The organism is Saccharopolyspora sp. NPDC047091 (assembly GCF_040643635.1).
Taxonomy (GTDB): Bacteria; Actinomycetota; Actinomycetes; order Mycobacteriales; family Pseudonocardiaceae; genus Saccharopolyspora_C.
Genome location: NZ_JBEYUS010000046.1, coordinates 1 through 51283 on the forward strand (window position 1 = coordinate 1; position 51283 = coordinate 51283).

Genomic DNA, 51283 nt, shown 5'->3' on the forward strand with positions numbered 1-51283 from the left:
GATGCGGTGTAGTCGGGCAGCGCGTAGACCGGACCACCCGGGGCCAGCGGCGGACTCAACGTGGACGACTCCGAACCCCTGCTGCCAGGGAACACCCCCGCGTGCGCGGGGCCGACTCAACGTGGACGACTCCGAACCCCTGCTGCCAGGGAACACCCCCGCGTGCGCGGGGCCGACATGGCCGGACATGAAAGGGGCTACCGTCGTCAAGGAACACCCCCGCGTGCGCGGGGCCGACGAGACGGTGGTAACACCGCCGGTCGATTCCGTGGGAACACCCCCGCATGCGCGGGGCCGACTTGACGGAACCGACATTGCCGACGTCCGTGCGCGGAACACCCCCGCATGCGCGGGGCCGACCGCGTCGGGGACGCCGACGCGACGCCGCGACAGGGAACACCCCCGCATGCGCGGGGCCGACTGGGTGGATGCGGGCCCGGCGGTCCCACCCTGGGGAACACCCCCGCATGCGCGGGGCCGACAGAGGATGCAATGACCAGCGATGACAGCACCGGGGAACACCCCCGCATGCGCGGGGCCGACACCGCGCCGACAGCAGAGACCGTGGTAGAGCGTGGAACACCCCCGCATGCGCGGGGCCGACCGCGCCGAACGTCGGCGACCTGACCAAGGTCGAGGAACACCCCCGCATGCGCGGGGCCGACACTTCTTGACCTGCTGGTTTATCTCGTGGGGGCCTGGTTTTCATTCACTCCGTTTCGGGTGCGGTGTCGAGGTCGTGTGGTGGGTTCATGAGGTTTCGGCCTGGTTTGTCGGTGGGTTTCGCTACGGTGCGTGCGTTCAATGTTACTGCGGGGATCAGGGGTGGAGTCGCGCGTGGTGGTGGAGATCGAGGCCGGCTTGCGGCGGTGGTTGGGGGCGTTGTGGGGGAAGTCCGCGTCGCGGGGCGGTGGGCGTCGGAACTTGTTGTTGTCGCACATGCTGGATACGGCTGCGGTGGCGGAGTGCTTGTGGGATGGGTATCTGCCTGCGGTGACTCGGGAGCTTCTTGATCGTGTGGCGGGCGGCCCGGGTCGGGGTCGGCGGTTTTTCGCGTGGTTGTGCGGGATTCATGATTGTGGGAAGGCCACTCCGGCGTTCCAGTGCGTGGACGCCGACTGCGCGGCGGCGGTGTGGCACGCGGGGCTGCGGTGGGATGAGTTCAAGGTCGGGCGGGCTCGGTGGCGGCACGACAAGGCCGGTGCGGTGTTGCTGCGCAGGGTTTTGCCTGACGAGGGTTGGGTGGCGGAGCAGGTGGCGTGGGTGTGGCCGTTGGTCGCCGGGCATCACGGCCGATTTCCCGACTTGGGTGAGTTGGTGCTGCGCGGGGCGCGTTTGCGGGCGGTCCAGGTGCCGGATGCTGACTGGGCTGCGGCGCAGGCCGGGTTGGTGCGGGTGTTCACCGAAGAGGTCGGGTTCGGTGCTGTGGCGGCGGTGCAGCCGTCTTCGGTGCCGTCGCGCGCGGAGCAGTTGCAGTTGAGCGGGCTGATCGTGATGGCCGACTGGATCGCATCCCGCCTCGACGGCATCGACGAGTTGGAAGCGGTGAGCATGGACGGTGCCCGGGACCGGGCGCGTGGGGTGTGGGCGGAGTTGGGGTTGCGTGGCGGCTGGGGGAAGTTGCCGGTGCCAGGGATGGAGGTGTTCCAGGACCGGTTCGGCAGGGGGCCTCGCGCGTCGCAGTCGCTGGTGCTGGAGGTGGCGCGGAAGATGCCGGCGCCTGGGCTGATGGTGGTCGAGGCGCCGATGGGGGAGGGCAAGACCAAGGGTGCGTTGGGGGCTGCCGAAGTGTTCGCGGCGCGGTTCGGTGCGGACGGGGTGTTCTTCGGTATGCCGACGCAGGCGACGTGCGATCCGATGTTCGGGCAGGTGCGGGAATGGGTGGAGCGCATCGAGCCCGGTTTGGGCAGTCAGGTCGCGTTGTTGCACGGAAAGCGGGCGCTCAACGCGCAGTGGCGTGCTCTGCTGGACGCGGCGGCCGAGGACCCGGACGACGACTTCGGCACGATCGAGGAGGACGCGGCACTCGGCTTACCGCAGTCGGCGGGAGCAGCGGGTGAGCGTCTCGTTCCCGCGGAGTGGTTCTTGGGCCGGTTGCGGGGATTGCTGTGTCCGTTCGTGGTCGGCACGATCGACCAATTGCTGTTCGCGGCGACGCGGACCAAGCACGTGATGCTGCGGATGGCCGGTCTGGTCGGCAAGGTCGTCGTGCTCGACGAAGTCCACGCGGCCGACGTGTACATGTCGCAGTTCTTGAAGGAAGGGTTGCGCTGGCTGGGCCAAGCCGGGGTCCCGGTGGTGTTGCTGTCGGCGACCCTGCCTCCGGCTCAGCGCGACGAGTTGCTGGCCGCGTACCTCTCGGGCGCCACCGGTGAGGAGCACGAAGCGAGCGGTGTGCCGCGGGCTGCGGGCTATCCGAGCGTGACGGCGGTGTGGGCCGATGAGCACGGGAAACCTGCTCATGCGGTGGAGCACTGCGGGGGGTGGCGCGATGATCTGCGGGTGCGGGTGAGCGTCGCTGATGAATCGCCGACGGCTTCTCGGAGCAGCGGCGACTCCGTTGCCGACCTGGTGCAGGAACGCCTCACCGACGGCGGGACCGCGTTGGTCATCCGCAACACCGTCGATCGAGTGCAGGAGACCTACGTGGCGTTGCGGGCCCGGTTCGGCGCTGAGGTCGGTCTGCTGCACGGGCGCTTGTCCGCCGTCGACCGGGCCACTCGCACCGCGGACAACCTCGCACTGCTCGGTCCGGAGGAGAACCGGCGTCCGGCTCCCGGACAGCGGTGGATTCTCGTGGCTTCACAGCTTGCGGAGCAGTCGTTCGACGTCTCGGCGGACTTGCTTATCACTGATCTCGCGCCGATCGACTTGGTGTTGCAGCGCATCGGCCGGTTGCACCGCCACGCCACCTCGCGACCGGAGGCGCTGCGCGAACCTGAAGTGATCATCACCGGATTTCAGGATCGCGGGAACGAGTCACCGTGGCTGCTTCCCGCCAGCGAAGCCATCTACGGCCGGATGTTGCTGCTGCGCACCGCCGCGACGGTCTTCGCGGCCCGAGGTGGCACGTGGTCGATCCCTTCCGACGTCCCGTCCTTGGTCGCCGAGGTCTACGAAGGAACCGAGCCCGTCCCCGAAGGGTGGAGCGATGCGGAACGAGCCGCCTCGGACAGAGATCTGCGCGACCGGCGGGACCGCATCGCGAAAGCGGAGCGGTTCCTGCTCACCCGCGTCGGTCACCACGGCGGACCGACCTTGGCGGGACTGCACCGCGGCGGCGCGGGCGAGCTCGGCGAACACCAGGCCCGAGCCCTGGTCCGAGACGGTGACCCCAGCATCGAGGTCCAGCTGCTCACCCGCGATGAACGCGGCTACCGCACGATCAACGGCCGTTCCCTGGGGCTGAACGGAGATGCCAGCGCCGAAGTCCTCGACGACATCCTCGGCAGCACCGTACGGCTCCCGGCCAAGCTCACCGCAGCCGCCGAAGAGGAACTTGCTCCGCTGCCTGCCTGGCGCACCCACCCGTGGCTACGCCACAGCCGCGCACTCGTCGTCGAACACAGGGGCGCTACTGCCTTGGCGAGTTTCGACGTCAGTTATGACGGTGCTCTCGGTCTGATCGTCACCGGCACCGGCACACGATGAGTAACGAACTGACTTTTCCTGCGCTGTAAAGGATGCGCAGGAGGAGCACGTGATCAGAGGGGAGTGGTAGTGATCGGATTCAACTTGATCGATGAGCCGTGGATCCCGGTCCGGGCGCGGGCCGATGGTCGGCTGGTGAGGGTCGGGATCGAGGAGGCGTTGCTGCGGGCCGAGGAGTTCTCGGATCTGGTGGGTGATGTGCCGACGCAGGTTCCGGCGCTGTTGCGGCAGGTGTTGCTGCCGGTCGTCGCCGACGCACTGGGGTTACCGGCGACGTTCGAGGAGTGGGGGCGCCGGTTCGCCGCGCATGCGTTCACCTCGGCCGAGCAGGAGGTGTTGCGCGAGTACTTCACCGCGCATCGGGACCGGTTCGAGGTCTTCGACCAGGAGCGTCCCTTCGGCCAGGTGGCCGGGTTGCGCACGGCGAAGGACGAGACGAAGTCGACGGCGCTGATGGTGGCGACGGCGGCCTCGGGCAACAACGTGCCGTTGTTCTCCTCCCGAACCGATGCCGATGTCTACCCGCTGGCGGTGGATGAGGCGGTGCGGTGGTTGCTGCACGTGCAGTGCTGGGACACCGCCGCGATCAAGAGCGGTGCGGTCGGGGATTCCAAGGTGAAGGCGGGGAAGACGACCGGGAATCCGACGGGGCCGCTGGGACAGCTCGGTGTGCTGGTGCCGATGGGGACCTCGCTCTACGACACCTTGCTGCTGAACAGCCCGATCTTGCCCGGACCGCAGGTCGGGATGCCCCAGTGGCGCGCGGAGAAAGCGGCCTCGCCGGAGTGGGACACGCGTCCGGCGGAGGCTTTGTTGGACCTGTGGACGTGGCAGTCCCGCCGAGTCCGGTTGCTCGCGGAGGAAACCGGGGACGGGGTGCGGGTGACGCGGGTCGTGCTGTCGGCGGGGGACCGGCTGCTGGAGCTTCCCGACTACGAGCCGCATACCGCGTGGAAACCCGTGGCCGACAAGAAGGCAGCGGCCGGGGCCCGGCGCCCGCGGCGGCTTGCGTCGGGCCGGGCGATCTGGCGGGGCATGCAGGCCTTGCTGGATGTCGAGCACGCGGACCGCGAGCACACCAGCGACCTGCTGATGCAGCTGTCCGGGTTGCGGGGTGAGGGCGAGATCGACGAGGACTACCCGCTGCGCCTGGAGGCATTCGGCGCGGTGTACGGGACGCAGTCCGCGGTCGTGGAAGACCTGCTGCACGACGCGATCCCGTTGCCGATCAGCGCTCTCGACCGGGACGGGGACGTGTTCGAGCTCGTGGTCGAAGCGACCGAGCAGGCCGAGCAGCTGGAGAAGGCGATCAACGGGCTCTCGCACGAGCTGCGTCGGGCACTGCGGGCGGAACCGATCCCGTGGGACAAGGGCAACCGCCCCGGTGCGCTGGTGCTGCACGCTCTGGACCCGCTGGTCCGCCGGATGCTCGCCGGGGTCCAGACGTCCGGAGGTGATCAGGACGTGCTGCGGCGCGGTCAGCTGGCGTGGGAGCTCAAGGCCTGGGAAGCGACCCGGCGCATCGCCGATCAAGTCATTGCCGCGGCTGGGCCGGGCACGTTCGGTGGGCGGGTCATCGAGGTCGGACAGAACAAGGTGGAGACGTTGTTCTCGTTGGGCACTGCGGAGGGCCGGTTCCGCAAGCGTCTCGTGGAGGCGTTGCCCCGGGCTGCCGAGCATCGCCGTCGGGTCGTAGCCGAACGCAGAGCCGTCGATGACGAGCGGGGAGAGGAAACGGCATGACTTCTGTACGACCCCAGCGTTACTGGCACCGATTCATCGCCGATGACGGAACTTGGAGGAAGGGCTCCTCCGAGCGCGAGTACCGACCGATTCCGCAAGACCTTGCGGTCTTCCGTTCCGGCTTGGGCCGGGAAGCGGGTGCGGTGCCGAAGTTCTGGCCGTACTACACCACCGCGGTGACCGACGACGATGCCTACCGCGATCGGCTTCCCGACGAGCTGCTCGCCGAGCATGCGGCGCTGGCGCTGTTCGGTCGGCATCAGCAGAGCAAGGACACCCCGATGCACCGGCCCGGTGTCGGTCTCGGTGCGGCCTGGTTGGTGTTGCGGCGCCGTACCGACAAGTTCAGCGCGGACGCTCTGGACCGGAAACTCACGGTCGCGGCGGCGTCGACGAGCGTGCCGGTACTGCGCACCCGGTTGCGCGGGCTGATCGATCAGCTGCGCACCGTCGATCAGCCGCTGGACTACGACCGGCTACTGCACGACCTGCGGGACTGGGCGGACCCGTCCCGTCGCGATGCGGTTCGGCAGCGCTGGGCGCTGGGCTACCGCATCTGGTCCACCGAGCCCGCCACCGAACCCGAGAACTGACCTCCACCCTTCTTTCTGATCAGGAGTGATCGTGACCTCTGCACGGACCTACATCGACCTGCACGTCCTGCACACCGTGCCGCCGGCCAACCTCAACCGCGACGACAACGGTGACCCCAAGGAAGCCTTCTTCGGCGGGGTCCGCCGATCACGGGTGTCTTCGCAGGCGTGGAAGCGCGCGACCCGCGCGTTCTTCGCCGAGCGCAACCCGGACGGCGACCGGGCGACGCGGACCAAGAAGATCGCCGAACAGCTCACCCGGCGGTTGGCCGAGCGCGCCTCGCTCGACGCGGAGACCGCCGCACGGATCGCGACCTCCGCGTTGCAGCCGCTGAACATCAAGCCGGGCAAGAAGGCAGGGGAGACCGCGTACCTGCTGTTCTTCGGCCACGCCCAGCTGGACGCGGTCATCGATCTGTTCCTCGCCGACGTCGCCGAGCTGTGTGAGCTCGGTGATGAGGACCTGGCCGCACGGCTCAAGGACCTGCCGGTGCAGGAGACCCTGAACCAGGGGCACCCGCTGGATGTCGGCCTGTTCGGCCGGATGGTCGCTGACATTCCTGCCCTCAACGTCGATGCTGCGACCCAGGTCGCCCACGCCCTCTCGACCCATGCCGTCGAGCTGGAGATGGACTACTACACCGCCGTCGACGACGAGGGTGACAGCACGGGTGCAGGCATGATCGGCACTGTCGGGTTCAACTCCGCGACCCTCTACCGCTATGCCACCGTCGGTCTGCACCAGCTCGAAACCAACCTCGCCGACCCGGCCGCGGCGCGCGACGGAATCCGGCTGTTCACCGAGGCGTTCGCCCGCTCGATGCCCACCGGCAAGGAGAATTCCTTCGCCCACCACACCCACCCCACTCTCGTGGCCGTGGTGATCCGGAGGGACCAGCCGGTCAATCTGGTCTCCGCGTTCGAGAGCCCCGTGGCGAGTACCAGCGGCATCGCCGCCACCTCTGCCCGCCGCCTCGCCGAAGAGCACTCCCGCTCGGTGGCACAGTGGGGCGACAGCCCCCTATTCACCGGGGTCTGCCACACCCTGGACCCGGACTCACCCGAGGCCGGCATGGTCGGAAAGGCGTTCGGGGACAACCGCACCTTCGCCGAGCTACTCGACGCCATGCAGGCCCACCTGCCCACCGTGCAGGAGGTGGCATGAGTCCCGAGCCTTCCTCGGAGTCGTCGGTGCTGCTGCTGCGGCTGGCGGGGCCGATGCAGTCGTGGGGCGACCGCAGCTCGTTCAACCGGCGCGAAACCCGGCCCGAGCCCACCAAGTCCGGACTCGTCGGCCTGCTCGCCGCAGCGCTGGGCCGACCACGCGGGCACGACCTCACCGACCTGACGGGGTTGCGGTGCGGAGTGCGGGTGGACCAACCCGGCACCGTGCTGCGGGACTACCACACCGTCAGTGACTACCGCGGCTTACCGTTGCTGCAAGCCGGAGTTTCGGCCAAGGGCGTGCAGAAGCCGACGTCCCCGGCGAAACCGACCCACGTCACGCACCGCTTCTACCTTCAGGACGCGGTGTTCGTTGCCGCGCTGGCCGGGGAACCCGAACTCGTAGGGGCACTGGCCGATGCGGTGCGCCGCCCGGCGTTCCCTCTCGCGCTGGGACGCCGCAGCTGCACGCCGACGCAACCGCTCGTGCTCGATGTACGTCCCGGCATGCTCGAAGCCGTACTGACCAGCGAGCCCTGGCACGCCGCACGGCACGCACGTCAGGCGTACCGGCGCAGGCAGGGCGGATCCGTCGCGGAAGTGGATCTCCCGGCGACGTTCGATGACGAAGACGGCACCGATGTCGTCAACGACCTGCCGCTGTCCTTCAACGCCCGCGACCGCCGCTACAGCACCCGCCGAGTCCGCCACTCCTGGCTGACCGTGCCCACCGGCGAGACCGCCGTCGGCGGTGCGGCGGCCGCGTCCTCCCACGACCCCTTCGCCCTGCTGGGTTGGTGACCCGACATGCCCTACCTCTCCCGCATCCGCATCAACCACCTGCGCCCGGCCAGTCGACGGCTGCTGGCCAACCCGCACGTCACCCACGGTGCCGTCGTCGGGGGGCTCGCTGAGATCACCGGTACGGAACGGCCGCTGTGGCGCTGGGACACCGACCGAGCACAACGTCCCCACCTAACCGTGTGCACACCGTCCAAACCGGACTGGTCCCACATCACCGAGCAGTACGGCTGGCCCGATGCAGACGGAGACCAGGTTCTCGTCCGCGACTACAGCCCGCTGCTCGAACGCCTGGCGACCGGCCAGGAGTACGCCTTCCGCATCACCGCCAACCCCGTCCAGAACATCCCACCGTCGCAAAAGGACATCGACGAGCACCACGGAGAGAAGAAGATCCGTTCCCGCAGGGCCGGACACCGCACTGCCGGGCACCAGTGGCGCTGGTTCCTGTCCCGGTCCGAAGGGTGGGGATTCGAAGTCCCACCCGCGCCGTTGCCGCCCACCGAGCAGGACGGAGACGATCCGGCCGCGGCGGTCGATCTGCGCATCACCCACCGGCAGCGCCTCGCGTTCGACAAGAAGGGCAAGTCGGTCGTGCTGACGACTGCTTCCTTCCACGGCCGCCTGCGCATCATCGACCTCGACCGGTTCACCTACCACCTGACCACCGGGTTCGGCCCGGCCAAGGCCTACGGCTGCGGGCTGCTGACCCTTGCCCCGCTCACGTCCGGAAACGGGTGTTGAGGTGGCGGACATCTGGTGGAAAGCCCATCCGCAAGACCTGCACCGACTCACCGACCGGGTCTCCAGCGTCTACATCGAACGCAGCCACCTCGACCGCGACGAGAACGCCATCGCGATCATCAACAAGCGCGAGACCGTGCGACTTCCGGCCGCGCTCGTCGCCGTGGTGCTGCTGGGGCCGGGAACCCGCGTCACGCACGGTGCCATGCAGCTGCTCGCCGACTCAGGCACCGCGGTGTGCTGGGTCGGCGAGCAAGGAGTGCGCCTCTACGCGGCAGGGCTCGGCCCCAGCCGCGGCGCCGCCCTGCTGCAACGCCAGGCTTGGCTGGTGAGCAGGCCACCGGAGCGGTTGCGCGTCGCCCGGGCCATGTACGGCATGCGCTTCCCAGGCGAGGACGTCTCCGAACTGACCATGCAGCAACTCCGCGGCCGCGAAGGCACCCGCGTCCGCAAGCTCTACAAGCAGCACGCCGATCAACATGATCTGGCCTGGCACGGCCGCGTCTACAAGCCGGGCGACGCATTCGCCGCGGGCGACGACCTCAACCGGATGCTCTCCGCGGCGAACACCGCGCTCTACGGCATCTGCCACGCGGTCATCGTCGGACTCGGAGCCAGCCCCGGACTCGGCTTCGTGCACACCGGAGCGGCAACGTCATTCGTCATGGACATCGCCGACCTCTACAAAGCCGACTACACCATCCCGCTCGCCTTCGAACTCACCGCCGCAGGACTCGTCGAAGAACGCGATGCCCGCACCGCGCTGCGGGACCGGATCGCCGAGACGAACCTGCTGACCACGATCGTCCGCGATATCAAGACCTTGCTGCTGCCCGAAGGCGAGGAACCGCCGGACTCCGATGCCAACCACCTCTGGGACGAACACGCCGGAACCGTGGCGGGCGGGGTGAACTGGGGAGTGTTCGACGAAGACTACGACACCGAACTCGCCGAACCCGACCTTGACGACCAACACATCGCCGTCATCGGTCCCGAACTCGACACGCCCAGCCAGGGCACGGGTAGGTCATGACCATCATCATCCTCATCGCCGCACCCGAAGGGCTCCGCGGACACCTGACTCGATGGATGGTCGAAGTCCACGCCGGCGTCTTCGTCGGCAACCCCAGCCGCCGCATCCGCGACAGACTCTGGGAACTCCTCGCCGACCGCATCCGCGACGGCCAAGCCATTCTCGTCGAACAAGCACCCAACGAACAAGGCTGGGCCGTCCGCACCGCCGGAACAGACCGATGGCGCCCCACCGACTTTGATGGCCTCATCCTCTCCGCCCGCAACCGTCGCCCCCAACATGATCAACACTAGAATCGCACTAAATGAAAACCACCCCACCCGCCGATAAAACCGCAGGTCAACAAGTGTCGGCCCCGCGCACGCGGGGATGGTCCCAAGATCCAGGACCTGTTCCGGCTCAACGAGATGTCGGCCCCGCGCACGCGGGGATGGTCCCACCGACCACGCCTGGGTGTCGTCCACGACCGCGTCGGCCCCGCGCACGCGGGGATGGTCCGTGGGCCAGCGCGGCGTCGATGTCGGCGCGGACCGTGGTGACCAGGTGCAGTAGCCGGGCCTGCTCCGGCGAGTGCCTGGCGAGCTCGGTGGCCGCGCCCGGGCGTGGCTGGGTGGGCAGGCCGGGCTGCAGGTGTCGTGTCTCGTAGCACCAGACCACGAGCTGGTATCTGGTCGTGGTGTTCGCCTTGCGCATGGCGACGTTGAGGTGGGTCTTGATCGTGTTTTCGCTGCGGCCGAGCGTGTGGCCGATGCGTTCGTTGGTCAGCCCGCAGGCGACCAGGCGTGCCACGAGCAGTTGGGACGGGTTCAGCTCGGCGTCGAGGTTCAACGAGGCGTACCGGGTACGGGACGGAGTCATCGGTGCCCTCCGACGAGCTCGGGGTTGGCCCTCACCCAGGCGCGCGCTCTGCGCGCCACTTCGTCGTCGTCGAGCCAGCCTTGGGCGACCGCGACGGTAGCGATGAGGGCGTGGTCGTCGCGGGTGCCGCGCTGGTTCCCGCGGTGCACGGTGAACGCGTGGTCGGGGCGGCCCCAGCGCACGGTGATGTTCGCTGGCGGGTGGTAGTGCCAGGCACAGGGAAGCCCGTAGGTTCTGTTGGGCATAGCGAAAGCCGTTCTGCTCGTGCTCGTGGTCATGCGAAGAGCTCCTGGTAGTGCACTGATGGCGTTCGGCGGGGGTCGGCGAGGTCGGCCACGCACACCAGGTCGGCGGGTTCCAAGAGACTGACCGCGCCGCGGTGATGGACCCATTCCCCGACGGAGTCCGGGGCGTGTGCGGTGAAGACGTAGGTCGGGGTGGCCGGGCCGCCGGGGAACGACGGCGGCACCCACAGGTGCACCCGCAGCACCGGTTCCCCCGCCTCGTCGAGGCCGGTGTCCTCGTGGATGACGCGGCGTGCCGCCTCGGTCGGGGTTTCCCCGTCCCGGATGGCCCCGCCCGGTAGCCGCCATTGCGCGTCCCGGGTAGGCATCAGCAGCCATTCGTGCCCGCCTGCGCGGGTCAGCAGCGTGCACACCCGCGCGTGGATCAACGGCGGCGGATCAGGAGACATCGACATCACTTCGAGAAAATGAGGAAATAGAAGGAAAACTTGCTTGCGGGGCACCCGGCCGCACGATCGAGAATTCGTCGGGGGATCGTGCGGCCGGGCTTTTTCCGGATGGCGCTCGGGGAAGCACGCCATCCAGCCCGCCTCCGGAACCCATCGAGGGGCTCATCAAGGTCCTGGAGGAGGGGCACTCGCCGCCAGATGTTCGTCGGGGTACCGGCGGCGGAGGGAACTAGCGCTGCTGCCCGGGAAACACCCGCTCACGACCGCCAGCGGTGTCAAGGCGTGCGGGTACGGGGCAGGCGGGGGCGATTCGGTCGAGCAACTTCGCCAGCCGCCGCAGGGACGCGGCTACGCGGATGCAGTCCTCGTCGGTCGCCTGAGCACCGAGCAGAGCGACGAACAGAGCACGAAGCCGCTGCAACACCTGCTGGCCCTGCTCGAGCACCGTCTCGATATCCGGAGCCGATGACGAAGACGTGGGCAGCTCTGTCGCTGAAGACAACAGGAACACCTCGATTCGATCAAGAAAAATCACGGGGATGCGGCCACATCAGGCGGCCGAGGGGATACCCTGATCACCGGGCGTGGAAGTCCCTGGCAGGTACCAGCTGCCGGGGGCCTCCACGCCCACATTGCTGCGCGGGCACGACGGGTTCGTCGTGATGTGCGGGGAAATGCGGGGGATCTCGCCGGTCGGAGCATCGACGCTGTGCCGACCCGGTACCGGACTCCACGGCCCGGCCCGCACTGCGCGCAAGGACGCGGGCTCGCTGAACACGGAGACCTCCGCGACGCGTCCGGAAAGCGTGTCCGGCACGAACGCCGCCGCCCACTCGGCGATACCCGAGACGAACGCGCACTCCAGGCACACCACGAACCCACCCGCCCGCGGCGGATACAAGCCGGAGAACTCAGCCGTAACACCCACGCGTGCGGCACACACCGCCCCGGCCCGGTGCCACTGCGAACCCCGCACCAACCGCACCCACACCGGACCCGCCACCGCAGCTACGCGAACATCGTCAACGCCGTCACCACCAACGCCACGACAACCAGAACCAGCAAGATCACCACAGCTGACATCCCGTGAGCCTTCCCCGCTCGTTGCCGCACACCGGCGTGTGAGAACTGTCGGTCTCGACCGGCGCCACCACCGGTGCCGTACCTGTCCCATCTATTTCTCCCTTCTTCGCGAGTTCGTGCCGCACAGCGGCCGATCGGAGTCCGTGGCCGTCCGCGTCAGGTGGGCGTTCAGGAGTCCCAGACGACGTCGCGCAACTTCAGTCGCTGCGCGGTGGCTGAGCACTCACCACACCGCTTGGTGATCGACCGCGTCTTCGGAACCCGATCGTTCGGAGTTGGCAACGGCAGCGTCACCGCCGCACCGCATGCCGTCTTGATCGTGCTGTTCACGCGGTGGGTGCCCGGTGATGCGGTAACCACGTGCCGTGCCTTGCTGCCGCGCGGCACCACCCAGAACGCGGTCGACGGAGAAGCGAGTGCTTCGGCACCAGCTCCGTCCGCCCGAGTCGGCGCGGTATCGACGCTCGGCCGCCCCAGCTCTGCTGCGGCGAATGGATCAACCGTCGCCTCCATGCATGGCCTCCCAGTCGCAAGTTCGATTCGCAATGTCGTCACGATAGCGTCGCAAGTTCGATCCGACAATGCGATCGAACGGGTGGTGTTGACGTGTCGGGCACGGCTCGCTGCGCTCGGCTGCTGATCGGGATGGGAGAATGATCGGCATGCCAACTCCGACGGTCAGGCGTCTGCAGCTCGGCAACGAGTTGCGGCACCTTCGCGAACGCGCAGGTCTAGAGCTCGCTGATGCCGGCGAAGTCATCGAGCGCACCTGGGCGACGGTGAGCAAGCTCGAGAACGGCATCACCGGTATCCGGCAGAAGCCGCTGCGGGAGTTGGTCGAGCACTACGCGGAAGTGATCGGCACTGGTGCTGACGGAGCTCCGACTGACGGTGGAGAGCCGATCGATCCGGACGCGTTCTGCGAGCTGAACAAGGGTGCGGAGAACCGGGGCCGTTGGCGCGGCTACCGCTCGGCGCATCCTGCGCACTTCCGCATGGCGGTAGATCTCGAGACCGACGCCGAGTCGGTCAGCATCTACCAGACCGAGGTGGTCTACGCCTTGTTCCAGACTGAGGAGTACATGCGGTCGATGTTCGAGAACGTCCGCTACGGGGACGTGGAGACCGAGAACCGGATCAAGGCGCGGATCGAACGCCAGGCCATCCTGCGCAAGCAAGGCTCGCCGGAGATCACCGCGGTCTTGTCGGAGTCGGCGCTACGGCGCATGTACGGGAGCAGGGAGGTGATGGCCAGGCAGATGCGGCATCTCGCCGACATCGCCGAGCTGCCGTCGGTGCACCTGCACGTGCTGCCGTTCGCGGCGATCCCGTCGCTGGCGTCGTCGTTCCCGTTCGTCCACTTCCGCGTGCCCTCGGTCAGCACGAACGCTCCGCCGCTGGAGTTCGTCTACGTCGAGCAGTTCAGCAACGGGGACTATCTCGACGGAAGCACCCACGTGGGTGCCTACAATCGGTTGTGGCAGGGGTTGCTCGGGGCGGCACTTGATCCGGTGGAGTCGAGGGCCTTCGTCCTCCGGGCGGCCGACGAGTTCGACTGATCCACCTCGAAGGAGCAGGCCATGCCCCCCACCGAGAGGTTCACCGGCTGGCGCAAGGCCACCGCGAGCGAACCCAACGGCAACTGTGTCGAGGTCGCGACGGTTCCGGGGGTCACAGGTGTCCGGGATAGCAAGCTCGGCGAGGCGAGCCCGGTGTTGCCGTTCGCCGTCGACAGCTGGACGTCGTTCCTGCACGAGGTCAAGAACGGCACCTTCGACCGCTGAGCGCAGTCATGGAGAACGCCCATCCGGAGCAGTCAGCCGGGTGGGCGTTTTCGTGTCGGTGGAATTCTCTGCGGAGGTCGGTGAGCAGGTAGCTGGGGTGGTGCTCGGCGTGCGCCGAGCCGACTCGCTCCACGGCCTCGGATAGCAGCAGGTCCCGCAACCATCCCAGCGTGCTCGGGTCCGACGAGGTGATCACCTGGAACCACACATCCATCCCCGCGTGCGCGGGGCCGACTGCTGCCAGACCGGGTAACGGATGCCGCCGCGCGAACCATCCCCGCGTGCGCGGGGCCGACCTCGACCTGGACCCACTTCAACGGCCCCAACGGGAACCATCCCCGCGTGCGCGGGGCCGACGTCGAGGGTGTTCCTTTCGACAAGAGCTCCCCGGAACCATCCCCGCGTGCGCGGGGCCGACGCGTCCAGCGCGGCGCGGGCCATCCGCTCGTACGAACCATCCCCGCGTGCGCGGGGCCGACCCGTACACGCGCTCCACCCCGGTACGGGGAAGGGAACCATCCCCGCGTGCGCGGGGCCGACACTTCTTGAGCTGGTGTTTTATCTCGGGTAGGTGCCGTTTTCATTCACTCCGGATCGCGGTCCGGTGCGGAGCTTGGTTGTCGGGTTCACGGGTTCTCGGTTCGCAGTACGGCGGCGTAGACAGATGTGGGCGTTGTCGCGAAGATCACCTGACTGGGTGACCAGGAAATCCTCCCACCGTGCGACCCCATTTCGCGGGGCGCGGACGAATCCTCCCAAAATCCTCCCAAAAATCGGCACAGCCGTACCGGGAAGATCCACTGCATGATCGACACTGCAACATCAAAAAGCCCGCTGACCTGCACTTTCGTGCTAGATCAGCGGGCTTTTCAGACCGTCGGGACGGCGGGATTCGAACCCACGACCCCTTGACCCCCAGTTGCATCGGGGGTCAGCGGCATGCTCAGGTCTGTTCTTCGAGGTCAGTTCTCAGTGTACCCAGCGAAGTAAAGGAGTCCGTTTCGCTGCGTGTGTTCGTGGTGTGTGGGTCCAGAATAGCCGGTAGTCAAACGTCGAGGTGTTCGCCTGCGTAGCGGCAGTTGTGTCACTGACGAAAGTCGGTTGAGTGCCTGCTTCGGGTGTTGACGTGATTCTGCAGGTGCCGTTCGGGGGCGGGGCTGCAGAGGGACGGCCAGCTCGAGGGAAGCGGGGGAGGGTGATCACGCGGCCGGATGGTCCGATGGGTTGCGATGGTTGGACGAGCTGCACCGGAGCGAGGGACTGCTGCAGGGCCACGGTGCCGAGGGCGGCGGCGAAGCCAGTGGCGAGAGCAACAAGCAGTGCGGTCGCGGTCGCGAGAGCGCGCGGGCACCGGTGAACCATAACGCGTGGGCGGCGAGGCCGTTGATCAGTGCCAGCCAGGTGAACCCGGCGGCTGAGGGCTGCCCATGTGCTCCGGGACGCCATCGATCGTCCGCGTCGGGATCGCGAGGACGATCCCGCCGGCGCTGGGCTGCCAACCGACGAACGCGGGCGGTGCGACGCCGTCCGGTCGCGCCCAGAGCTTGGTCAGGGCGGTTCCGAAACCCATCGCGGCCGCGCCGGCGGGGCCTGCGCCGATCCTGGTGGCGTTGACGCGGCCGCGGGCCCCAGCGCGACGCGGACGACGCCGAGCACTCCGACGAGGCCCCAGCCGATCCGCCGCCCGGACAGCCGTTCGCCGAGCAGAGCCGAGGACGGCGCGGCGAAGAGCAGCGGCTGCGTTGCGGTGAGGGCCGCTGCGATGCCCCGGGAGGGGGCTCGACCGCGGTGAACAGGAGCGGGAAGTACGCGCCGATGTTCAGCGTGCCGAGGACGAACGCCTTCCAACACCAGGACGAGCGCGACAGCTGACGGGTCGGCGTCACCGCGAGCAGGCCGGCCGGACCTACTCGGGGCGAGCGCGGCGAAGAACGAGTGATCGGGTGGCGGCAGTTCCGTGGTCGCGAGGTGCGTCGTTCCCCACGCCGCCGAGACGGCGCCCGACCTGATCGTCGCCCTAGCACGAGCCTCGGCGGGAGGCGCAGCGGAAGTGAGTGTGTACCCCGAGTGATCTGTCAGGTACTCACGGTTTACGATCACTAGAAGTGAAGACGATCGAGTTCGTCCCGGCAGCCTTATGAGGAGTGGGTTTTGACCATTTCGCCTGAATTCGCCGTCCATGTCTTGTGTGGGGTGCTTCTCGTCATCCTTGGCTACTGGTTGCGTTGGTGGCGCTACCGCTGAACGGCCGTCTTGGCGGTACAGGCAGGAAGGTCGGAGGTGCGTCCTTCCTGCGTTCCTCCACGTGCGTGGAGAGCAAAATTCGCATGAGTGCCCGTCGAGGTCCCTGCAGCCGGGCCACTCCCACATCGGTGAGACCTCGTGAGCCTATCCGAGGTCGAGTCGAGCGTCGGTCATACCCGCCGGACGGTGAACCGGAAGGTCACGAAACGGCGGGCGTAGGCGTGCCCGGGGTATCCCTGTCCGCCATCGTGCGCAGCGAGGTCTTCTTGGCTGGTGAGGGGATCGGCGCCGGGTAACTCGGTCTGGTCGGGTCAGGTTCGAGGGGATCCGCGGGGCCGAAAGCAGGGCGCGGGTCTTGGCGAAGCCAGTGACCAGCAAGGTGTGAGAGTACCGGTTGGGTGGCCTGGGAGAGCGGGCGCTGGTCTGGCCGTTGGTGGGGACGGCGTGTCGGCTAAGTGTGTGGGGCGGTCTTTGATCTCAGCTCGACGAGTGCGTCGGCGATGGCGATGAGTTGCTGGGTGTCGGCGCTGGGCGCGGTGGTGGTGGGCGCGGCGATGATGCTGGGTGCGCGGAGTGGGGCTCTTGGGTCGGTGCTGCGGTGGAGTGCGGCGTGGATGAGTTGTGCGTGTTCGGCGGGGGTGTGTGCGGTGTCCGCGGGTTCGGGGAGGTAGGGGCTGAGGCAGACGAGGCCGTCGCGGATTTCGATGATGCGGCGGTAGGTGCGGAGGCGGAGTGCTCGGAGGTGTCGGCGTTCCTGGGTAGAGGAGGCCTTGGGGAACAGGGCGATGGTGGGGAAGCGGTCGACGAGGGCTTCCCAGAGTGGGCGGAGTCGGCGGTAGGTTCGGCGGGCTTCGAACCAGAGGTGGGTTTTGATCAGGGCGGTGCGGGCTCCGGGGTAGCCGATGCCGAGGAAGAACGTGGTGATGCCGATGGCGAGGATCGGGGTGGTCCAGGTGGCGGTGCCGGGGATGGGGTCGACGCCGAGGAAGAGGCGGCTGCCGGTGGAGATCGTGCGGGGCAGGTGGACTCCGGCGAGGTTGATGAGCAGTCCGGTGGCGGCGATGTGCAGGCTCAGGCGTGCGCGGGAGCGGGTGTGTTCGGCGGTGGCGCGGGCGAGTTGGGCGCCGCGGGCGCAGGCGTAGGCGAGGTAGAGGTTCCCGGCGAGGTAGAAGGTGAGCATGTCGGGCGTGGTGACGTGTTCGTAGCTGGTGCGGGCGGTGGGTTCGGTCCCGGCGAAGGTGGCGATCAGCACCGTGGAGGTGAGCAGTGCGAGGCCGATTTCCTGGTAGCCGCGGCGTGCTGCTCGGTGCGGTGCGACGCTGCCGTGCAGCACCACGATCAGCAGGGCGAAGAACACGGTCAGCAGGGTGTTCTGCGCCAGTTTCGGGAAACCTGCCGGGAGCACTGCGGCGAAGGCTGGTAGGTGGCCGGCCAGTTGGGCGGTCAGCGCGAGCACGACGAGGACCGTGCAGATCGTGACCGCGTGCAGGCCCTTGTCGCGGGGTGCCCGTGCGATCTGGGAGAGCTTCCACAGCGCCGCGATCACTGCGGCTGCCCACATCAGCAGGTTCGGTACCAGCATCAGAGCCAGCCCTGGTGGTCGTCGAAGGCGCGGCCGATCCGGGTGGAGGCAGGGCTGGTGCGGTCGGGTGCGGCTTCGAGCCGGTGCAGGAGTTCGGCCCATTCCTTGATGACGGTGGCGACCATTTCGGCTTCGTACTCGGCGGCCGGGGCGTAGCCGTCGCGTCGAAGGGCGCGGCGCACGACGTCGGGTGGGATGTCGGGGAACAGCTGGGCCCAGATGTCGTCGTCGTCCTCGTTGGAGGTGTGACCGCTGATGAGGTGGCCGATTTCGTGCAGGACGATGTGCTCTTGGTGAGCTGGGGTGGTGTCGCGCTGGTAGAGGATCCAGTCGGTTTCCGCGGTGGCGATCCACAGCCCGAACGCGCCGGGCGCGGGAAGTGGCCAGGGCACCAGCCGGATCGGCCGTCCGCGACGCTGTCCGAGTGCGTCGCAGAGCTGCTCGATGTTCAGCGGTGGGTGCAGGTCGAGTTCGCGCAGTAGCCGTCGCACGGTGCGGCGGAGTTCGAGCTCGCTGCGCCATGCCCGCAGACTGCGCTGGCGGCTCATGTTCTGGCCGCGGCGAACAGTTCCAGCAGTCCCGCGGTGGCGCCGGCGGGGTGGCTGGTGAGTCCATTGTGGCCGCCGGGTAGGGAGATCAGCGGGCGGTCCAGCAGCTCGGCGAGACGTTCGGCGCAGCGGTGTTCCCACTTGCCCTGCGATCGAGCACCACCGGTGGCGACGATGCGGGGCCGGGCGGCGGCGAGTTCGTCGAAGGACAGTTCGGCAGTGCGTACTGCGGAGAAGTCGTGGTCGAAGAAGCGTCGCAGGTTGGCTTGGGGGTCGCCGACGGGTTTCGGTGACCGAGCGCCGATTTCGGGTTCGTCGTCCCGTTCTCCACCCAGCGCGGCGAAGCGGCGGATCGCGGCCACGACGTCACCGGTGGCTGCGATCTCGGCGACGGCGTCGAGACCGGCTTCCTGCTCGGGATCGCGGACGAGGCAGGGCATCGGAGGTTCGTGCGCGACCAGCAGCTCGACGAGATCAGGTCGGGTGATGGTGAGGTGGAGGCCGATGACGGCTCCGATACTCGGGCCGACGACGAGCGCGGGCTCGGTGGCCACCGCGTCGAGCAGTGCGGCGGCGTCGGCGGCGTGCAGGCGCATCGTGACGGGTGGTTCGGCGCTCGTGGTCTCGCTGCGGGACAGGCCGCGGCGGTCGTAGGTGATCACCCGGTACCCGGCGGCGGTCAGGTGCTCGGCGAGCTGGGTCGTGGCGCCGGCTTCGCTGAGGCCACCCTGGATCAGCAGCAGCGGCGGTCCGTCACCGCGGGTCTCGTAGTACAGCTTCCCGCCGACGACTTCGACGAACCCGTCTTCCTCTGCCACCGGTGCCCCGCTTTCCGGTTGAGTTCCGTTTCGCCTCTGTACCGTCTCTCGCTCGTCGTGGTGATGCCAATGAGGTGTGCTCACCCTTCCGGGTGTTGTTTCCTGCTCTGGTCGGCTTGGAACTCGATGAAGCGCATGACGCTTTCGAGGGCTTCGGGGGTGAGTTCGCTGGCGCGGGCGGCGATGCGTTGAGCGCCGGCTTCGCCGAGTACGGCGAGGGCTTCGTACTGGCGGTTGAGGTCGTGGGCGCGTTCGTCGTCGGAGAAGTAGTCGAGCTGGACTTCGAAGAAGTCCGCCAGGGCCTGGACGAGCTGCCAGCTCGGTGAGGTCTTCTGCCCGTTGAGCAGGTCGTAGAGGTAGGTCTTGGACACTTTGACCTTGCCGCGCGCGGTGATCTCCGCGGCGACCTCGGTCGCGGTGTACTTCTCGCCGCCGTCCTTGGTGACGCTGTCGAACAGCCTGCGCAGCCGTGCGGCGAAGCTCATGTCGGTCTTGTCGACCACGTCGACCACCCACTCCCTGAGTCCACTATAGCGGAATCATGAAGCTGAGAAACCACTACAGTTGACGCTCCCGGTCGGCCGGGTTACGTTGGCATCGTCCGTTCCACTATAGCGGAAATCAGTGGGGAAGATCCACCGGTCAGCGCGATGCTCACTCGGTCACCACACCGGGCATCGCGAGGCCCGGCCGGTTCCCCGCTGGCTCCGCGGGACGTGACGCCCGTGGAGCGCAGTGATCCACGAACGCCTCCGCCAGTGCATGAGTCGGTGGGACCGCTGAGTCCCCGGCCCTGAACGGGCAGCACCGGCTCGGTCACCGAGGCCGACGAGCCCGGTGGCGATCTCGAACTTCATCGACCCGCTGCACCTGCTCGGCGCGGCGCGATGCCGCACGCCTCGACAACGGCCGAATGCACCGATCCAAACGGTCTTCGGGCGCAGGACCCGCACGTCCTGATCCGCCCCGGTTTTCGCAGTTCACATGCCAATCGAACGTCGGAGAAATCGTGATGTCCTCATTCCAGCAGCAGCCAGGCACCACGCCCGCCGCGTCGCCGGTCGACCGGGCCTCGCCGGGAACGCGGCAGCCGTGCACCGCAGCGCTCCGGAAGGTGGCCGGTGCGGGAGGCGGCCTGATCGCGCGTGATCGACGGCTGGCCGGTGCCGCGAACGCGATGCGCGGTGACCTGCCGACACCGGATGTCGTCGGTGCTGTCGAAGCCGGTCGGCTCGTGGCGGCAGCCGAGTCGGGCACGGTCGAGCCGGAGGGCGACGACGTCGCGTTCCGCACGGCGGCGGCGACCGGCCAAGCAGCCGCAGTGGTGCAGCGGCAGGGGCTCGCACCGGGTGCGCGCGGTGGCGCGGACTGGTCCGGTTTCGGCTCGGTGGTTCCGGTGCTGGCGGCGTCGCCGGGTGCCGGTGCGTCGGTGGTCGCGGCGGTGCTCGCGGATGCGTTGCAGCTGGCGGGGCGTCGGGTGTTGCTGGTGGACACCGCGGATCCGGTGCGGTCGGGGTTGGCTGCGGCGGCGCGTTCGGACGGGCCGGTGTTCGACGGCCCGCATCCCGCCGTGCGGATTCGGTCGTCGTGGCGGGCGCACGCGGTGCTGGCGCGGATCGAGACGTCGTTGCCGATCGTGACGCCGGGCATGGTTCCGCCGCCGCAGTTCTTCGCCGCGGCGGCTCGGTCGGTGCAGGCGACGATCGTCGACATCGGACACGACCCTTGGCGGGTGGCCGCGCACCCGCTGGCCGGTGCGGGCGCGTGGCTGCGCGTCGGGGAACCGGTGCCACGGCCGTTGCTGGTGTGCCGGGCGAGCAGGCCGTCGTTGCTGCACGCCGAGCAGGTGCTGGCTCGGCTGGAGTCCTGGAACCGGACCGGGACGATCGTGCCTCCGGCGCAGCTGGTGGTGCTGGGTGCGCGGAAGTGGCCTGCGGGAGTCGCGGGCGCGGCCGGGCGGCGCACCTCGGCGTTACTGCAGCACGCGGTGTTCCTGCCGCACGACTCATCCGTGGCGCTCGGCGGGATCACCGCCGAGGTCACTCCCGCGCGGTTGCGCGATGCCGCGATTCCGCTGCTGCAGCACCTGCGCCTGCTGCCCGGTCCGGCGCACTCGGCAGGGAAGTCCTTCTCCCGAAAGGTGATCCGCTGATGCTCCACTCCGGATTCGACGTCGTGGTTCCGATCCTGTCCCAGCTCCCGAACCCGCAACCCGCACCACCACCGGGCGCGGACAAGATCACCGAAGTCGCGGGGTTCTTCAAGTGGGGCGCGCAGATCGCCCTGCTCGTCGGGTTCTTCGCGGGTCTGGCGGTGTGGGCCGGCGGGCGGTGGGTGGATCACCACCGCGCGGGCAAGGTCGGCGTCGTCATGATGCTCTGCGGGGTCTCCGGCGGGCTGCTCTACGCGGTGGGGTACCCGCTGATCAACGAACTCGCCGGGGGCGGGCAGTGAGCGCCCGGCGCGACGATGCGCAGGAACGCCGCCGAGCGGGGGCCGGGCTCGCCGCCGTGGTGCTCGGGGCGCTGGCCCTGGTGGTCGTGCTCGCGGCGTTGATCGTGGCCCGCGCGACTACACCTGCTCCAGCTCCCGCGAAGCCCGACGAGCCGGTCACCGCGGAACCGGTCGACCTCGGTGGTGTCGCGCCGTCCGTGCTGGAGCTGGTGACCCGGCCGATGCCGGTGCTGCCGGCCCAAGCCGTGCGGCCGCAGCCGTTGAGCACCGGGTCGGCAGGACCGCCGATCACCCTGCCGCCGGCGCATCCGGTGCGGGGCAGCTGGATTCCCGGTGGTGTGCCGGGAACCGCGCGCGGCGCGCTCGCCCAGCTCGCCGCGTTGGACGAGGCCGCGCTGCGCGGTGCCGATCCGGACCTCTACGCCCGCGGGTTCACCGAGCTCGCCGAACCGGGAGCACCCGGGGTCGCTGAGACCGGGCTGCACTCGCTGCTGCGGTCGCTGCGGATGTCGGCGGGTATGCCGCCCGTCGGCCCGGTGCCCGGGATGCTCGCCGACTTCCAGCCCACGCACGGGCAGATCAAGGGCACCGCCGAAGGCGGGCGGCTCGTGGTGGCGTGCGTGCTCGGCCAGTTCTCCGTGGACCACCGCGGCCAGACCGTCACCGCCGGGATCGGGGACTGCCAGGCGATGCGCTGGAACGGGCACCGCTGGCGGATCGCCGCGACGCCGCCTGCCGCGCCGGCGCCGAGCGCGTGGCCGGGCAGCGACGCCTCGGTGTCGGTCGGCTACCGAGAACTGCGGGAGGGCTGATGTGGCCGTTCGACGACATCGGTGACTCCCTCGGCTCGGAGATCGCCGAGTTCGCGGCGGACGCGTTCGAGTCCGCGATGCGGGCGCTGTGGGACGGCAGCCTCGACCTGCTGCGGGAGTCGTTCGCGCTCGCCGACCGGTTCTCCGTGTTCGAGGTGAACCCGCACGACGGTCCGGTCGGGGTGCTGTGGCCGATGATGCTGTGGATCTCCGGGGTGCTCGCGCTGGGGTTGTTCTCCTGGCAGCTCACCATGACGTCGCTGCGCGGTGGGCGCGGGATCGTGCGGCTGACCACCGGGCCGCTGCAGTACGGGATTGCGCTGGCGATCACCGTCGGCATGGTCGGCGCGTTCCTCGCCGCCGCCGACGGGCTCACCCAGGGCATCCTGCAAGCGGGTCTGCAGTCGGCGAACTTCCAGGAAGCGCTGGGGAAGACCCAGTTCGCCGGGGGAACGGGCGAAGGCATCAAGGCGGTCGTGCTCGGGCTGTGCGCGGTGCTCGGGGTGCTGCCCGCGGCGGTCGGCTACCTGCTGGAGATGTTGTTCCGCGAAGCGGCGATCTACCTGCTGGTGGCCACGATCCCGATCACCGCGGCCGGACTGCTGGCCAACGTCACCAAGCGCTGGTTCTGGACGACGGTGCGGTGGCTGCTGTCGTGCATCGCGATGAAACCGGTGCTCGCGCTCGCGCTGGTGCTGGGCATCGGTCTGGTCGCGGGCGCGGAGGGGTTGTCGGCGCTGCTCGCGGGGATCGGCGTGCTGGTGTTGAGCGTGTTCAGCCCGCTGGTGCTGTTCCGGTTGTTCGCCTTCGTCGACCCGAACACCGATGCCGGGGGCGTGTTCCGGGACGCGTTGTCGTCGTCGACGGGCATCGACTCCTACGGCATGAACAACCCGGTCGTGAAAGCCGCGACCTCGCTGGCCGGGGCGGGCGACGGCGGCTCGGCGCAGGAGGACGCCGCGACCGGGCGGTTCGACGCCGCGGTCGCCGACTTCGGAGACCCCGAGGGCGACGCCCACTGCTTCGGTGGTGCGAGCGGTTCCGGCTCTGCCGACGAGCCGCTGGACCCGGACGCGGCACAACCGGAGCGGGACGACGACGCCGCGGGCGGAGCCGAAACCGATCCACCCCGTCCGCCTGCCGCCAACCGGGGGTCGATCACGAGCGACGACGGGATCGGACCGCAGTTCACCGGTGACGGCGGGGGCGAAACACGGCCGCCGGACCCGCCGGAGCCCGGTGGCGGGAGCGCGGAGCAGTTCCCGCCGACGCCGCCCGACGGCGAAGCATCGCGCCCGCCGGACCCGCCGGAGCCCGGGGGTGGAGGTGCAGAGCAGGTCCAGCCGCCGCCTGACGGCGGTGCATCGCGGCCGCCGGAACCTCCGGTGCCGAGCGGAGACGGAGCCGAGTCGCACCCGCCGGAGACGTCGGCTCGCCATGGGGAAGGGGAGGAACCGCACCCACCGGAGCCTCCGGAGCCCGGTGGAGATCACGAACCACCCGACGACCGTTCTCGCGGTCGCGGGCCGGGCGGAGACGGCGGTGATGGTGCCGGTGGCGACCTGGACGAAGGGTTGAACGTCTGATGAGCAACAGCGATCGCCCGCGGATCTACCACGGTTTGGCGCACGCGGAACGCGCCGGCTGGATCATGGGTCTGACTCCGGTGCAGGCGGTGACCTGCTTGGTCCTGGCCGTGCCGGTGTTGTGGACGGTGTCGGCGGGCCGCTTCCTGGACGCGTTGGTGCTGCTCGCCGGCTGCGGCGGGGCAGCGGCCTTGGTGGTGGTGCCGGTTCGGGGACGTCCGGCGCTGCGCTGGCTGGGGCACCTGCTGCTGCACCAGCTCGGCGTGGCCACCGGCTGGTCGCGGTGGCAGTCCGCCGCGGCGGCGGGGCACCCGGTCGATCCGGACGAGCCGGATCTGCCCGGCGTGCTGCAGCGGGTCGAGCTGCCGGACGGTCCGCCGCTGCGCGACCAGGGTCGGGTGTGCCTGATCCACGACACCGGCGACGGCCGGTGGGGCGCGTCAGCGCGGTTGACGCACTCCGGGGTCGGGTTGCTGTCGGGGGAGCAGTGCGAGCGGCTGGCCGCCCGGTTGGGGAACCTGCTGCTGTCCATCGGGCACCGCGACGTCGTCGACCGGCTCTCGCTGCTGGTGCGCACGGTGCCAGATGACGGGACCGAGCACGAGGTGTGGCGCCGCGAGCACGAGGTCCCCGATGCCCCGGAGCTCGCCCGCCGGGTGGCCGACGAGCTGGATCGCACGATCGGGAACGCCGGTGTGCGGCACGAAGTGTTCGTCACCGTCTCCGGCACCGAGGACGCGCTGCGGAAACCGGCGGCGGCCGCAGGCGGTGGGGTCCAGGGGCGCGCCCGGGTGCTGTACCGGGTCCTCGACGGCCTGGAGGGCCCGCTCAAGACCACGGGGGTGACCTCGGTGGAGTGGCTTTCGGGCGCCGGACTGGCCGAGGCGGTGCGCACCTCGTTCAACCCGGACTCCAGTGCTGTGCTGCGCGCCGCGCACCTGACCGGAGCGGCGGAGCAGGGCTTGCCGAAGGCCGCCGCGGGCCCGGTGGCGGCACCGTCTCCGTCGATGCGCCGCTACGACCACGACGCGTACTCGACGGTGTCGTACTCGGTGCTGATGCCCGAAGCGGGCACGGTCTTCGGCAGCCTGTCCTCGCTGCTGGCCGTGCGCACCGCCGGAGAGCGGCGTTGCGTGGCGATCCACTACGAGGTGCTGGGTTCGCGGCGCGCGGGCCGGGAGGTGCAGAGCATCCGGTTCCGCACCGGGGTACTGCGCGATCTCAAGGCGAAGAAGGGATTTTCGGCCTCCGCGGTCGAGGAACGCGCGGTCGGTGGCGCCCAAGCGCAGGAACGGGCCGTGGCCGCCGGGCACAGCCTGGTGCGCTACGCGGTGGCCGCCGCGGTGACCGTGCCCGCGACGTGGCAGGTCGAAGACCACGCCGCACGCCTGGAGAACGACTCGGCCGGTCGGTTCCGGCTGCTGCGGCTGGATCTGGCTCAGGACTCCGGTTTCGTCGCCGCCTGCGTGCCGCTGGGCATCGGGCTGCCCCGCTCCCGAGGAGGTCTGCGCTGATGCGCCACTGCGATCGCAGCGCCGCCCAGCTGCTCACCCAGTTCGGCGCGGAACCGACGAATCCACCGCCGCGCCCGCCCGCGGACCCTCGACCGGCCGGGCCGGTCAACCGCGTCCGCGCACCGCGCCGCGGACGGTCCGTTCCAGGACGGGGCTGGTCGGCCGCGGAAGCTCCGTTGGCGACGTACCTGGCGACGACCCACGAGATCGGCGGCTTGTTCCCGCTGCTGGCGGCGAACCAGAACCCGGCGATGGGAGCCCGCATCGGCTACGACACCCTCAGCGGCGGCGCGTTCCACTGCAGCCCGATCGACTGGGTGCTCGGCGGTCTGGTCACCAACCCGAACCTGGTGGTGTTCGGCGAACCCGGGCGCGGCAAGTCGTCCACAGTGGTCGCACTGTTGCTGCGGATGATGTTGTTCGGCACCCGCACGCTGATCTCCGGTGATGTGAAGGGCGAGTACAGCCCGCTGGTTCGCGCGTTGGGCGTCGAGCCGATCGCGCTCGGCCGTGGCTCGCCGGCGCGGCTCAATGCCTTGGACCTCGGGCCGATCACCACCAACTGGGGTTCTTGGTCGGTGGCCCGCCAGCGCGACGAGCTCGACGGTGTCCTCGGGCGGTGGACGAAGCTGCTGGTCGCGCTCGCCGAAGCGCAGGGCTACACCGCCACCGTCAGCGACGAGGCGGTGCTCTCCCACGTGCTCCGGCGCCTGGTCGGCGCCGAGGACGGCTACACGCGGCTGCGGGAGGTCACCGTGCCCGCGGTCCACCACGCCCTGGCGCATCCCGATCCGGTGCTGGTCGAGCGCGCGCGGTTCGCCGACGAGCGGCAGTTCCTCGACACGCTGCGGCCGATCACCGACGCGCTCGGCAACCTGATCTCCGGGCCGCTGGCGGGGCTGTTCGACGAGCCCACCAACTTCGCGCTCGACTGGACGGCGCCGATCCAGTCGATGGACCTCTCGCGGCTTCGGTCGCGCGGCGATCAGGCCGTGGCGGTGGCGCTGACCGTGCTCGGCTCGTGGTCCTCGCTGATCACCGATCTGCAGGAGGACGGGGAGATCCGCATCGTGGTGCGCGACGAGGTGTGGCGGCAGATGCGTCTCGGAGTGAAGGCGGTGCAGGCCGTCGACTCGGACCTGCGGCTGTCGCGAACAGATCGGAAGATCCAGATCCTGGTGGGGCACAAGCCCTCGGACTTCCTCTCCGTCGGCAACACCGGATCGCAGGAAGTCGCCATCGCGCAGGACCTGCTCGCGCTGTGCAGCACGAGAATCCTGTTCGGACAGTCCACCCGGGTCGCCGACGACCTGGCCGAGGACCTCGGGCTCGGCGAACCCGAGCAGGACGTCACCACCGGCTGGTGCATGGAACGCCAAGGCCGCGCGCTGTGGAAGCTGGAGAACCAACCCGGCTTCAAGATCCAGACGGTGCTCAGCAGCGCCGAGAAGGCCGTGTTCGACACCAACGCCCAGTTGCGCGCGAACGGGGGCCGCTGATGCCGGGGTCGCGCGCGACCTGGGCGCTCGCCGCCGCGCTGGTCTACCTGGTCGGCACACCCGGGCTGATCCTCGGCGTCGCGCTGCTCGCCGTCGTCGGTGCCGCCACCGCCGGGTGCGGAACCGGAGGCGGACCGGTCGGTGGTGGGCAGGTCGGCGACCACCACTGGTCCGGGGAACAGCTCACCCACGCCCAGACCATCACCGGCATCGCCGAGCAGCGCCGCCTCCCGCAACGCGCAGCGGTCCTCGCGCTCTCGACCGCGATCGTCGAATCGAACCTGATCAACGTGCCCTACGGCGACCGCGACTCCCTCGGGCTGTTCCAGCAACGGCCCAGTCAAGGCTGGGGCAGCGCCGAGCAGGTCAGCGATCCGACGTACGCCACCAACGCCTTCCTGGACCGCCTCATCGCAGTGCAGGATTGGTGGCGGCTTCCGCCGGGGGTGGCGCAGCAGACCGTGCAGGCCTCGGCCCATCCGGAGCGCTACGCCCCGCAGGAAGGCCCGGCGGCCGAGTTGATGAGCCGCTTCTGGCGCGGCCCGGACAACCCGCCGCCCCCGACGGGTGCGACGCCCGCCGAGCAGATCGCGCTCTGCGGTGACGAAGGTGGCGCGAGCACTCCGCTCGATCCGCAGCAGCTCCCGCCGGGCTACCGGCTTCCGGCGGATCCGACCCGGCGCGCGGCGGTGCAGTACGCCCTCGCCCAGCTCGGGAAGCCCTACGTGTTCGGTGCGAAGGGCCCGGACGCTTTCGACTGCTCCGGCCTGGTACAGGCCGCGTGGGCGCACGCCGGGGTTCCGATCTCGGCGGGCACCACCAGCCAGATCCACGACGGCCGCGCGGTCGCCGCGCTGGGACAGCTCGCGCCGGGAGACCTCGTGTTCATCCCCGGCTCGCTGGGCTCACCGGCCAACCCGCGCCACGTCGGCATGTACGCCGGACACGGCCTGATCGTCAACGCCTACGACGAGAGCACCGGAGTCGTGCTCGAACAACTCGACGCCTGGAAACCGCAGATCGTCGCGATCCGGCGCGTCACCGAAGCGAGGGGAGCGAACACGTGAACCGCACCGATTTCCCCTTCTCCCCGGCCGTCGATCGCGACCTGGCCGTGGTCGGGCTCCTCGTGATCGCGGGCAGCAGCGTGCTCGCGCTGGCGGGAGTGCTCGTGCTCGCCGCCGTGGTGGCCACCGCCTGCACCGGCGGGTCCTGGCAGCTGCCCGAGTTCGGCGACTGGCTACCCGCCGCCCTGTCGGCGCTCGGGACCCCGTCCGATCCGGGGGCGGGGCTCGGTGATCCGTGGGCGAGTGCGCTGCGGGGCAGGGCGACGCTCTACTGGACGTTCGCGGCCGGCACCCTCGCGGTCGGTGGCGCGGTGAGCGTGCCGGTGGGGATGGCGGCGTGGTCCCGGTTCGGCCCCACTGAGCTCGGTCACGCCAGCCGGGCGGAGATCCGCCGCGAACTGTCCCTGCACGCCGCGCGCCGCACCGCGGAGTGGACCCGTCCCGGACTCAGCGCCGAACGACGCCGCCGTGCACCGCTGGAGGAGGTCGCCGCACCGCTGCACCGCGGACCGCACGGGCAGCTGCTGGGCACGCCGTTGGAGAACCCCACGGGTGCCTTCGCCCCGACCCAGAGCGGCAAGAGCCGAACCGACGTCGTGCACAAGGCACTCGCCGCACCGGGCGCGCTGGTGTGCTCGTCGACGAAACCGGACCTCGTGGAGTTCGCCGCGCTGGCCCGCTCGCGACGTCCCGGTGCCGGTCCGGTGTACGTCTTCGACACCACGGGCAAGGTCCGCTGGCCTGCGCGGATCCAGCCGTCCCCGATCCCCGGCTGCTGCGACTTCGGCGTCGCCCGGCGCCGCGCGGAAACCCTCGTGGACGCCTCCGCGGTCGGCCTGACCCACACCGGTGGCAACGACAAGGTGTTCCGGGAACGGGCCAAGACGGTGGTGCAGGCGTACCTGATCGCCGCGGCCCACGCACAGCGCGGAGTCGCCGACCTGGTCGCCTGGTCGATCACGAAACCACCCGACCAGGAGCCGGTCGAACTGCTGCGCCGGCACGGCTTCCCCGAGCTGGCCGACAACCTGCGAGCCGAGATCGGCATGGTCGCCGAAACCTCCGACGCGGTATGGCTGTCGGTGCGCCGGGTGATCGAACCGTGGCTGGACCCGCGGCTGCGGGAGCTGTGCTCCCCGGCGGCGGGGGAGGAGTTCGACGCCGCATCCTTCGTGGCCAACCAGGGCTCGCTGTTCCTCGTCGCGGACAAGCACCAGGCCGCGCAGGTCCGACCCGTGCTGACCGCGCTCGTCGAGGACATCCTCACCACCGAGCAGGAGATGGCGTTGAGCTACCCCCACCGCCGCTTGGACCCGCCCGCGACGAACGACCTCGACGAGCTCTACGACGCCACCCCGATCCCGAAGCTCCCGGAGATCCTCGCCGACTCCGCCGGACGCGGCGTGCTGATCCACTGGGCCGCGCAGTCGATGGCGCACCTCGAAGACCTCTACGGTGAGTCCGGCCGCCGCCAGCTGCTGGACAACACCACCACGTTGACGTTCTGGGGCGGCATCAAGGACCCCAAGACCCTCGAGCTGGTCTCGACCTTGGCCGCCCACCACGAGCGCAAGCGCTACCAGCAGCAGTCCGACGGGCTGCTCGGCTTCGGCCGCACCTCCGTGGGCACCGAGGACGTGCCCACCTACCGGCCCGGCGCCGTCCGGACCCTGCCGCGCGGGCGGGTGCTCATCTTCCACCGGCACCTGCGCCCCATCCTCGCCCGTACCGTCGACGTGCGGAAACGCCCCGACTGGCCGCAGCTGCGAGCCGACCAGGAAGCCGTCCGAGCAGGCACCGCCGCGATCGACGCCGACGGCTTCGCCACGGAGGCGGTGGGCAACCCGTGAACGACGACGAGCTCGTACCCCGCGACCGGCCGCGACACGACGACGGCACGGAAGCCGCGATCGAGGCGCTGACCGAGATCGTCGGCGCCCTCACCGCGAAGCTCACCGCGCTGCGCGGGCGCATCGAAACCTTGGAGCACGGCGCACCGGAGGAACCGGAGCAGGACGACGCAGCCGACCAACCGGGCCCGTGGGTCCTGCACGTGCCGCCCGCAGCCGCCGAAGACCGGCGACACCGCGGCGATCGGCACTCTCCGCTGTGGACGGTCCGCAACTTCGTCGGCTGGTACAACGCCACCTTCCTCGGAAACCCCGGCTCCCCGGCCAGAGCGATCCCGCCGTGCTGGGCCGAACATCCCGGCCTGGCCGAGGAAGTCGCGGTGCTCGCCTACTCGTGGCGCCGCGCCAACGTCGGTGCGACGGCCAACGTCCGCGACGCCCAGCTCTGGCTGCAGCAGACCCGCACCGGGTTCGCCGCGCGGCTGACCGACTGGGTCCACGCCCACTGCCTCGACGGCCGCCACCGCCCGGTCGGTGCCCGCTGCCGACCCACTCGATTCGCCGCCGACGCGGCAGAACAGCACGCCATCTCATCGGGGGAGGAGACGGAATGAAACCTTGGATGCACCAAACCTGCACCGCGGCGGCCGGCGCCGGAGCCGTGGCCGCCGGAGTCGGCTGGGCCCACGCCGCCCACCGCCTGCACCACCGCACCCGCCAGCTCCGCATCGCCCACCGCGATCCGGTCACCGGGCTGCTCACCAGATCAGGGTGGGAGCACACGGCCCCCGAAGCCCTGCGCCGCAGCAGCGTGTGCGGGCTGCTCGACCTCGACGGGTTCAAGCAGATCAACGACACCTTCGGGCACCTCACCGGTGACCACGTGCTGCGCGTGGTGGCGCGGCGAGTGCGCGGCGTACTGCCGGTGGAATCCGTGTTCGCCCGGCTCGGCGGGGACGAGTTCGTGTTCCTCGCCGACTGGGACTCGGCGGAGATCGGGGTTCTGGCCGACGAACTCCTCGAGGCCATCACCGCGCCTCTGCCGCTCGGCGAACGCGCGGTGCGCGTCGGCTGCTCGGCAGGACTGGTACTGCTGCGCGACCTGCAGAGCCAGCCAGTGCTGCTACGGGAGGCCGTCACCGCGGCGGATCGCGCCATGTACGAGGCGAAGCTCTTCCGATGCGGCTGGCGCCGCCACGACCCGCGACTGCACCCCGAGCCGCCGACCGACCACTGCTCCGCCCCGCCGCAACGCGTCCGCGACCACGGTCCGCAACCACACTTCGGGAGGACCCCGTGAAGATCCACGACGTCCGATCCTGGGAACGCGAAGCCGCCTGCGCCGGAACCGACCCCCGCCTCTGGTTCGGCGAGGACGACGTCCGCGAATCCGGCAGCGACGCCCACCGCCGCCGCGAAAACGCCAAAGCGATCTGCCGAACCTGCCCCGTGCTCATCGACTGCCTCGTCGACGAACTCCTCCGCCCCCACACCGAACAACACGGCATCCGCGGCGCCACCACCCCCGGAGAACGAGTCCGCATCCTCGCCCGCTGGAGATCCGCCGGACTCGTACCCCAACACGACCCACCGCCCAACGCCGACACCCTGCGCACACTCCTCGGCGAAGAACCACGCCAGCGGACGGCGTGAACCGGCCTGCAGGACCGGTGCAGGCCCCTCGGTGTGCGGGAGCATCCGAAGCGTTCGGGCAAGCCCTGAGCACCTGCGCGAAGGCGCAGGCCGTCTCGTCGAGCACGATGGCCCGACCTGCCGACGAACGACCTCGGTGGAGGCGACGCAACTTCGAGCCTAGTGACCGGCCCGTCGCGCAGCGCGGACCACATCCACGTGCGTAGAGAGCACAGCCGCCCTCAACGGACTGGACATCCGGGCGGCGGACCACTTCCACGTGCGTGGAGAGCACCGTGCGAACGCGATTCTGGCTGTGCACCGAGACGGACCACCTCCACGTGCGTGGAGAGCACTCCGCCGTGAATCGGCCCAACTCGGCGAAAACCGGACCACCTCCACGTGCGTGGAGAGCACGGCCCTCGGCGGTTGCCCCCGCCGGGGCCCTTGGACCACCTCCACGTGCGTGGAGAGCACGGCAAGCGGGCGTCGGGCGAGCTGGACCAGTTCGGACCACCTCCACGTGCGTGGAGAGCACTGCCGAGCTCGCGTGCAATCTCCACGCCGGGCGGACCACCTCCACGTGCGTGGAGAGCACGGACGGCGCCGGAGGGCCGAACGTTGCCTTTGCCGGACCACCTCCACGTGCGTGGAGAGCACATCGTCGGCAGGGCGCTCTCCCACGTCGCAGTCGGACCACCTCCACGTGCGTGGAGAACACGACCCGCGGCGCCGTGTCGGGCGCCGCGTCCACGGACCACCTCCACGTGCGTGGAGAGCACGCAGCACGTCTACCAAATTCAGCCCGTAGTGGCGGACCACCTCCACGTGCGTGGAGAGCACGTGAAAATCGGGGGACAGAACCGGCGGGGCTACGGACCACCTCCACGTGCGTGGAGAGCACAGGTCGAACAGGCTCAACCCCTGCTCGTACGCCGGACCACCTCCACGTGCGTGGAGAGCACGCGGCCTTGCGTGCTCGCTCGTCCTCTGCCGCCGGACCACCTCCACGTGCGTGGAGAGCACGCATGACCAGCGGCGAACGCTGTTTCGCGCCGCGGACCACCTCCACGTGCGTGGAGAGCACTCTGCTGACCGCGCTTGAGCTCGACGAAGTAGCGGACCACCTCCACGTGCGTGGAGAGCACGCCAGGTGAAGAAGCGACAGCGCTGGCTCCCCCGGACCACCTCCACGTGCGTGGAGAGCACCGTCACCGACCGCCGGAACCGGCGCTCAGCAACGGACCACCTCCACGTGCGTGGAGAGCACCTCGGCCGCGCGGATCGCCCCGTGGATGTCGGCGGACCACCTCCACGTGCGTGGAGAGCACGACCGGATCTACCTCGCGCCGTGCGACGCCGACGGACCACCTCCACGTGCGTGGAGAGCACTCCTTCGGAACGTAGAGCTGGCCCTGAGGAGCCGGACCACCTCCACGTGCGTGGAGAGCACTCAGCGGTCGAAGTGCCGGCGGGGCCGGTTGTCGGACCACCTCCACGTGCGTGGAGAGCACCCACGTGCGGGTGTCGACGTCGCCGGTGTTCACGGACCACCTCCACGTGCGTGGAGAGCACCGACCGCTGAACAGTACTGACCTGATGTTGATCGGACCACCTCCACGTGCGTGGAGAGCACCCTTCGCGAACTGGGGTTTTAGGAACGCCGCTGCACGTTTTCGAACGGAACCATGCGGCGACGTTAGCGCATGGGTGCGGTGGATGGCTTTGGCTATCCGAACCGCGGTTCACCCGTTGGCACCAGCTTTGACATAACGCGGCCCGGTTTGTCGTAGGTAACCGTTAACGTGCCGCTCGGTGATCGGGTTCTCTGGTTTTGGGAGGTTCAGTGGCCGACCCCGTGGTTGATCTGCGGCTGTGGGGCAAGGAACGCGGGCTCGGGGGAGCTCGGTATCCCGTTGTCTGCCACGGTCTGGACGCTGCAGCGGCGGTGCGCGCGTTGTGGCGCGACTTCCTCTCGGCAGGTCTTCGACGACGGTTGGCTGCGGAGCTCGGCTTGAGCGAGTCAGAGACGTGCTCTGTTCTGGAGTTCTGGGCGGCACTCCATGACATCGGAAAGATCTCCCCCTCATTCGCGTTGCAGCTGCCGATGCCTCCGGAGTTTCCCGCGGATGCGGCGGAGGTTCGGATTCGGCATGACCAGGCGACGAACTTGTGGCTGCCCACCGGACTAGGCGTTCTGGGGTACCCGTCGCGGTCCGCTCGGTCGGTGGGTCGGCTGGTCGCACAGCTGTTGGGAGGCCATCACGGGCGGTTCCACAGCGTCGAGGGCGCGCGGTTGATGCCTGCGCACCTGCCGTCACAGGGGCTTGGCTCCGTACCGGTGTGGGAAGCGGAGCGGGCCGCGATGCTCGACGTGCTCGCTGCAATCCTGCAACCATCTGTACCTCCTCGGCTTGCTGTGGAAGACGCGGTGCTGATCACAGGGCTCGTGGTGGTCGCCGACTGGTTGGTCAGCCAGGCCGACTTCGTCCGTGAGCAGGTTCGGAAGGTTCCCGCCGTCGGTGATGTCCCTTCGTTGCGTCGGTTCTTCAAGGCTTCGCTGAGTCCCGCTCGACAGCTGGTGCGTAGCGCGGGTCTGTTCAGGCTGAAGTTGGAGGAGGGAGACTTCGGCGAGGAGTTCCCCGGGTTTTCGCCCAACGCGCTCCAAGCCGACATCGCGGCAGAACTGCGGCGTGTGGTGACCGGACCGGGGCTCTTGATGGTTGCTGCGCCGATGGGTTTCGGGAAGACCGAAACCGCATTGCACGCTGCGCGGATCATGGGGGCGGCTGCCGGGACGTCAGGGATCTTCGTCGCCTTGCCGACGATGGCCACGGCGGACCAGATGTTCAGCAGGGTCGGACGGTACGTGCAGCGTCGAAGTGAAACCACTGCCAGCCAGACACTGCTCCACGGAATGGCCTGGCTGAGCCCGGTGGAGGAGATCCTGGCGAAGGCGCGTACCGCAGAGGGGATCGTCAGCGACGCGGAAGCTCGGGTGCACTCCTCGGAATGGCTTCGAGGAGCGAAGCGGGGCTTGCTGGCCGGGGTGGGGGTGGGCACCATCGACCAAGCGTTGTTGGCCGTGCTCCCGGTACGGCACAACGCACTCCGAATGTTCTCGCTGGCCGGGAAGACCGTGATCATCGATGAGGTGCACGCGTTCGACAGCTACATGCGGAAGTTGCTGCGGGAATTGCTCGGCTGGCTGGGCGAGCTCGGCGTACCCGTGGTGCTGCTGTCCGCAACGTTGCCGAAGGCGATCGCGAAGGAGCTCTCGGCCGCCTATACCGGTGCGGAAGTCGAAACGGACTTCGAGATTCCCTATCCGGGATGGAGGTACGTTGAGCGTGGCCGGAAATCGGAACCACGGGCGGTGTCCTTCCCAGTTGACCGCAGGCGCCCGGTAGAGGCCTCGTTGCGTGGCGTTGGTCGGGGAGCGGGCAAACGGCCAGATCGGGTCCCGGTGCTGCAGGAGGTCTTGGCCCCGGTGATCGATGGTGGCTGTGCCGTGGTGATCTGCACGACCGTCGCGCAAGCGCAGCAGACCTTCTCCGGTCTGAGTGAGTGGGCTGCGAGGAATGGGATCACTCGCAAGCTGCTGCACGCCAGGTTTCCATCGCATCAGCGGGCAACCATCACCGAGGATGTGCTGGAAGCATTCGGGAAGCCCGACGGGTCACGAGGACGTCCACAACGGACGATTCTGGTGGCGACACAGGTCGTGGAGCAAAGCCTTGATGTCGACTTCGACCTCGTCGTCACCGATCTCGCGCCGATCGAGCTGCTGCTGCAACGAGCAGGCCGACTGCAACGTCATCCGGGGTGGGATGACCAGCGGCCCGCGTGGGCTGATCCTGCCCGGGGCGGTCATCGGCAGATGGTCGTCCTCACCGCGCCGGACCTCGACCTCGGTGAGTTGCCGCGCAGCTGGAGCTACATCTACCCGCGGGCCAGCCTGATCCGCGCCCATGAACTGATCCGCCGCAGAGATCCGCAGCCGATCAACATTCCCGAAGATGTCCAAGATCTCGTTGATCGTGGCAATCCCGGCGACTTCCCGGTCCTCGACGACGACTTGCTGACGGGCTTCGCCGAAGTCGAGCTGGAGCGCAGCGCCCGGTGCATGATCGAATCGCAGACTGCGCAGCGGGTGACCATCCGGCCGATTCGCGAGTTGGCCAGCCTTGCCGGTCTGTCGGAGGAGCTCGTTGACGAAGAGCAGGCCACGACGCGTTTCAACGCCGACTCCGTTCGAGTGCTGCCGGTCTTCATCGACGGTTCGGGCGAGCTCCGGCTCGGGCACCCGGCAGGAGAGAGGCTGCCGATTCCGGAGCGGGATCGCCTTTCCCGGGAAGAGGCGATCGCCGTCATGCGGCACACCATCCCTGCGCCAGGTTCGCTCGTGCGTGACCGCGATGAGAACCACACCTTGCCCGAGCCGTGGCATGCCCTCTGGCCCCTGAGCGACCTTGTCGCGCTACCGCACCGAGTCGACGATGAGGGGAACGTTCGACCGGCCCGCGTAGGCCGGAAGTTCCTGCTCCTTGATCCCGAGCTCGGGCTGTGCGATGTGGCTGAGACGACGCGGCTGAGCAGCGAGTCGTACCGAAAGGCAGACCCTGGCGACTAGCTACGCACGACCCTTGTATAGTTACTCTCGGTGCTCGATCATGCTCTACAAGTGATGATCATGGCAGAGGTGAAGTCCGGCCGTTGCCGAAGCGGCCGCGCCGCAAGTTCGCGGTACGAAGCCCAAGTGCTCCATCGCCTTCACCGCTGTGAAGAGCACCGAATGTCGAAAATCGATCGTCTCGCCCGACCTGGGCCACTTCCACATCCGTGGAGAGGCCCGCAGCTTAACCGTCCTGTATGTCCTGGCTGATAGGAGGCACGATGCCACCGAGCTTCGACCTGGCAGAGCGCGGGTTCTGCCGGGTGCGCTGGCGTCCGGGGCGATCTCCCGACGAGAACCCGGACGCTCCTGTCGGCTTTCGCGAGCTGCTGGTGCGCGCGGCGGACATCGCCGATGTGGAGGTGCCGCACCCCCCGGCGCTGGCGGGCCTCCTCCGGGTATTGACGGTGATGGCGGCCCGCATCAGCGGACTGGACGCACTGGATCGCCGTACCGATTGGGAGGACGCACGCTTAGCCGTACTGGACAAGGGAAAATTCGACCCGGGTGCGGTGCAGCGGTACTTCGCTCAACACGAGGGCCGGTTCGAACTGTTCCACACGGCCAGCAGTACACCATTCCTCCAAGACCCGCGGCTGCTGGACGAGTGCCGCACGGTGAAGGGGGAGGTGACCAGCTCCGGTGTGAACAAGCTCGCGCTGGGCAGAGCGGCAGGCCAGGGCTTCGTATGGCTCGCGCACACAGTGGACGACCAGCCGCCACCGCTCGCCGCGGCCGATGCAGTGTTCGCGCTACTGGCGTGGCTGTACTTCGGCGTACCAGGGCGGTGCACTCCTCGGCGAGTCGGAGAAACCGCTGCTGCTGACACCAAAGCCGGGCCGCTACGGGGAACGGTCTCTTATCACCCGGTGGGGGAGAGCCTGTTCGAGACCTTGATCCTCGGTATGCCGTTCATGCCGGCTTCGGAGTCGAGCCCCGCCTTGTGGGAGGACGAGCCGCGTGATCCGTGTGCTCTACCGTCACCTGGTACCGGTGTCGGTGGGCTGCTGGCGAATCGTTTCCAGCACGCCGTCCTCCTGGACCCGGACGAGTCCGGTGAGTCGGTCGTCGACGCGCGGATCACCTGGGCCTGGCGCCTTGCCCGCGGTCCGGCGCAAGATCCGTACTTGATCTACCGCACGAGCAGGGACGGTTTGCCGTATCCGCAGCCGGCGGAAGCTTCTCGCGCGGCGTGGCGGGACCTCGATTGCTTGATCGGAAAACACGAGGATCACCAACGGCCGACTGTCTTCGAAGGTCTCGACGATCTGATGTCGGGGCAAGGGCGGGCTGTGCGGATCAAGGCGCTGGGTTTCGAGCAGGATCGCAGCCAGGCGAAGGACAAGCAGTTCTACTCCGGGACGACCCCTGCCAAGCAGGAGTTGTGGCAGCAGGTCGATCCGGATCGGTTCGGGCGCCTGCGGTCCGCGCGAGTAGCCGCCGAAGTACGGGGCTGGCATCTCCGCGGCGCGTTGACCGAGGCGTGGTGGGAGCTCGTCCGTGTGCGACCGTCGCGCGCCGGCAAGTCCAGGGATGGTGGCGTGCCGTGGCTGCACTCCTGCATGAGCGACTACTGGGAACGGGCCGAACACCACTTCTGGCAGGCGATCAGCACTGAGCAACCCCCTGATTTCAACATCGTCAACCGATTCATCCACCTAGCGCTGAAGTCCTACGACACGGCCACTGGAATGGTTCGGCGAACGCCCGACGACATCAAGATCATCGAGCGTAACCGGCGCAGGTTGTGGACCGGCTACCAGGCCGGCCCGGAAACCCAGAACGGAGCAGAGAATGACTGAACTCTCCGGATCCGGTTCCGCTCAGCGGCGCCGCGAAGACCGCCGCAAGAGAGCCGCTGACATGGTCATGCACCTCCGGCGGGAAGTGCTACTGGTGCCGGGCCGACGCGCCGCAGTCCGGTCCGCTCTCGGGCATGAACCGGGCTCACCGAGGACATTCCGCGCGTACCGGGAGATCAGTGCCTTCTTGACGCCAGAGCTGCCCAAGCGGGAGGAAGAGGCATTCCTCGCGGTAGCGGCGATGATGTGCGCGCAACCGGCGAGCAACCGCAAGCAAGACGTCACGGCAGCCGACGCGAACGAGAAGGAGTCTCGGCGGACGAGGACGCTGGGCGGAAGCTGCGCGTTGGCGGTGAATCGGAGCGAGATCACCGAAAAGTCGGTGGAAGCACGTCTTCATCAGCTGTGCCGGGGTGACTCCCGCGGTCTTCATCGTCAGTTGCCCCGGCTCGTGCACCACCTGCGCGGGGTGGGAGTGGAAGTCGAGTGGACCCACTTGGTCGACGACCTCACTCGATGGGACATCGACCGTGAACGCATCGCTGCCGGCTGGTTGCGCGAGTTCTACCAGGGATTGACCGCCCGCTCCACAACTCAGAAGACGAACCCAGAAGACGACGCATCTCAGGAGGACCAGGCATGACCGCTCCCGCGTATCTTGACATCCATGTGCTGCAAGCGCTTCCGTTCTCGAACGTGAATCGTGATGACCTCGGTGCCCCGAAGACCGTGGTCTTCGGTGGAGCCGAGCGCACCAGGATCTCCAGCCAGAGCTGGAAACGCGTCATCAGGAAGCACGTCGAGGAGCAGCTCGGCGAGCGGACCGTGCGCACTCGGCGTGTCGTGCGTGGAGTTGCGGAACGGCTCCAAGCCCAGGGATGGGCGGAGGAAGAGGCCTACGCTGCTGGAATTCAGGTGGCGGTCTCGGCGGGCAAGGGAATCAGCCTTCAACCGGACAAGGACGACAACGACTCGCTCGTGCTGACCACGAACGTGTTGTTGCTGCTGCCCGAATCCGGGATCGACGAGCTCGCGCAGCTGGCAGCAGGACATCGTGACGCGATCTTGGCCGAGTCCAAGCGAGCGAAGAAGGCCACCGAAGTCAAGGCGAAGCTTCCCAACGAAGACGTCGCCGAGATCCTCAGCCGCCGCAGCGGAACGATCAACCTGTTCGGCCGGATGCTGGCGGAGCTGCCCGGAGCCAACGTCGACGGTGCGGTTCAAGTCGCTCATGCGTTCACCACGCACGGGACGCAGGTCGAGTACGACTTCTTCACTGCTGTCGACGATGTCGAAGAACAGCTGAATCTCACGGGCAGCGGACACCTGAACACGGCCATGTTCAGCGCAGGAACCTTCTACCGCTACGCCAACATTAACCTTACCGACCTCGTCGGGGAGAACAACCTGGCCGGTAACACCGATGCCGCAGCCGCGTTGGTGTCGGCGTTCCTGGATGGATTCCTCAACAAGCTCCCGACCGGCAAGCAGAACTCGACGGCACCGATGACCCCGGCCGACTTGGTGCACATCGCGGTGCGCGATGATCGCCCGGCCTCGCTTGCCAACGCGTTCGAAGCACCGGTGTGGGGACGGCGCGGACATCTGGTCGAATCGGTGAATCGGCTGATCGAACAATCCCGGACCGTGACGCGGTTGTTGGGTGAGGACCACGTGCTCCATGCCGGTTACACCGCCACCGCTGCCGCGCTGGCAGAGGGGCAAGCGACCGAGATTCAGCTCGGAACCCGGTACGAGTCCTTCGACGAACTGATCCGCGTGGCCGTCACGAACGCCTACCCCGGAGCCCGGCCGTGAGCGGGTTCTTGTTGCGCTTGGCCGGGCCAATGCAGAGCTGGGGCGAACGCAGCGCCTTCGACATGCGTGACACCGCCGCGTTCCCGACTCGTTCCGGACTCCTCGGCCTGCTGGCGTGCGTGCTCGGACGGTCACGAGGCGAATCGCTCGACGACCTGGCCCAGCTGTCGTTCACCATCCGAATCGACCGTCCAGGTGTCCGCATGATCGACTACCAAACGACCGGCGGAGCGTTGCCCGTTCGCGGGCCGAAGGTGCCCACCGCCGACGGCAAGGGGCGACCGAACGCGAAAGGAACCCTGCAGACCTGGCGCGAGTACCTGGCCGATGCGGTGTTCATCGTCGCCGTGACCGGGCCGGATGAAATCCTCGACCGAGCACGTGCTGGCTTGCTCAAACCTCGGTGGCAGCCGTTCTTGGGACGACGGTCTTGCCCGCCGGACGCGCCACTACTGCTGGACCGCCTTGTGTCGGACCCGATTGCCGAACTTCGGACCGGTGTCCCCCTAGCGCGGCGAGTGAGCGAGGGGGCCGACGTCGAAGTCGACTTCCTGACACCGACGGGCAGGGTGGACGAAGTCCACAGCGAGATCCACGACGTGCCCATCACCTTCGCCACCGTCGATCGTGCCTATCGCCCGCGCCCGGTGTGGCGCCACACCGAATCCCTGGACCCCGCGCTCGGCGTCCGCGACCTGCGCGACTACCCGGCACGGCTGGCTGATTACGTCCGTGGAGAGACCGCATGAACGACACCTGGCTCGTAGCGATCGCAGTCAACTCAGGGTGCCGCCGCCTGTTCAGCGGAGGCAAGATCGACGGGCACGCCCTGCATCGTGATCTGATGCGTTTGGCACCGGCGGGACTCGGCGACGAGGCCAGGCGAGAAGCGGGGCTCCTCTACCGGGTCGAGCAGGTGGGCGCCCCTCGGCAGGGACTGCGGATTCTCGCCCAGCTCGCCTTGGAACCCGACGTTCACGCGCTGGCACCGGAATTCGCGGCGCAAGCGCAGCAACGACGGTTGAACCCCCTGCTGGGTCGGCTCACCACCGGTGCACGGGTGCGCTACCGGATCGACGCCAACGCCACCAAACGACACGGGAACGCGGCGGAGCCGCACAAGCGGGGGAAGTTGGCCAACCTCCACGGCACCGAAGCCGAGCTGTGGTGGCTGCGCAAGTCCACCGAAGTCGGGCTGCACCCGCTGCAACTGACTTCGACACCACAGCCCGACGTTCTCGGCCGTGCCAGCAAACGCAACAAGGACAAGAAACCTGGTGGCGAGGAGACGAGCTGCACGGCTGTCCACGGTGTCACCCGTTTCGAAGGCATCGGAGTGGTGACCGATCCCGATCGGCTGCGTGCAGCGGTGAATGTGGGAATCGGCCGCGCACGCAACTACGGATGTGGGCTGCTCAGCCTCGCTCTGACCGAAGAGGCGCCGTGATCAACAACCCGAGACGGCTTCTCACTGCCCCCACCGTGGCAATGCTCCCTCGCGTCGCCGACTCGTTGTCCTTCCTCTACCTCGAACACGTGAGGGTCAGCCAAGACGACACCGGGGTTTGCGCCTCAGTGCAACAGGCGGACGGCACGACAAGCCGTGTATACCTCCCGGTGGCCGCGCTGTCCTGCCTGTTGCTGGGGCCTGGGACCTCGGCCACCCAACCGGCCATGGCCACCTGCGCTCGGCACAACACCACCGTGCTGTGGACAGGATCCGGAAGCGTCCGGCTCTACTCCGGTGCTCAACCCAGCGGCCTGACGACGACCTGGGTCGAACGCCAAGCGCGCGCCTGGGCCGACGACGAAGCGAGACTCGCGGTCGCTGCCCGGATGTACGAGATGCGCTTCAAGATGCCGGTGCCCGAGGGAACCAACCTCAACACGTTGCGCGGCCTAGAGGGCCAACGCATGAAAATCCTCTACCGCTCACTCGCAGACCGGCACAAGCTACGAGGCTTCCGGCGCAACTACGACCCCGCTAACTGGGATCAGCAAAACCCGGTCAACCAGGCCCTTTCCGCAGCCAACACGGCCCTCTACGGTGCGGTGCATAGCGCACTCCTGGCGCTGGGGTGCTCGCCCGCGCTCGGATTCATCCACAGCGGGAAGCAGCACTCCTTCGTCTACGACATCGCGGACCTGTACAAGGCCGACCACACGATCCCGCTTGCATTCTCCCTGCACAACAGCGATCAGCCGGACCGCGACGCTCGAATCCGGCTTCGCAAGGACTTCCACCTTTTCCGGCTGTTGCCGCGGATCGTCACCGACGTGCAGAACCTGCTCGACCCAGATCGACATTCGACGTCGCCCGAAGACGCCGACGGTCCCAGCGAGATCGAACTCGTCCACCTGTGGGACCCCGATCTCGGTCCGATCGATGCAGGTGTCAACCACGCCCGGGAACTCGACAAGGACTGAGCGGATGCCCAACCTCGTGGTCATCTCCACGACCGCCGTACCGGACTACGTGCGCGGTTCGTTGTCGCGCTGGCTTACCGAGCCGGCACCAGGCCTCTACGTCGGCTCCATTTCAGCTCGGGTACGCGATGAGCTGTGGAACCAGGTAGCCGACGCCATCGGTGATGGAGCGGCCGTGTGCGTTCATCCAGCGGACAACGAACAGCGGTACACCATCACCACTGCAGGACAGCGACGCCGTAGCGTATTGGACTTCGAAGGACTGCAGCTCATCGGCTTCCACGAACTCGCATACGCCGAAGGCAGCGAAAACGAACAATTGCCCTTCTAAAACACCTGGTCGCGAAGGGTGCTCTCCACACGCGTGGAGGTGAGTCGGAAGCGCCCTACCTGGTCACCGTCACCCAGCTGTGCTCTCCACACGCGTGGAGGTGAGTCGCGTCTCCTTGACCTCCACGCTAACAACGTGGCGTGCTCTCCACACGCGTGGAGGTGAGTCGTCGGCGCAGAGCTCGTCGGCGGGGCTACCGGCGTGCTCTCCACACGCGTGGAGGTGAGTCGGCCCTGGCGCTGGCGACGCCGATCGCCACGCCCGTGCTCTCCACACGCGTGGAGGTGAGTCGCCCAGCCGCTGCAGTTCAGCTTTCGGCCAGCTGTGCACACGCGTGGAGGTGAGTCGACCAGCAGCTACACCGGCACCGGCGGGCAGTGGTGCTCTCCACACGCGTAGAGGTGAGTCGATCTACGTCGACAGCCCGGGATGGCTGGAAGGGTCTTGTAGGTAGTCGGGTTCGGCGCGGGTGGAGCAGGTCGACTTCCATGTGCTCTGCAGGCGAGTGCCGACGAGTCGGAAAGGTGGCCAACGTCGCGAACACGCCGCCCACAACTTAGGCGCTCGGAACCGGACCACCTCCACAAGCGTGGAGAGCACGCAGTGACGTGCCAGCCGTCGTTGCTCCCGAACGGACCACCTCCACACGCGTGGAGAGCACGCCCGAGAAGGCTGAGCCGCCGCAGGAGCCAGCGGACCACCTCCACACGCGTGGAGAGCACTTCAAGACGTCATCGGCGGTGAAATCGTCCAGCGGACCACCTCCACACGCGTGGAGAGCACCAGCAGCGCCAGCAGCACACCGCCGATACCCGCGGACCACCTCCACACGCGTGGAGAGCACCAGCAGCGCCAGCAGCACACCGCCGATACCCGCGGACCACCTCCACACGCGTGGAGAGCACGTTTCATCGCCATCGGTCCAGGTCCCGGACGACGGACCACCTCCACACGCGTGGAGAGCACGACACCCCGTCATGGAGCATCTTGATCCCGTCCGGACCACCTCCACACGTGTGGAGAGCACGACGAAGCCCCCAGCAGCCACAGGCGCGGGGGCGGACCACCTCCACACGTGTGGAGAGCACTCGCGAACCCCGTTTCCAGAGATCGCCCAGCGCGGACCACCTCCACACGTGTGGAGAGCACCGGATGCAGTTCGCCGAGGCCGACGAGAAGGACGGACCACCTCCACACGTGTGGAGAGCACCGTCGACCCGGCCTCACCGGCGGCGACCGTGCGCGGACCACCTCCACACGTGTGGAGAGCACGGCCGAATTCTGGCACGCGGATCAGCGCCGCCGGGACCACCTCCACACGTGTGGAGAGCACCACCGGACGGCTCTGGAGATCCCGAAGGAGATCGGACCACCTCCACACGTGTGGAGAGCACGCGTCCATCGAGGGTCCGCCGACCAGCCCGTACGGACCACCTCCACACGTGTGGAGAGCACTTGGGGGAGACTTCGTGAAACCGTTCCCCAGTCGGACCACCTCCACACGTGTGGAGAGCACCCAACGGCAGGTGGACGCTGGCCAAGGTCAACCGGACCACCTCCACACGTGTGGAGAGCACCCACGTGCGGGTGTCGACGTCGCCGGTGTTCACGGACCACCTCCACACGTGTGGAGAGCACCCTTCGCGAACTGGGCTTTTAGGTGGCCGTTTGTTCGTTTTCGAGGTGCGTCATGGCGTGACCGTAGCGCATGCGGCGGGCTGGACCGGTGGGTGTGGGTGATGGGAAGGAAGTCTTCTCGGTGGAGGCCGGGCTGCTTTCGGACCGGTCGCGCCGGGGCCCGGCCGGGTAGGTCTTCTGGACGCTCGCGAGCGGGGGAATCTAGCTCCCGTAGCCCAATCCACCGCTGCGGGAGCTGTGCACGTCCTGCTGCTCTTCTTCGGCTTGGCGGCGGGTGTGTTCGTCGTCGGTGAGGTGTTCGCGGTGGTCGATTCGGTCGTCGCGGCGGTCGTCGCGGCGGTCGTCGTGGGTGTCGGCGAGGTTGTCGCGGAGGGTGTTGAGGCGTTGCTGGTTGCGGTCGTGTTGTTGGGGGTTCATGGGTTTTCTCCATTCCTGGTTGAGGTTGTGCCAGTTCTGGGCGCGGGTGTCGTCGCCGTGGGGTTGGGGGCCGAGCGGTAGGTCGGGGTGGTCGGTGCGGACGCCGTAGGTTTCGCGGTAGGCGGCGGTGCGGATGAGGAGTTCGGCCCACTGCTCGGCGGCGTGGGGATCGTCGGGTCGGGGTGGGAGGTTCGCCGCCCAGCGGGGCGGGTTGGCGGTGGTGGTGTCGCGGAGTTCGGTGAGGCGTCCGCGGATGGCGTGGTCAAGTTCGTGCAGCTGCTCGGTGTTGATGTCGGGTGGGAGCGAGCTCATCCAGGGCAGGGCGGGTTGGTGTCCGAGTCCGGCGGCGCGTTGGTCGGCGAGGTGGTCGACGAGGCGTTGGGCGACTTCGCGCGGGTTGAGTTCGGTCCGTGCCCGGAGTGCGTGGGTGGTGTCGGTGAGCGCGCGGTCGGTGTCGAGGCCGGCTGAGGAAGCGGCTGCGGCGTGGCGCCAGACGGTGTCCCAGCCGGTCCAGTCGGGATGTTCGGTGCGCTGGATCAGGCCTTTCCAGTGCTCGACCTGGTCGGTGGTGGGTTCGGCGGTGGGCGCAGGTGGTCGGCGGCCGTCGGTGTGGTGGTGGATGCGCCAGGCGAGCAGGGCTGCGGGGTCGCGGGCGTGGTCGAGTTCGTTGAGCCGGGGGAGCAGGCGGTGTGGTTGCCAGCCTTCGCGGATGGCGTCGCGGAGGGTGCGCAGCAGTGCTTCTTCGGCCGGGGCGCCGAGCGCGGTCGGGGCGTGGCGGGCCAGCGCTTCACGGGCGGCCTGGTCGAGCAAGGAGCGCACGAGGTGTTCGTGACGGTGCACGGTGTCGGAGAGTGGTTCTTCGGTGCGTGCGGGGTCGGTTGTGGTGAGCGTGGCCATGAGGGGTTCGCCGAACTCCGCGCGCAGCCGGTCGTTGGGGTCGCGGCGGTCGGTTTCGGGCGGTGCTTCGGGGGTCCAGCGGTCGAGGATGTGGCGCCAGGCGTGGGCGCGCAGGTTGTGGCCTTCAGGTGGTTCGCCGAGTGGGCGTGCCGGGTCGGTGGAGTCGATGCCGTAGGTCTCGCGGTAAGCGGTGGCTTGGCCGAGCAGGTTCTCCCAGCGCAGGGCTGCTCGTGGTTCGTCCGGTCGCGGGCCGAGCCCCGCCGCCCAGTGCGGCGGGTCGGCGGCGGTGGCCTGCTGGAGTTCGGTCACGCGGTCGGTGATGGCCACTTGGAGCCGGTGCAGGTAGCCGGCTTCGTCGGCGGAGAGGTTGCGGAAGTCGGCGTGGGCAAGCCAGGGAATCGGCCGGTGCCCGCGTTGTTCGGCGCAGGCCGCCGCGACGACTTCGGCCGCCACCGTGGAAGCCGGTGCCGGGTCGGTGGCGGGTCGGGTGTTGAGCGCGTGTGCGGCGCGCCGGATCGCGGCGTCGGCGTCGAGTCCTTCGGCAGCAGCTGCGGCGGCGCGTTCCCACACCGGGTTCCACTCGGGGTCTTCGGGTGCGGCGGTGTGGTCGTGGCGTTCGATGGTGCTGCGCCAGCGGGACGTCTGGTCGGTGGTGGGTGTGGCGGTGCGCGCGGGCGGCTGCTGGTGGGAGATCAGGTCGCGGATGCGCCAGGTGAGCAGTGCGGCCGGGTTGTCGGCGTCGTGGAGTCCGCGGGCGAGTGCAGGGACCAGGCGGTCGGCCTGCCAGCCGAGGTGTTCGGCGCTGCGCAGTCGCTGGCGAAGCGCTCCGACGCCGTCGAGGTCGAGCAGTTCGGGGACGTGCTCGGTGAGCACGGCGTCGATGCGTTCGGCGCGGCCGAGGTCGGCGACGTGGGTGTGGCGGGCGACGAGGGTGCGCAGCGATTCCTCGGCACCGAGGGAGTCCCGGAGTTCTTCGGATGCGGAGGTTTCCGCCGAGGATCGTTGCAGCGCGTTCTCGAGGACTCCGCGTGCGGTGCGCTCCAGCGGGGTTTCGCGGTGGGAGTCGAGGGTGTGCTCGTGGGTTTCGACCCACAGCCGGTTGTGCCCGCGGGCGCGGGTGACCATCGTGTAGAGCTGTTCGCGGGAGGTGCCGCGGGTGATGACGCTGTGGGCGGTGTGCTCGGAGGTCATGCCCTGCACGCGGTTGACGGTGGCGGCGTAGGCGAGTTCGACGTGTTCGCGCACGTACTCGGCGGGCAGCCGCACCGACCCACCGGTGGTTCGGTGGCGCAGCACGAGCGACCCGTTGTCGTGCACGCGTTGCACGGTCCAGGTGTCGCCGTTCTTGACGAAGTCGGTGCCGCGGAACAGGGTTTTCAACCGGTCGTTGTGCCGGGTGACGACCCAGTCCCCGGCGCCGGCGGTGGTGCCGTCGTGCAGTCGCACGGACCGGTCGTCGTCGACGTCGCCGCGGGCGAGGCGCAGTTCGCGGGCTTGCACGTTGAGGTCGACGACGTCGTCGTTGCTCGGCACGATCAGTAGCGATTGGAGCCCGGCGTCCAGGTCGGTGCGCCATGCCCGGTGTGCGGCGTCGCGCATGGTCTCCAGCGAGCCGTCCTGCACCCGGTCGTGGTCGAAGTAGTAGTCCAGCCCGCTCGGGTCGGCGGCGTGCAGCAGCAGCGACGCCTGCGCTTGGGCGCGATCGCGGAACCGCACCACTTCGCGGAGTTTGAGCACGTTCTCGGCGTTCTGCAGGGCGAACCACCGCACGGCGCCGCCTGCTTCGACGGCGGAGAGCTGGCGGTGGTCGCCGACCATGCGCACGTCCGCGCCGCGGCTCAGCGCGTAGCTCACCACGGTGTGCAGGGTGTGGGTTCCGGCCATCGCCGCTTCGTCGATGATGAGCACGTCGCCGCGGGCGAAGGCGAACCGGCGTTCGGCGTTGCCCAGGTCCAGTGCGGTGGTGACCTGGTGCAGCGTGTGCGGGCGGGCGCCGATGGAGTGCCCGAGTTCCTGCGCGGCGCGCGCCGAGGGGCCGAAGGCGTACACCTGGCCGCCTGCGGAGCGCCACGCGTCGGCGAACACCTTCATGGTGGTGGTCTTGCCGGTCCCGGCCGGGGCGACGAGCAGCTGCACCCGTCGGCCCGAGGTGGCGAAGCCCCGCACCGCGGCTCGCTGGCCGCTGTTGAGCGTGGCGCCTGACAGCGCGGCTTCGACGGTGTCGGCGGTGAGCCGGTGGCCGTCGCGGCGCCTTCCCCATTCGGCCAGTGCTGCTTCTTCGCGCAGCGTCTGGTGGGTGGTGAAGCGTTCGGCGCCGTGCTCGGTGAACACGCTCTCCCCGCTGGCGCGGCGCAGCGAATCCGGCTCGTCCACCAGCGACGGCGCCTGCAGCGCGACCGTGTCCGGTGCGGCGAGGACGGCGTCGACGATCCGGTCGACGAGGTCTTCGCGTTCGTCGGCGCGGACGTGCGCACCCGCTGATTGGCGGTGTGCTTCGGCGAGCAGGTTCCACCGGTTGAAGTGGCTGTAGTGCTCGGAGACGGTCGTCAACGTCGCCACCGCCAGCTCTTCCAACGAACGTTCCTCCACTGGCGCCGGGCGCGCTCCGAACACCCGCTCGCCGATGCGGGAGACCGCTGCCGCGCCCGCGGTCGCTGTGGCTTCCCGGCGCCACCGCGCGACGTGCTGGGCGAGGGGGAGCGACTCGGCGGGCTTGGCCTGCCGGGTGGCGTACTGGGCTCGGCGCCCGATCTCCAGCAGCTGCTTCGAGTTCGGTTCTCGTCCGTGTTCGCGGCGGAAGGCGACGATGCCGCGGGCCCGTTCCCGCTCGACCGCGGCGGCGCGCCGGGAGAACCCTTCCAGCAGTTCCGAGTCGATTCCGTCGAGTTCCCACACCGGGCGTTTGAGGTCGATGCCGTGGTGCGGGCGCGTGCTGAACTGCGCACCCTGTTCGCGCATCAGGTCGCGGATCCGGGAGTTGTAGAACTCGCTGAGCGTCACCGCCGCGGCCAGCAACGTGCGTCCGTCCACCGACGTCCACTTACCGTCCACAGCGGACTGGACTTTGGCGCTGACCGGCGCGTGGGTGTGCAGGTGCGGGTCGGCTGCGCGGGAATCCCAGTGCTCGAACAGAGTCGCCGCGATCCCGCGGGTGTCGTGCTGCGCGATACCGCCTGCGCCTTTGCGCGTGAACGCCGCGTTGCGTTCGAGGTAGCCGAGCGCGTCGCGCACCGCTTGCCGGTGCGCGTCGACGATGCGTTCACGCGTGGCCGCATCGCCCAGGCCCCATGCGACGCTGACCGATTTGGGCGGTGCGAACACCAGCTCGTAGCCGGCGGTCGCGTTCTTGAGCAGCCGCCGTTGTTCCGCCCGCCACGCCTCGAATTCGGTGTTGTCGGCGGGCGGGGCGCCGTGGGCTTCGGTGAAGGCCCGTACTTGCACGTCGTGGCGGATGCGTGCCCGGTCGGCTTCGCTGATGGGCGCGCCGGGTTCGCGGCCGCGGACCCGGTTGTAGGCCGCGTACGCCTCGCGGATCATGGTGCGCAGGTCGTCGATTCCGCCGAAGCGGGGGAACCGGTTGCCGAGTTTGGTGGCCTGCAGTGCGTCCTGCGGGTTCGTTCCTGCCGCCAGCAGCCGGGTTTCGATGCCGTCGGCGTCGGGGTGTCTGCCTTCGCCGAACAGCGCTTGCATCTGCGCGGCTTGGACTTCACCGGTCATGCCGAGTGTGGCGGCGCCTGATCCGAACCACTGCCCGGGTGGGTAGCCGTGCCGGAAGTAGTAGTCCGCGAGGGTTTCGCCGACGTCCATGTCGCGGTCGCCGCACGCGACCCGGCCGACGAGGTACTCGTGACCTCCCGGCGTGATCTTGCGAATTCCCATCATGGCGGCACCTGCGCGGGCGTTGTCGACGACGAAGCGGTGCACTTCATGCTCGCGGTCCCGCTCGCGATTCCCGAGTGACCGCAATCGATTCAGCACCTGGGAGCACTCCGAGTGCAAGAGGTGCTGTGGCCGAGCGGCGCGGCCGGCGCGAGCCGGGCTGGCAGGGCCGGGCGGGCGCGGGCGCGGCGCGGTGGAGGGGCGTGGGCCGGTCGGTGTGGGGTGCGGTTGGGGCGCGTGCGGTGGTGGTCTGGTGCGTTGCGGGGGTGCCCTCGGCGGTGGCGAGGGCACCCCCGGCGTGGTCACGCGGCGGCGCGGACCCGGTAGCGGCGGGTGTTGGCGGCGCGGCGCTGGGCGGGCAGCGCCACCACGGGCGCGGTCGGGAGGTTGCGGCTGACCCAGTCTTCGACGATGCGGCGGTCGTCGTCGCGGGAGTACCGGGACCACTCGGCGCGCAGCGCGCGTCGCGGGTGCGGGTCGTGGGCGAGCCGGTAGGCGCACACGGCGCGGATGCGGTCGGCGCGGGAGGCGTTCACCGGCAGCACGTCCAGTCCGGGGCGGCCGCGTTCCCGGCAGTCCTCGCACAACCCGTCCCGCTGGCGGCGGTCGCATTCGGACGGTTCCACGTTGCAGGCCAGGCACCGGCCGCGTGCGGGGTGCTTGGCCGCGTCGTCGTAGTCCAGGCCGGAGGCGTAGACCGTCGGCGAGTCCGGCCGGATCGAGACGGCTTCGCCTTGTACTGGTTGGGAAGGCGTGTCGTCGTCGACGTTGAGCCGGGTTGCGGCGTAGGCCTCCGCCAGGTTGTGCGCGCGTTCGGCGGCGCGTGCTTCGGCGCGCTGGGCGGGCAGCCGTCGCAGCACCCGCCGGGTCGCCAGGTCTCGCGGCGCTTCATGGCGGGTGTCCTCGGACCAGTGCGGCGCGCGTTGCTCGGCGGGTTGCGCGGTGGCGGCGGGGCGGTGCTGGTCCCACTCGGCTGGTGCGCACGCCTCGACGACCGCCCGCACGTCACCGTGAGCGGCGGCGCGCTCGGCCAATGCTTCGAACCTGGGCCGCGCGACCCGGGTCGGGCGCTGCAGCGTCCGCGCGCACTCCAGCAGCGCGGCAAGCTCCCGATCGGACGGGCGCAGCGAGGCGAACAACTCCACCGCGCCGTGGTAGTCGCGGTTGTCCAAGCATTCCGACACCGCAGAAAGCAAGTACGGAACAGGAAGAACGCCAGAAATACGCATGATATAAACCCCTACTGTGAAAGTCTGCCAGGTTTGGTCTTCCTGGCTGCCTAACGAAACAATCATAGCAAGAAAGCGCGCAGTTTATCCAGGTGAAAGCGCTTCTCATGCTTGTTATTTAGGGTGAATCGAGCCCTTTTGGATCATGTCTTTGAGCTGCGAAGATGGTCCGTGCTGGCAGGAGGCCGGAATGCGAAGGTGTCGCCGTAAGGCAGGTTGACCAGGGCCGCTGTCTTTGAGGGCGTAGCCCGCCCCTGCTCTTCTTTTTTCCGCTGGCAGCTCTCGTGCTGCCCGGAGCCGGGGTGGGTCCAGTCGCGCTTAGTGCTCCTAACGTATTCGGGATAGGAGTCGGCGCCAGGTGATGAGTCCGCAGGCGAGGGCGAGGAAGCCGTGGTGGATGTCGGTGCGGCGTTCCC

The 51283-nt window shown here is 68.8% G+C and carries 39 protein-coding genes and 4 CRISPR repeat arrays; of the genes, 29 read left to right on the forward strand and 10 right to left on the reverse strand.

All coding sequences use genetic code 11. The features are described from left to right. Positions 1-88 precede the first annotated feature (88 nt). Positions 89-665: a CRISPR direct-repeat array (repeat unit 28 nt; unit sequence GGAACACCCCCGCATGCGCGGGGCCGAC). 172 nt (positions 666-837) lie between these two features. The 8 genes from cas3 (ABZ805_RS19370) (at position 838) to cas2e (ABZ805_RS19405) (ending at position 10022) form a co-directional block, all read left to right on the forward strand. Beyond that, the gene (gene cas3 / locus ABZ805_RS19370; protein ID WP_358441945.1) at positions 838-3651 is read left to right on the forward strand and encodes a CRISPR-associated helicase Cas3'; all 2814 of its coding nucleotides are present in this window, start codon (positions 838-840) and stop codon (positions 3649-3651) included. Between the two features lie 69 nt (positions 3652-3720). Then, entirely contained in the window at positions 3721-5394 is a 1674-nt protein-coding gene (gene casA / locus ABZ805_RS19375) for a type I-E CRISPR-associated protein Cse1/CasA (RefSeq protein ID WP_358441948.1), read from the forward strand. Beyond that, positions 5391-5987, forward strand: a complete 597-nt coding sequence (gene casB / locus ABZ805_RS19380; protein WP_358441950.1) for a type I-E CRISPR-associated protein Cse2/CasB — start codon at positions 5391-5393, stop codon at positions 5985-5987. Before casA (ABZ805_RS19375) ends, casB (ABZ805_RS19380) begins: the two co-directional genes overlap by 4 nt. Before the next feature lie 31 nt (positions 5988-6018). Further along, on the forward strand, positions 6019-7152 hold the full coding sequence (cas7e, locus tag ABZ805_RS19385) for a type I-E CRISPR-associated protein Cas7/Cse4/CasC (protein ID WP_358441953.1): 1134 nt from the start codon (positions 6019-6021) through the stop codon (positions 7150-7152). After that, the gene (gene cas5e / locus ABZ805_RS19390; protein ID WP_358441955.1) at positions 7149-7952 is read left to right on the forward strand and encodes a type I-E CRISPR-associated protein Cas5/CasD; all 804 of its coding nucleotides are present in this window, start codon (positions 7149-7151) and stop codon (positions 7950-7952) included. The genes cas7e (ABZ805_RS19385) and cas5e (ABZ805_RS19390) overlap by 4 nt, the downstream gene beginning before the upstream one ends. Before the next feature lie 6 nt (positions 7953-7958). Then, a complete protein-coding gene (cas6e, locus tag ABZ805_RS19395; RefSeq protein WP_358441958.1) occupies positions 7959-8696 on the forward strand; it encodes a type I-E CRISPR-associated protein Cas6/Cse3/CasE in 738 nt (245 codons plus the stop codon). A gap of 1 nt (position 8697) precedes the next feature. Then, on the forward strand, positions 8698-9729 hold the full coding sequence (gene cas1e, locus ABZ805_RS19400; RefSeq protein WP_358441961.1) for a type I-E CRISPR-associated endonuclease Cas1e: 1032 nt from the start codon (positions 8698-8700) through the stop codon (positions 9727-9729). After that, entirely contained in the window at positions 9726-10022 is a 297-nt protein-coding gene (gene cas2e, locus ABZ805_RS19405; protein ID WP_358441963.1) for a type I-E CRISPR-associated endoribonuclease Cas2e, read from the forward strand. Before cas1e (ABZ805_RS19400) ends, cas2e (ABZ805_RS19405) begins: the two co-directional genes overlap by 4 nt. 561 nt (positions 10023-10583) lie before the next feature. Here cas2e (ABZ805_RS19405) and ABZ805_RS19410 read toward each other — a convergent pair. The 4 genes from ABZ805_RS19410 to ABZ805_RS19425 all read right to left on the reverse strand — a co-directional run bounded on the left by ABZ805_RS19410 (position 10584) and on the right by ABZ805_RS19425 (position 12877). Further along, positions 10584-10865: a hypothetical protein gene (locus ABZ805_RS19410; RefSeq protein ID WP_358441966.1), complete on the reverse strand. Its 282-nt coding sequence runs from the start codon at positions 10863-10865 to the stop codon at positions 10584-10586. Further along, the gene (locus tag ABZ805_RS19415) at positions 10862-11287 is read right to left on the reverse strand and encodes an NUDIX domain-containing protein (protein WP_358441968.1); all 426 of its coding nucleotides are present in this window, start codon (positions 11285-11287) and stop codon (positions 10862-10864) included. Before ABZ805_RS19415 ends, ABZ805_RS19410 begins: the two co-directional genes overlap by 4 nt. A gap of 223 nt (positions 11288-11510) precedes the next feature. Further along, positions 11511-11816, reverse strand: coding sequence for a hypothetical protein (locus tag ABZ805_RS19420; RefSeq protein ID WP_358441971.1), 306 nt, complete (start codon positions 11814-11816; stop codon positions 11511-11513). A gap of 716 nt (positions 11817-12532) precedes the next feature. Beyond that, complete coding sequence (locus tag ABZ805_RS19425; protein ID WP_358441974.1) at positions 12533-12877, reverse strand: hypothetical protein; 345 nt, start codon at positions 12875-12877, stop codon at positions 12533-12535. A gap of 149 nt (positions 12878-13026) precedes the next feature. Here ABZ805_RS19425 and ABZ805_RS19430 point away from each other — a divergent pair, with 149 nt between their 5' ends. Both ABZ805_RS19430 and ABZ805_RS19435 read left to right on the forward strand, forming a co-directional pair. Further along, positions 13027-13923: a helix-turn-helix transcriptional regulator gene (locus tag ABZ805_RS19430; RefSeq protein ID WP_358441977.1), complete on the forward strand. Its 897-nt coding sequence runs from the start codon at positions 13027-13029 to the stop codon at positions 13921-13923. A 21-nt stretch (positions 13924-13944) separates the two neighbouring features. Continuing rightward, positions 13945-14148, forward strand: a complete 204-nt coding sequence (locus tag ABZ805_RS19435; RefSeq protein WP_358441979.1) for a DUF397 domain-containing protein — start codon at positions 13945-13947, stop codon at positions 14146-14148. Positions 14149-14306: 158 nt separating this feature from the next. After that, positions 14307-14688: direct repeats of the CRISPR family, unit length 28 nt; unit sequence GAACCATCCCCGCGTGCGCGGGGCCGAC. A gap of 2155 nt (positions 14689-16843) precedes the next feature. On the opposite strand, the gene ABZ805_RS19440 is transcribed toward ABZ805_RS19435, so the two are convergent. The 4 genes from ABZ805_RS19440 to ABZ805_RS19455 form a co-directional block, all read right to left on the reverse strand. Continuing rightward, a complete protein-coding gene (locus ABZ805_RS19440; protein ID WP_358441982.1) occupies positions 16844-17974 on the reverse strand; it encodes an MAB_1171c family putative transporter in 1131 nt (376 codons plus the stop codon). Further along, positions 17974-18465, reverse strand: coding sequence for a hypothetical protein (locus ABZ805_RS19445; RefSeq protein WP_358441984.1), 492 nt, complete (start codon positions 18463-18465; stop codon positions 17974-17976). The genes ABZ805_RS19440 and ABZ805_RS19445 overlap by 1 nt, the downstream gene beginning before the upstream one ends. Before the next feature lie 53 nt (positions 18466-18518). Continuing rightward, positions 18519-19340 carry an alpha/beta hydrolase gene (locus tag ABZ805_RS19450; protein WP_358441986.1) on the reverse strand — a complete coding sequence of 274 codons (822 nt, stop codon included), beginning with the start codon at positions 19338-19340 and terminating at the stop codon, positions 18519-18521. Between the two features lie 80 nt (positions 19341-19420). Further along, positions 19421-19852, reverse strand: coding sequence for a helix-turn-helix transcriptional regulator (locus ABZ805_RS19455; protein ID WP_358441989.1), 432 nt, complete (start codon positions 19850-19852; stop codon positions 19421-19423). A gap of 500 nt (positions 19853-20352) precedes the next feature. Between ABZ805_RS19455 and ABZ805_RS19460 the strand changes: the two genes are divergently transcribed. The 19 genes from ABZ805_RS19460 to cas2e (ABZ805_RS19550) all read left to right on the forward strand — a co-directional run bounded on the left by ABZ805_RS19460 (position 20353) and on the right by cas2e (ABZ805_RS19550) (position 42807). After that, positions 20353-21492, forward strand: coding sequence for a hypothetical protein (locus ABZ805_RS19460; RefSeq protein WP_358441992.1), 1140 nt, complete (start codon positions 20353-20355; stop codon positions 21490-21492). Further along, entirely contained in the window at positions 21492-21794 is a 303-nt protein-coding gene (locus ABZ805_RS19465) for a hypothetical protein (protein ID WP_358441995.1), read from the forward strand. Before ABZ805_RS19460 ends, ABZ805_RS19465 begins: the two co-directional genes overlap by 1 nt. After that, on the forward strand, positions 21791-22606 hold the full coding sequence (locus tag ABZ805_RS19470; RefSeq protein ID WP_358441998.1) for a hypothetical protein: 816 nt from the start codon (positions 21791-21793) through the stop codon (positions 22604-22606). Before ABZ805_RS19465 ends, ABZ805_RS19470 begins: the two co-directional genes overlap by 4 nt. Then, positions 22606-24192 carry a hypothetical protein gene (locus tag ABZ805_RS19475; RefSeq protein ID WP_358442001.1) on the forward strand — a complete coding sequence of 529 codons (1587 nt, stop codon included), beginning with the start codon at positions 22606-22608 and terminating at the stop codon, positions 24190-24192. The genes ABZ805_RS19470 and ABZ805_RS19475 overlap by 1 nt, the downstream gene beginning before the upstream one ends. Beyond that, a complete protein-coding gene (locus ABZ805_RS19480) occupies positions 24192-25706 on the forward strand; it encodes an SCO6880 family protein (RefSeq protein WP_358442004.1) in 1515 nt (504 codons plus the stop codon). The genes ABZ805_RS19475 and ABZ805_RS19480 overlap by 1 nt, the downstream gene beginning before the upstream one ends. 176 nt (positions 25707-25882) lie before the next feature. Then, positions 25883-27205 carry an ATP-binding protein gene (locus ABZ805_RS19485; protein WP_358442007.1) on the forward strand — a complete coding sequence of 441 codons (1323 nt, stop codon included), beginning with the start codon at positions 25883-25885 and terminating at the stop codon, positions 27203-27205. Further along, complete coding sequence (locus tag ABZ805_RS19490; protein WP_358442009.1) at positions 27205-28272, forward strand: C40 family peptidase; 1068 nt, start codon at positions 27205-27207, stop codon at positions 28270-28272. The genes ABZ805_RS19485 and ABZ805_RS19490 overlap by 1 nt, the downstream gene beginning before the upstream one ends. Then, a complete protein-coding gene (locus tag ABZ805_RS19495) occupies positions 28269-30122 on the forward strand; it encodes a TraM recognition domain-containing protein (protein WP_358442011.1) in 1854 nt (617 codons plus the stop codon). The genes ABZ805_RS19490 and ABZ805_RS19495 overlap by 4 nt, the downstream gene beginning before the upstream one ends. After that, positions 30119-30736, forward strand: a complete 618-nt coding sequence (locus ABZ805_RS19500) for a hypothetical protein (protein ID WP_358442014.1) — start codon at positions 30119-30121, stop codon at positions 30734-30736. The genes ABZ805_RS19495 and ABZ805_RS19500 overlap by 4 nt, the downstream gene beginning before the upstream one ends. Next, a complete protein-coding gene (locus ABZ805_RS19505; RefSeq protein WP_358442016.1) occupies positions 30733-31422 on the forward strand; it encodes a GGDEF domain-containing protein in 690 nt (229 codons plus the stop codon). The genes ABZ805_RS19500 and ABZ805_RS19505 overlap by 4 nt, the downstream gene beginning before the upstream one ends. Next, positions 31419-31775 (forward strand): WhiB family transcriptional regulator, encoded by a 357-nt coding sequence (locus ABZ805_RS19510; RefSeq protein WP_358442019.1) that lies wholly within the window; start codon positions 31419-31421, stop codon positions 31773-31775. Before ABZ805_RS19505 ends, ABZ805_RS19510 begins: the two co-directional genes overlap by 4 nt. Positions 31776-31959: 184 nt before the next feature. Then, a CRISPR array of direct repeats spans positions 31960-33390; the repeat unit is 29 nt; unit sequence CGGACCACCTCCACGTGCGTGGAGAGCAC. 210 nt (positions 33391-33600) lie between these two features. After that, entirely contained in the window at positions 33601-36387 is a 2787-nt protein-coding gene (gene cas3 / locus ABZ805_RS19515; protein ID WP_358442022.1) for a CRISPR-associated helicase Cas3', read from the forward strand. A 263-nt stretch (positions 36388-36650) separates the two neighbouring features. Beyond that, complete coding sequence (gene casA / locus ABZ805_RS19520) at positions 36651-38231, forward strand: type I-E CRISPR-associated protein Cse1/CasA (RefSeq protein WP_358442025.1); 1581 nt, start codon at positions 36651-36653, stop codon at positions 38229-38231. After that, on the forward strand, positions 38224-38874 hold the full coding sequence (gene casB, locus ABZ805_RS19525; RefSeq protein ID WP_358442028.1) for a type I-E CRISPR-associated protein Cse2/CasB: 651 nt from the start codon (positions 38224-38226) through the stop codon (positions 38872-38874). Before casA (ABZ805_RS19520) ends, casB (ABZ805_RS19525) begins: the two co-directional genes overlap by 8 nt. Further along, entirely contained in the window at positions 38871-40049 is a 1179-nt protein-coding gene (cas7e, locus tag ABZ805_RS19530) for a type I-E CRISPR-associated protein Cas7/Cse4/CasC (RefSeq protein ID WP_358442031.1), read from the forward strand. Before casB (ABZ805_RS19525) ends, cas7e (ABZ805_RS19530) begins: the two co-directional genes overlap by 4 nt. Continuing rightward, positions 40046-40798, forward strand: coding sequence for a type I-E CRISPR-associated protein Cas5/CasD (gene cas5e / locus ABZ805_RS19535; RefSeq protein ID WP_358442034.1), 753 nt, complete (start codon positions 40046-40048; stop codon positions 40796-40798). The genes cas7e (ABZ805_RS19530) and cas5e (ABZ805_RS19535) overlap by 4 nt, the downstream gene beginning before the upstream one ends. Beyond that, the gene (locus ABZ805_RS19540) at positions 40795-41496 is read left to right on the forward strand and encodes a type I-E CRISPR-associated protein Cas6/Cse3/CasE (RefSeq protein WP_358442037.1); all 702 of its coding nucleotides are present in this window, start codon (positions 40795-40797) and stop codon (positions 41494-41496) included. Before cas5e (ABZ805_RS19535) ends, ABZ805_RS19540 begins: the two co-directional genes overlap by 4 nt. Then, positions 41493-42476 carry a type I-E CRISPR-associated endonuclease Cas1e gene (cas1e, locus tag ABZ805_RS19545; protein WP_358442040.1) on the forward strand — a complete coding sequence of 328 codons (984 nt, stop codon included), beginning with the start codon at positions 41493-41495 and terminating at the stop codon, positions 42474-42476. Before ABZ805_RS19540 ends, cas1e (ABZ805_RS19545) begins: the two co-directional genes overlap by 4 nt. A gap of 4 nt (positions 42477-42480) precedes the next feature. Further along, positions 42481-42807: a type I-E CRISPR-associated endoribonuclease Cas2e gene (gene cas2e / locus ABZ805_RS19550; protein ID WP_358442043.1), complete on the forward strand. Its 327-nt coding sequence runs from the start codon at positions 42481-42483 to the stop codon at positions 42805-42807. Positions 42808-43378: 571 nt separating this feature from the next. Continuing rightward, a CRISPR array of direct repeats spans positions 43379-44445; the repeat unit is 29 nt; unit sequence CGGACCACCTCCACACGTGTGGAGAGCAC. 201 nt (positions 44446-44646) lie between these two features. On the opposite strand, the gene mobF is transcribed toward cas2e (ABZ805_RS19550), so the two are convergent. Together mobF and ABZ805_RS19560 are read right to left on the reverse strand one after the other, a co-directional pair. After that, entirely contained in the window at positions 44647-49641 is a 4995-nt protein-coding gene (mobF, locus tag ABZ805_RS19555) for a MobF family relaxase (protein ID WP_358442046.1), read from the reverse strand. A gap of 299 nt (positions 49642-49940) precedes the next feature. Then, positions 49941-50822, reverse strand: a complete 882-nt coding sequence (locus ABZ805_RS19560; RefSeq protein ID WP_358442049.1) for a hypothetical protein — start codon at positions 50820-50822, stop codon at positions 49941-49943. Between the last annotated feature and the right edge of the window lie 461 nt (positions 50823-51283).

What these genes read in the sequence shown, in the direction of transcription:
- casB (WP_358441950.1), top strand. Translation starts at nt 5,391, where the DNA reads ATGACTTCTGTACGACCCCAGCGTTACTGGCACCGATTCATCGCCGAT.
- cas5e (WP_358441955.1), top strand. Translation starts at nt 7,149, where the DNA reads ATGAGTCCCGAGCCTTCCTCGGAGTCGTCGGTGCTGCTGCTGCGGCTG.
- cas6e (WP_358441958.1), top strand. Translation starts at nt 7,959, where the DNA reads ATGCCCTACCTCTCCCGCATCCGCATCAACCACCTGCGCCCGGCCAGT.
- cas2e (WP_358441963.1), top strand. Translation starts at nt 9,726, where the DNA reads ATGACCATCATCATCCTCATCGCCGCACCCGAAGGGCTCCGCGGACAC.
- ABZ805_RS19410 (WP_358441966.1), bottom strand. Translation starts at nt 10,865, where the DNA reads ATGACCACGAGCACGAGCAGAACGGCTTTCGCTATGCCCAACAGAACC.
- ABZ805_RS19415 (WP_358441968.1), bottom strand. Translation starts at nt 11,287, where the DNA reads ATGTCGATGTCTCCTGATCCGCCGCCGTTGATCCACGCGCGGGTGTGC.
- ABZ805_RS19425 (WP_358441974.1), bottom strand. Translation starts at nt 12,877, where the DNA reads ATGGAGGCGACGGTTGATCCATTCGCCGCAGCAGAGCTGGGGCGGCCG.
- ABZ805_RS19430 (WP_358441977.1), top strand. Translation starts at nt 13,027, where the DNA reads ATGCCAACTCCGACGGTCAGGCGTCTGCAGCTCGGCAACGAGTTGCGG.
- ABZ805_RS19435 (WP_358441979.1), top strand. Translation starts at nt 13,945, where the DNA reads ATGCCCCCCACCGAGAGGTTCACCGGCTGGCGCAAGGCCACCGCGAGC.
- ABZ805_RS19440 (WP_358441982.1), bottom strand. Translation starts at nt 17,974, where the DNA reads ATGCTGGTACCGAACCTGCTGATGTGGGCAGCCGCAGTGATCGCGGCG.
- ABZ805_RS19460 (WP_358441992.1), top strand. Translation starts at nt 20,353, where the DNA reads ATGTCCTCATTCCAGCAGCAGCCAGGCACCACGCCCGCCGCGTCGCCG.
- ABZ805_RS19465 (WP_358441995.1), top strand. Translation starts at nt 21,492, where the DNA reads ATGCTCCACTCCGGATTCGACGTCGTGGTTCCGATCCTGTCCCAGCTC.
- ABZ805_RS19475 (WP_358442001.1), top strand. Translation starts at nt 22,606, where the DNA reads ATGTGGCCGTTCGACGACATCGGTGACTCCCTCGGCTCGGAGATCGCC.
- ABZ805_RS19480 (WP_358442004.1), top strand. Translation starts at nt 24,192, where the DNA reads ATGAGCAACAGCGATCGCCCGCGGATCTACCACGGTTTGGCGCACGCG.
- ABZ805_RS19490 (WP_358442009.1), top strand. Translation starts at nt 27,205, where the DNA reads ATGCCGGGGTCGCGCGCGACCTGGGCGCTCGCCGCCGCGCTGGTCTAC.
- ABZ805_RS19505 (WP_358442016.1), top strand. Translation starts at nt 30,733, where the DNA reads ATGAAACCTTGGATGCACCAAACCTGCACCGCGGCGGCCGGCGCCGGA.
- casA (WP_358442025.1), top strand. Translation starts at nt 36,651, where the DNA reads ATGCCACCGAGCTTCGACCTGGCAGAGCGCGGGTTCTGCCGGGTGCGC.
- casB (WP_358442028.1), top strand. Translation starts at nt 38,224, where the DNA reads ATGACTGAACTCTCCGGATCCGGTTCCGCTCAGCGGCGCCGCGAAGAC.
- cas7e (WP_358442031.1), top strand. Translation starts at nt 38,871, where the DNA reads ATGACCGCTCCCGCGTATCTTGACATCCATGTGCTGCAAGCGCTTCCG.
- ABZ805_RS19540 (WP_358442037.1), top strand. Translation starts at nt 40,795, where the DNA reads ATGAACGACACCTGGCTCGTAGCGATCGCAGTCAACTCAGGGTGCCGC.
- cas2e (WP_358442043.1), top strand. Translation starts at nt 42,481, where the DNA reads ATGCCCAACCTCGTGGTCATCTCCACGACCGCCGTACCGGACTACGTG.
- mobF (WP_358442046.1), bottom strand. Translation starts at nt 49,641, where the DNA reads ATGATGGGAATTCGCAAGATCACGCCGGGAGGTCACGAGTACCTCGTC.